Origin of the sequence: Pseudomonas sp. Irchel s3f10 (assembly GCF_900187515.1) — a bacterium.
In the GTDB taxonomy this organism is placed as follows: Bacteria; Pseudomonadota; Gammaproteobacteria; order Pseudomonadales; family Pseudomonadaceae; genus Aquipseudomonas; species Aquipseudomonas tensinigenes.
Genome location: NZ_FYDZ01000011.1, coordinates 1 through 56,765, shown reverse-complemented (window position 1 = coordinate 56,765; position 56,765 = coordinate 1). Strand labels below are relative to the sequence as shown.

51 protein-coding genes and 1 pseudogene (1 of these 52 running past the window's edge) are annotated in these 56,765 nt (G+C 59.0%); 21 read left to right on the top strand and 31 right to left on the bottom strand.

Annotated features, from left to right (window positions below):
* The 4 genes from CKW17_RS21370 to CKW17_RS21355 form a co-directional block, all read left to right on the top strand.
* A protein-coding gene (locus CKW17_RS21370; protein WP_008081029.1) for an MliC family protein crosses the window boundary here: on the top strand, window positions 1-18 show its 3' portion. The gene continues 315 nt to the left of window position 1, outside the view; 18 of the gene's 333 nt are visible here — the last part of the coding sequence; its start codon lies off the left edge, out of view; the stop codon is at window positions 16-18.
* A gap of 252 nt (window positions 19-270) precedes the next feature.
* Complete coding sequence (gene fba / locus CKW17_RS21365) at window positions 271-1,335, top strand: class II fructose-bisphosphate aldolase (RefSeq protein ID WP_007913760.1); 1,065 nt, start codon at window positions 271-273, stop codon at window positions 1,333-1,335.
* 145 nt (window positions 1,336-1,480) lie between these two features.
* Window positions 1,481-1,744 carry a helix-turn-helix transcriptional regulator gene (locus CKW17_RS21360; RefSeq protein ID WP_224794649.1) on the top strand — a complete coding sequence of 88 codons (264 nt, stop codon included), beginning with the start codon at window positions 1,481-1,483 and terminating at the stop codon, window positions 1,742-1,744.
* Entirely contained in the window at window positions 1,737-3,011 is a 1,275-nt protein-coding gene (locus CKW17_RS21355) for a type II toxin-antitoxin system HipA family toxin (RefSeq protein ID WP_095121451.1), read from the top strand. The genes CKW17_RS21360 and CKW17_RS21355 overlap by 8 nt, the downstream gene beginning before the upstream one ends.
* Before the next feature lie 25 nt (window positions 3,012-3,036).
* Here the strand turns inward: CKW17_RS21355 and CKW17_RS21350 are convergent.
* The 3 genes and pseudogenes from CKW17_RS21350 to CKW17_RS21340 all read right to left on the bottom strand — a co-directional run.
* A pseudogene (locus tag CKW17_RS21350) lies at window positions 3,037-3,234 on the bottom strand (HipA N-terminal domain-containing protein); the annotation flags it as partial.
* A complete protein-coding gene (locus CKW17_RS21345) occupies window positions 3,231-3,482 on the bottom strand; it encodes a helix-turn-helix domain-containing protein (RefSeq protein ID WP_095121449.1) in 252 nt (83 codons plus the stop codon). The pseudogene CKW17_RS21350 and the gene CKW17_RS21345, both read right to left, overlap by 4 nt.
* Window positions 3,483-3,583: 101 nt before the next feature.
* Window positions 3,584-3,946: a DUF6124 family protein gene (locus CKW17_RS21340; RefSeq protein WP_095121447.1), complete on the bottom strand. Its 363-nt coding sequence runs from the start codon at window positions 3,944-3,946 to the stop codon at window positions 3,584-3,586.
* An 815-nt stretch (window positions 3,947-4,761) separates the two neighbouring features.
* Between CKW17_RS21340 and CKW17_RS21335 the strand changes: the two genes are divergently transcribed.
* Window positions 4,762-5,172: a hypothetical protein gene (locus tag CKW17_RS21335; protein ID WP_095121445.1), complete on the top strand. Its 411-nt coding sequence runs from the start codon at window positions 4,762-4,764 to the stop codon at window positions 5,170-5,172.
* A 145-nt stretch (window positions 5,173-5,317) separates the two neighbouring features.
* Here CKW17_RS21335 and CKW17_RS21330 read toward each other — a convergent pair whose 3' ends face one another.
* Window positions 5,318-5,986, bottom strand: coding sequence for a polysaccharide lyase family 7 protein (locus CKW17_RS21330; protein WP_095121443.1), 669 nt, complete (start codon window positions 5,984-5,986; stop codon window positions 5,318-5,320).
* A gap of 319 nt (window positions 5,987-6,305) precedes the next feature.
* Between CKW17_RS21330 and CKW17_RS21325 the strand changes: the two genes are divergently transcribed.
* Genes CKW17_RS21325 through CKW17_RS21315 form a run of 3 tightly spaced genes read left to right on the top strand, consistent with a single transcriptional unit; the run spans window position 6,306 to window position 9,289 of the window.
* Window positions 6,306-8,429: a bifunctional diguanylate cyclase/phosphodiesterase gene (locus CKW17_RS21325; RefSeq protein ID WP_016987240.1), complete on the top strand. Its 2,124-nt coding sequence runs from the start codon at window positions 6,306-6,308 to the stop codon at window positions 8,427-8,429.
* A 44-nt stretch (window positions 8,430-8,473) separates the two neighbouring features.
* A complete protein-coding gene (locus tag CKW17_RS21320; protein ID WP_095121442.1) occupies window positions 8,474-8,968 on the top strand; it encodes a M48 family metallopeptidase in 495 nt (164 codons plus the stop codon).
* 24 nt (window positions 8,969-8,992) lie between these two features.
* On the top strand, window positions 8,993-9,289 hold the full coding sequence (locus CKW17_RS21315; protein ID WP_007913779.1) for a helix-turn-helix domain-containing protein: 297 nt from the start codon (window positions 8,993-8,995) through the stop codon (window positions 9,287-9,289).
* A gap of 187 nt (window positions 9,290-9,476) precedes the next feature.
* Here the strand turns inward: CKW17_RS21315 and CKW17_RS21310 are convergent, their stop codons facing one another.
* On the bottom strand, window positions 9,477-9,929 hold the full coding sequence (locus tag CKW17_RS21310) for a GNAT family N-acetyltransferase (protein WP_034153611.1): 453 nt from the start codon (window positions 9,927-9,929) through the stop codon (window positions 9,477-9,479).
* A 255-nt stretch (window positions 9,930-10,184) separates the two neighbouring features.
* Here CKW17_RS21310 and CKW17_RS21305 point away from each other — a divergent pair, with 255 nt between their 5' ends.
* Window positions 10,185-10,922 (top strand): ABC transporter substrate-binding protein, encoded by a 738-nt coding sequence (locus CKW17_RS21305; RefSeq protein WP_095121441.1) that lies wholly within the window; start codon window positions 10,185-10,187, stop codon window positions 10,920-10,922.
* A gap of 112 nt (window positions 10,923-11,034) precedes the next feature.
* Here CKW17_RS21305 and yccS read toward each other — a convergent pair whose 3' ends face one another.
* The 9 genes from yccS to betI all read right to left on the bottom strand — a co-directional run bounded on the left by yccS (window position 11,035) and on the right by betI (window position 24,846).
* On the bottom strand, window positions 11,035-13,227 hold the full coding sequence (gene yccS / locus CKW17_RS21300) for a YccS family putative transporter (RefSeq protein ID WP_095121439.1): 2,193 nt from the start codon (window positions 13,225-13,227) through the stop codon (window positions 11,035-11,037).
* A gap of 230 nt (window positions 13,228-13,457) precedes the next feature.
* Complete coding sequence (locus CKW17_RS21295; RefSeq protein ID WP_095121437.1) at window positions 13,458-14,636, bottom strand: NAD(P)/FAD-dependent oxidoreductase; 1,179 nt, start codon at window positions 14,634-14,636, stop codon at window positions 13,458-13,460.
* 137 nt (window positions 14,637-14,773) lie between these two features.
* Window positions 14,774-16,159: an ATP-dependent RNA helicase DbpA gene (gene dbpA / locus CKW17_RS21290; RefSeq protein WP_008085781.1), complete on the bottom strand. Its 1,386-nt coding sequence runs from the start codon at window positions 16,157-16,159 to the stop codon at window positions 14,774-14,776.
* Between the two features lie 80 nt (window positions 16,160-16,239).
* A complete protein-coding gene (mdtD, locus tag CKW17_RS21285; protein ID WP_095121436.1) occupies window positions 16,240-17,667 on the bottom strand; it encodes a multidrug transporter subunit MdtD in 1,428 nt (475 codons plus the stop codon).
* A gap of 139 nt (window positions 17,668-17,806) precedes the next feature.
* A complete protein-coding gene (locus tag CKW17_RS21280; protein WP_095121434.1) occupies window positions 17,807-19,144 on the bottom strand; it encodes a TldD/PmbA family protein in 1,338 nt (445 codons plus the stop codon).
* Window positions 19,144-20,586, bottom strand: coding sequence for a TldD/PmbA family protein (locus tag CKW17_RS21275; protein ID WP_095121432.1), 1,443 nt, complete (start codon window positions 20,584-20,586; stop codon window positions 19,144-19,146). Before CKW17_RS21275 ends, CKW17_RS21280 begins: the two co-directional genes overlap by 1 nt.
* 256 nt (window positions 20,587-20,842) lie before the next feature.
* Window positions 20,843-22,546: a choline dehydrogenase gene (betA, locus tag CKW17_RS21270; RefSeq protein WP_095121431.1), complete on the bottom strand. Its 1,704-nt coding sequence runs from the start codon at window positions 22,544-22,546 to the stop codon at window positions 20,843-20,845.
* A 145-nt stretch (window positions 22,547-22,691) separates the two neighbouring features.
* On the bottom strand, window positions 22,692-24,164 hold the full coding sequence (gene betB / locus CKW17_RS21265; RefSeq protein WP_034153603.1) for a betaine-aldehyde dehydrogenase: 1,473 nt from the start codon (window positions 24,162-24,164) through the stop codon (window positions 22,692-22,694).
* 88 nt (window positions 24,165-24,252) lie between these two features.
* Window positions 24,253-24,846, bottom strand: coding sequence for a transcriptional regulator BetI (betI, locus tag CKW17_RS21260; protein WP_095121429.1), 594 nt, complete (start codon window positions 24,844-24,846; stop codon window positions 24,253-24,255).
* Window positions 24,847-25,275: 429 nt separating this feature from the next.
* On the opposite strand from betI, the gene betT reads away from it, so the two are divergent.
* Complete coding sequence (gene betT, locus CKW17_RS21255) at window positions 25,276-27,273, top strand: choline BCCT transporter BetT (protein ID WP_095121428.1); 1,998 nt, start codon at window positions 25,276-25,278, stop codon at window positions 27,271-27,273.
* Window positions 27,274-27,499: 226 nt separating this feature from the next.
* Here betT and choV read toward each other — a convergent pair whose 3' ends face one another.
* The 3 genes from choV to CKW17_RS21240 form a co-directional block, all read right to left on the bottom strand.
* Window positions 27,500-28,678, bottom strand: a complete 1,179-nt coding sequence (gene choV / locus CKW17_RS21250; RefSeq protein ID WP_034153601.1) for a choline ABC transporter ATP-binding protein — start codon at window positions 28,676-28,678, stop codon at window positions 27,500-27,502.
* Window positions 28,675-29,520: a choline ABC transporter permease subunit gene (gene choW / locus CKW17_RS21245; protein ID WP_095121426.1), complete on the bottom strand. Its 846-nt coding sequence runs from the start codon at window positions 29,518-29,520 to the stop codon at window positions 28,675-28,677. The genes choV and choW overlap by 4 nt, the downstream gene beginning before the upstream one ends.
* Before the next feature lie 66 nt (window positions 29,521-29,586).
* Window positions 29,587-30,534 carry a choline ABC transporter substrate-binding protein gene (locus CKW17_RS21240; RefSeq protein ID WP_095121425.1) on the bottom strand — a complete coding sequence of 316 codons (948 nt, stop codon included), beginning with the start codon at window positions 30,532-30,534 and terminating at the stop codon, window positions 29,587-29,589.
* A 437-nt stretch (window positions 30,535-30,971) separates the two neighbouring features.
* Between CKW17_RS21240 and CKW17_RS21235 the strand changes: the two genes are divergently transcribed.
* On the top strand, window positions 30,972-32,348 hold the full coding sequence (locus CKW17_RS21235) for an L-serine ammonia-lyase (RefSeq protein WP_095121423.1): 1,377 nt from the start codon (window positions 30,972-30,974) through the stop codon (window positions 32,346-32,348).
* Window positions 32,349-32,800: 452 nt separating this feature from the next.
* Entirely contained in the window at window positions 32,801-33,904 is a 1,104-nt protein-coding gene (locus tag CKW17_RS21230) for a GlxA family transcriptional regulator (RefSeq protein ID WP_007949927.1), read from the top strand.
* Window positions 33,905-33,992: 88 nt separating this feature from the next.
* Here the strand turns inward: CKW17_RS21230 and CKW17_RS21225 are convergent, their stop codons facing one another.
* The 6 genes from CKW17_RS21225 to CKW17_RS21200 all read right to left on the bottom strand — a co-directional run bounded on the left by CKW17_RS21225 (window position 33,993) and on the right by CKW17_RS21200 (window position 39,553).
* Window positions 33,993-34,256, bottom strand: a complete 264-nt coding sequence (locus CKW17_RS21225; protein ID WP_016983943.1) for a hypothetical protein — start codon at window positions 34,254-34,256, stop codon at window positions 33,993-33,995.
* A 345-nt stretch (window positions 34,257-34,601) separates the two neighbouring features.
* Window positions 34,602-35,765, bottom strand: coding sequence for a gamma-butyrobetaine dioxygenase (locus CKW17_RS21220; protein ID WP_095121421.1), 1,164 nt, complete (start codon window positions 35,763-35,765; stop codon window positions 34,602-34,604).
* Window positions 35,766-35,789: 24 nt separating this feature from the next.
* Window positions 35,790-36,266, bottom strand: a complete 477-nt coding sequence (locus CKW17_RS21215) for a thioesterase family protein (RefSeq protein ID WP_095121420.1) — start codon at window positions 36,264-36,266, stop codon at window positions 35,790-35,792.
* Between the two features lie 227 nt (window positions 36,267-36,493).
* Window positions 36,494-37,459, bottom strand: coding sequence for an L-carnitine dehydrogenase (locus tag CKW17_RS21210; protein ID WP_095121418.1), 966 nt, complete (start codon window positions 37,457-37,459; stop codon window positions 36,494-36,496).
* A 152-nt stretch (window positions 37,460-37,611) separates the two neighbouring features.
* On the bottom strand, window positions 37,612-38,499 hold the full coding sequence (locus tag CKW17_RS21205; protein ID WP_016983621.1) for a 3-keto-5-aminohexanoate cleavage protein: 888 nt from the start codon (window positions 38,497-38,499) through the stop codon (window positions 37,612-37,614).
* A 109-nt stretch (window positions 38,500-38,608) separates the two neighbouring features.
* Window positions 38,609-39,553 (bottom strand): choline ABC transporter substrate-binding protein, encoded by a 945-nt coding sequence (locus tag CKW17_RS21200; RefSeq protein WP_095121417.1) that lies wholly within the window; start codon window positions 39,551-39,553, stop codon window positions 38,609-38,611.
* Window positions 39,554-39,745: 192 nt separating this feature from the next.
* Here CKW17_RS21200 and CKW17_RS21195 point away from each other — a divergent pair, with 192 nt between their 5' ends.
* On the top strand, window positions 39,746-40,690 hold the full coding sequence (locus tag CKW17_RS21195) for a GlxA family transcriptional regulator (protein ID WP_095121415.1): 945 nt from the start codon (window positions 39,746-39,748) through the stop codon (window positions 40,688-40,690).
* A gap of 94 nt (window positions 40,691-40,784) precedes the next feature.
* Here the strand turns inward: CKW17_RS21195 and CKW17_RS21190 are convergent, their stop codons facing one another.
* The 3 genes from CKW17_RS21190 to CKW17_RS21180 all read right to left on the bottom strand — a co-directional run bounded on the left by CKW17_RS21190 (window position 40,785) and on the right by CKW17_RS21180 (window position 42,058).
* Window positions 40,785-41,201 carry a DUF3010 family protein gene (locus CKW17_RS21190; protein ID WP_095121414.1) on the bottom strand — a complete coding sequence of 139 codons (417 nt, stop codon included), beginning with the start codon at window positions 41,199-41,201 and terminating at the stop codon, window positions 40,785-40,787.
* A gap of 29 nt (window positions 41,202-41,230) precedes the next feature.
* Complete coding sequence (locus tag CKW17_RS21185; RefSeq protein ID WP_095121412.1) at window positions 41,231-41,554, bottom strand: helix-turn-helix domain-containing protein; 324 nt, start codon at window positions 41,552-41,554, stop codon at window positions 41,231-41,233.
* Window positions 41,555-41,656: 102 nt separating this feature from the next.
* Window positions 41,657-42,058, bottom strand: coding sequence for a lysozyme inhibitor LprI family protein (locus CKW17_RS21180; protein ID WP_095121593.1), 402 nt, complete (start codon window positions 42,056-42,058; stop codon window positions 41,657-41,659).
* Between the two features lie 234 nt (window positions 42,059-42,292).
* Here CKW17_RS21180 and CKW17_RS21175 point away from each other — a divergent pair, with 234 nt between their 5' ends.
* The 7 genes from CKW17_RS21175 to CKW17_RS21145 all read left to right on the top strand — a co-directional run bounded on the left by CKW17_RS21175 (window position 42,293) and on the right by CKW17_RS21145 (window position 50,831).
* On the top strand, window positions 42,293-43,270 hold the full coding sequence (locus CKW17_RS21175; RefSeq protein ID WP_007911246.1) for a dipeptidase: 978 nt from the start codon (window positions 42,293-42,295) through the stop codon (window positions 43,268-43,270).
* A 106-nt stretch (window positions 43,271-43,376) separates the two neighbouring features.
* On the top strand, window positions 43,377-43,907 hold the full coding sequence (locus CKW17_RS21170; RefSeq protein WP_005792152.1) for a DUF5943 domain-containing protein: 531 nt from the start codon (window positions 43,377-43,379) through the stop codon (window positions 43,905-43,907).
* Window positions 43,908-43,922: 15 nt separating this feature from the next.
* Window positions 43,923-45,983, top strand: a complete 2,061-nt coding sequence (dgcA, locus tag CKW17_RS21165; protein ID WP_095121411.1) for a dimethylglycine demethylation protein DgcA — start codon at window positions 43,923-43,925, stop codon at window positions 45,981-45,983.
* 112 nt (window positions 45,984-46,095) lie between these two features.
* A complete protein-coding gene (dgcB, locus tag CKW17_RS21160) occupies window positions 46,096-48,045 on the top strand; it encodes a dimethylglycine demethylation protein DgcB (RefSeq protein WP_095121410.1) in 1,950 nt (649 codons plus the stop codon).
* Window positions 48,045-49,265, top strand: coding sequence for an electron transfer flavoprotein subunit alpha/FixB family protein (locus CKW17_RS21155; protein ID WP_095121408.1), 1,221 nt, complete (start codon window positions 48,045-48,047; stop codon window positions 49,263-49,265). Before dgcB ends, CKW17_RS21155 begins: the two co-directional genes overlap by 1 nt.
* A gap of 9 nt (window positions 49,266-49,274) precedes the next feature.
* Window positions 49,275-50,045 (top strand): electron transfer flavoprotein subunit beta, encoded by a 771-nt coding sequence (locus CKW17_RS21150; RefSeq protein ID WP_095121407.1) that lies wholly within the window; start codon window positions 49,275-49,277, stop codon window positions 50,043-50,045.
* Window positions 50,046-50,264: 219 nt separating this feature from the next.
* Window positions 50,265-50,831 (top strand): GNAT family N-acetyltransferase, encoded by a 567-nt coding sequence (locus CKW17_RS21145; RefSeq protein ID WP_095121406.1) that lies wholly within the window; start codon window positions 50,265-50,267, stop codon window positions 50,829-50,831.
* Between the two features lie 285 nt (window positions 50,832-51,116).
* Here CKW17_RS21145 and CKW17_RS30095 read toward each other — a convergent pair whose 3' ends face one another.
* A complete protein-coding gene (locus tag CKW17_RS30095) occupies window positions 51,117-51,323 on the bottom strand; it encodes a hypothetical protein (protein ID WP_141234586.1) in 207 nt (68 codons plus the stop codon).
* A 254-nt stretch (window positions 51,324-51,577) separates the two neighbouring features.
* Complete coding sequence (gene gbcA / locus CKW17_RS21140; protein WP_095121404.1) at window positions 51,578-52,873, bottom strand: glycine-betaine demethylase subunit GbcA; 1,296 nt, start codon at window positions 52,871-52,873, stop codon at window positions 51,578-51,580.
* Window positions 52,874-53,170: 297 nt separating this feature from the next.
* Between gbcA and gbcB the strand changes: the two genes are divergently transcribed.
* A complete protein-coding gene (gbcB, locus tag CKW17_RS21130) occupies window positions 53,171-54,271 on the top strand; it encodes a glycine-betaine demethylase subunit GbcB (RefSeq protein WP_007911227.1) in 1,101 nt (366 codons plus the stop codon).
* Between the two features lie 189 nt (window positions 54,272-54,460).
* On the opposite strand, the gene CKW17_RS21125 is transcribed toward gbcB, so the two are convergent.
* From CKW17_RS21125 to CKW17_RS21115, 3 genes are all read right to left on the bottom strand, one after another.
* Window positions 54,461-55,285 (bottom strand): NAD(P)-dependent oxidoreductase, encoded by an 825-nt coding sequence (locus tag CKW17_RS21125; protein WP_095121403.1) that lies wholly within the window; start codon window positions 55,283-55,285, stop codon window positions 54,461-54,463.
* Between the two features lie 130 nt (window positions 55,286-55,415).
* Window positions 55,416-55,949, bottom strand: coding sequence for a transposase (locus tag CKW17_RS21120; RefSeq protein ID WP_095121401.1), 534 nt, complete (start codon window positions 55,947-55,949; stop codon window positions 55,416-55,418).
* 207 nt (window positions 55,950-56,156) lie between these two features.
* Window positions 56,157-56,765 (bottom strand): IS4 family transposase (locus CKW17_RS21115; RefSeq protein ID WP_095121399.1); only part of this gene is annotated, 609 nt, incomplete at its 5' end.

Below are 56,765 nucleotides of genomic sequence, written 5' to 3'. Positions count from 1 at the left end.
GGCTGCAAAGCTGAATAATTGCAACACCGCAGGCCCAATGTAGGAGTGAGCCTGCTCGCGATAGCAATTCTGCAGTCAGTACTGCAGCGACTGTCAGGCCGCTATCGCGAGCAGGCTCACTCCTACAGGGGTTCTGTGTAGTTCTCAGGATTTTGCTTTATCGAATCACCAGGCCGGGCCTCAACCCCCGATCTGCAATCACTTGAATAGCCGCCGCCGCTCCGGCAGGCTGGCACGATTAACGACCCTCAACCGGGAGAGACACACACAATGGCACTTATCAGCATGCGCCAGATGTTGGACCACGCAGCCGAATTCGGCTACGGCGTTCCAGCTTTCAACGTCAACAACCTTGAGCAGATGCGCGCCATCATGGAAGCCGCTGACAAGACTGACTCCCCGGTGATCGTTCAGGCTTCGGCCGGCGCTCGCAAATACGCCGGCGCACCTTTCCTGCGTCACCTGATCCTCGCCGCGATCGAAGAATTCCCGCACATCCCGGTGTGCATGCACCAGGATCACGGCACCAGCCCTGACGTCTGCCAGCGTTCGATCCAACTGGGCTTCAGCTCGGTGATGATGGACGGCTCGCTGGGCGAAGACGGCAAGACCCCGACCGACTACGACTACAACGTCCGCGTTACCCAACAAACCGTGGCCATGGCGCACGCCTGCGGCGTCTCGGTAGAAGGCGAGCTGGGCTGCCTGGGTTCGCTGGAAACCGGCATGGCCGGTGAAGAAGACGGCATCGGCGCCGAAGGCGTTCTGGATCACAGCCAAATGCTGACCGACCCGGAAGAAGCCGCTGACTTCGTCAAACGCACCCAGGTCGATGCCCTGGCCATCGCCATCGGCACCAGCCACGGCGCCTACAAGTTCACCAAGCCACCAACCGGTGACGTGCTGGCGATCGACCGCATCAAGGAAATCCACAAGCGCATCCCGAACACCCACCTGGTGATGCACGGTTCCTCGTCGGTGCCACAAGAGTGGCTGGCGATCATCAACCAGTACGGCGGCGACATCAAAGAAACCTACGGCGTACCGGTTGAAGAAATCGTCGAAGGCATCAAGTACGGCGTGCGCAAGGTCAACATCGACACCGACCTGCGCCTGGCGTCCACCGGCGCAATGCGTCGCCTGATGGCCACCAACCCGAGCGAATTCGACCCGCGTAAATTCTTCGGCGCGACTGTGACTGCGATGCGTGACGTGTGTATCGCTCGTTATGAAGCGTTTGGTACTGCCGGTAATGCTTCGAAGATCAAACCGATCTCGCTGGAAGCGATGTACCAGCGTTATCTGAAGGGTGAGTTGAACGCTAAGGTTAACTGAGCCTGAGCGTTGAACTGGTTTAAAAGAAACCCGCCGTCAGGCGGGTTTTTTGTGGGTGAAATGTTTGGTGGTAATACTTGGGAATCCATACTTGAAATGTCACCTATAGTGAACTTTAATGATTTTTATCAGCTTAAAGTACGGTATGGGTGACATTTTGATCCTGAGCAATCCTGCGATATTCGCCGAACGCATTCGTCAGCTGCGAAAAGCCAAGGGCTACAGTCAGCTGATGCTGGCGCACAAGGCCAAATGCAGTCGCAAGACCATCATCGATCTTGAGGCGGGTGAAAACGTCGCTTTTTATACCGTGTTCCGGGTGATTGCCGCGTTGGGCATGGCGCTTGAAATCGTCGACAACCGAATCGATCTCAAGTCGCTCGCCGATCTGGTAGAGCATGATGAATAAGGTCAAACGACTCAACGTCATGACGCCGCAAGGCTGCGCGGGCGAGCTATCCAAAGGTTCGCAGTTCTCGTTTGCCTACCAGACGGTAGAAGCGTCTCGGGAAGTCTCGTTGGTCATGCCCTATGACCCGACGCCCGCAGTGAGCAATGTACTGCACCCAATATTTGATATGAATGTGCCCGAAGGTTTTCTGGCCGATCAGATCAAGCGCCGGATGGCCAAGCATATGCAGGTCGATGAAATGCGCCTGCTATCGGTCATTGGCGGTAATCAGATTGGGCGCCTTACTTATGAAAATCCGACTGAGCCATCTACCGCTGTGCGCGCACAGGTCGGTCTGCAAGACATTCTGTCTGCCGACGCCTCTCAGGGTGTTTTCAACTTTCTGGTTGAAACCTACTTCGAGTCGGGTATTTCCGGAGTGCAGCCCAAGGTACTAGTGCCTGACCTGGACAAACTCACCGGTAGTCGAAAAACCATGCTCAGCTCCGATCTTATCGTCAAATCAGGAGCCGAGGAGTATGAGCACTTGGCCCAGAACGAGTTTTTGTGTCTGGAGGCGGCGAGGCTGGCAGGATTGGAAACGCCACCGTTCTGGCTTTCCGAGAGCGGTGAGCTGTTTGTCATGGAGCGGTTTGACCTGACGTCGTCCGGCCGGCTCGGCTTCGAAGACATGGCGGTACTGTTGGGTCTTAACAAAGATCCTCACGACAATTACAAGTATTCGCAGAGCTATGAAATCCTCGCGGCTGTCATCCGCCAGGTATGTCGCCATGCCGAACCGATACGAGAGCTGGAGCGATACTTTTCCTCTGTCTGCCTTTCGGTGATGGTGCGCAATGGCGATGCACATTTGAAGAACTTCGGCGTGATATACACGCAGCCCGCGGCTCCAGAAACCGTGCAGTTGGCCCCGATTTACGATGTTACGACCACCACGGTCTATGAAAACTACAACCCGAAGTCCGGGCGGTCACTGGTTGACCGTACCCTGGCAATCAAAATGAATAAAACCAAAGACTACCCGGATCGCCAGCAACTGATCGAGTTCGGTCGCAAACACTGCGCGGTGGATAGGCCGGCATTGATCATTGACCGGATAGCTGAAGCAATGAGTCAGGCACTGACTGCTCATCGGTCGCGAGTGGATGCTGAATTGTTTGTGGGGATGCAACGCGAATGGGATGCCGGGCGTACAGTTGCCTTGAATGACTCGGTTGGGTCGGGATTGAAGCGTAAGCCTGTATTGGGAGATAGCAACGGTTAGCTACGCTTTAGCGCTTATTGCTATTCAGGAGCCCGCCGCGAGGCTGAAATACAGGGTGCAACTCACGCCGACGAAACTCGTCATGCCGTACAGGCATCAAGAGGCTGATCGCCATTGGTGGCGATGCATCTTCGTGATAACGGAAAGTGAAATCTTCGGCATCGCTGAACAGTCTGCCGCTATTACCCTCAGGGGTACTGACTTGAAGAGAGGACATTTTCATTCGAATAAATCTCCAAGCTCTTCAAGGGTTGGCATCGTTACTGGAACCACCGAGAGTTCGCAGTCCAGCGCAGCTAAAACCCGCGCATAAGCGATCATGCCGACAGAAAGGGTGCCTTTCTCCACCGCGATGACTTTGTATCGCGTCAGTCCCGCCAGATCGGCAAGCTGCGCCTGCGTCAGGCCACGATTTATACGTTTTTCACGTAATTGAATGCCGAGACGGGTGATCAATAGAGAGTAATCCATGTTGCGCTACCGTAACATTTTGATCTCAATGTATCGTATGCGGAACATTTAATCCATTTGACCTAAGAAACCCGCCATGAGGCGGGTTTTTTTGTGGGCGGTTATTCCTTTAGTTCGACATGATCCAGCGCCTGATTCACCGCCAGTTCACCGAGCATGACCACTTGCGCAATGCCCAGTGCAGTCTTGCGGTGTGAGGTGTCGAGCATGGCGGCGAAGTTGTTGAGCATTTCGCTGGCTGAACCCAGGGTTTCGCTGGCGTTGGCCAGCAGGGATTCGGTGTTGTACTTCGGGTTGGCGAGGTACATGGGCTCGGGTTTATGCGTGCTGGCCATGATGAAGGCGGACGGTTTGAGGTAATGGTCGAGGGCGCGTTCGGCGGCGTCGTTGAGTTTTTTGGAATTGAGGGATTCGTACGGGGAGGCCGGGTCAGTGACCGGCGGGTGTGGCGTTGATTTGATCATTTGCTCGAAACCTGATTTGAGTGCCCCCGCTCTGGCTACTAATCAAAGTGGAGGCAACTGTACGCAGGTTAGTAGACCGGGGTTTCGAGCAAGCCGGCGCACCCGAAGGTGCCCTGCGCACAGCTACCATCAAGCGCAGGAATCGAAATACCTGACTGACAGATGCTTGTGCACCAAGCTTGAAACCACGGGCTACTAAACCCGATCACTGGAAATCAGTGACGCGAATCAAGTTACCGATGGCCCGCCAGGCGCACAAGCCGGCGGATTCTGGCGTACCCGTAGGCAACGACGCAAGCTGTTGTAGGCATCCGGAAGTAACTGCTGACAGATCTAAACAGCGCTGTTTAAAGGCTGGATGTAAAAGCGGCTCAACCGAGCATCCAGCGCTTCAATTGAACGAATAACCCACCGTAAAGCGGTGCCTCTGCACTTGAATGAGCGCAGTGAATTGACTGGGGAAGAGGCTTTTCTTTCCAGTGATAACCGGTCAAGGCATGGCGCCTGCCCTCCATCGCGTGAGCGCGGATGGCACTGAGTGTCGGATGACCTCTCAAACAGTCTATTTCTCCTTGCCAGTTGCCTTTTGCGTCGACGTTGTCGGTCATCAATCAAGCGTCGGTGTAGGTACTCTCGGTGGTAATAAGAGCGAATATTCAGCGCTTATAGCTTTTTTGATTGTTTCTACCTGTTATTCGTTGTTGAAATGGTTTTTGATTTCCAAATGATCTAACAACCTGTCAGGAGTGACAGTTGGAAAGGGGGGAGTGTTTTCTTACTGTGGCGCTTCAATTGATTTTTGGAGTGAATAATGTATGGGCTCTATCAAAACGGAAGATTTGGACAAATATCCAAAGATGGATGATTTTGGAATGGTAGACGTTACACTGGACGTTGGAAACGGCCCGATTACCTATGACAGCCGACCATACAGACAAACTTATGATGACTGGTTTTATTTTAAAGCGCACGGGCAAGTATCTGGTCGACACTACTTCGTGATGTTGCGATTTGATCGGATGATGGCTGTGGGTGAGTACGACATCGTATTCAGTCAAGACAAAATTTTCGCTCGCACGGATTTCCCGGATCAGGGACAGGTCGATTATCGTGATGGAAAATTGATTTTGAAAAAAAACGGCGAATATCCAGAGGGGAGCTTTCTTTTCACGAAGCCGGGAGTAAAGGTTGAAGGGAGATTTAACTTCAAAGGAGAAAAGCAGTAACTGTTTTGGCATGCGTAATTGGATAGGTTGTTATTTTTATAGTTTTGTTATGGGTAAATAATAAATCAGGTGGCGAAGAGTTGTCTGTTTCGTCACCTGATTTATCTAATGATTTCAAAAACTAAACATATTTTTCGCGCGGTCGTTACTTGTCATGATCAATATCCAGCTTGCTGAAGGTCACTTGCCCGCCCTCACTCGTATACCCGGTGTTGTCCTGCACATAAACCCCAGCCTTGAAGTACAACGGCTTGTTGCGCCAGGTCGCGCTGATCTGTGAGTCCCACTGAAACCCCGCCGCACTCACACCCAACGCGCCGCCGGGGCTCAAGTGGATGAGGTAGTTGAATTCGCGATCCAGTTTGACCCCGGTGGCGAGGGTGATGACACGGCTTTCGTCGTCATCGGGGTGCATGCGCACCTTGATCACCAGGTTGCCGGTTTCGGTTTTGGTTTTGTACTGGTATTCGAGTTTGACCATCGGCTTCTGGCTTTCATAAGCGTGGATCTGGCCGATGACGATCTTGCCGGAGCTCGGCACTTTGTTAACCGTCACTGTCGCACGCAACGAATTGTCGGCCTCCGGGTAATACCAATTGCGCAGCGTGCCGTTGCTGTAGGTCTCCCGCAGTTCAGTGCGCGGATAAATGGCGTTTTCGGTTTTTGACCCGGTAACCGGTGACCAGAAGAACAAGGTGCCGGTGTCGGAATGGAAGTACTGATCTTTGAAGCCGTTCACCAGTTTGGAGGTTTCGACGGTGTATGGCGGGCTGCCAACGGGAACGCTGAGGTTCCAGGTTGCGAGATCGATCATGTCGGTTCTTCCACTCAAGTTTCACTGCACGTACGTGCCAGAAGCTCTAGCCCGCACGTTTTGGGGCGGCCTTTATAAGCGTAGAGGGATTTTTTGTTAATGCCCGTTTGGCAGATGATTGACGTCAACATCCTGTCGAAATGCCATCTCTGCCGGTTTCCGGGGGCTTCAGCGGTGACCGTTAGTCGGCAAACTCACGCTTTGGTTAAATGATGGCCTGATGACAGCTTCTGCTTTTTCGGATCCACGACTAGAGTGAAGGCTCGATGTATGTACGGTTTTACCGGAATCGCCCTGAAGTCCCGACAAGAGAAGCAGCATGGAATGCGCGCAACCCCCGCCAGGTGAAGGCAGCTCTGTCCTTTTGATCGTTGATGATTACCCTGAAAATCTGATCAGCATGCGCGCGTTGCTGCAGCGCCAGGATTGGCATGTCCTCACCGCAGCCTCCGGTTTCGAAGCGCTCAATATTCTGCTCTCCCACGATGTCGACCTGGTGCTGCTGGACGTGCAGATGCCGGGCATGGACGGCTTTGAAGTCGCGCGGCTGATGCGTGGCAGCCAGCGCACGCGCCTGACGCCGATTATCTTTCTGACTGCCAACGAGCAATCCCAGGACGCCGTGATCAAGGGCTACGCCAGTGGCGCGGTGGATTACCTGTTCAAACCGTTCGACCCACAGATTCTCAAGCCCAAAGTGCAGGCGTTGCTGGAACACCAGCGCAATCGCCGCGCGTTGCAGCGCCTGAGTCATGACCTGGAAGTGGCGCGCGCCTTCAATGCCTCGGTGCTGGATAACGCTGCCGAGGGGATATTGGTGGTGGGCGAGGACGGTTTGATCCGCTTTGCCAATCCGGCGATTTCGCGTTTGCTGAATGCGCCGGTGAAGGAGCTGGAAGGTAAGGAGTTTCTCGATTTTCTTCAGAAACCGCACATTCCGCTGTGGGCCGATTCCGAGTTTTATGCCAGCTACAAGCGTGGCGAAACATTAAGACTGCACGACGCCTTGCTGCGCACCGCGCCCGGCCAGCAAGTGCCGGTGGCGCTGTCCTGTGCGGCGTTGCCCGCCGAGCAACACGCGATGGTGGTGACTGTGCTGGACATGTCGGTGGTGCGGCACTTGCACCAGCAGCTCGAATTTCAAGCGGTCACCGATCCGTTGACCGGTTTGCTCAACCGTCGCGGGTTCTACCAGACCGTTGAAAATCTGCTGCTGCGTGGTGAGCGCAGTGATAGCAGTTGGGTGCTGCTGTATCTGGATCTCGACGGCTTCAAGCGGGTCAACGATTCGCTCGGTCACGATGCCGGCGATCGTGTGCTGCGCTGGGTCTCCGAGCAGTTGAAGGCCTGTTTGCGGCCGTTCGACATCCTCGCGCGGATGGGCGGGGACGAGTTCACAGCATTGCTGGATCTGGAATTCCCCGAGCAAGCGGCGAAGATTGCCGAAAAGCTCATTGAGCGGGTGTCGATCTGTCAGCAGATCGAAGGGTTGGACATCGCGCTGGGTGCCAGCATCGGCATCGCCACTTACCCGGACTGCGGCTCCAACCTTGACGGATTGCTGCGTGCCTCCGATATCGCCATGTACGAGGCCAAGCGCGCCGGACGTCAGCAATATCGCTTTTATGATCATGAAATGAATGGCCGGGCGCGCTCGCGGTTGATGCTCGAAGAGAGTGTGCGTGCAGCCATCGAAAACCGCGATTTCAACTTGGTGTATCAGCCGCAAGTGGCCATCGACACTGGCCAGATTCGTGGCTTCGAAGCGTTATTGCGCTGGCAGCACCCGAGCGTGGGCGATGTGCCGCCGGGGCTGTTTCTGCCGTTGCTGGAAGAGGCGCGTTTGATCAGTCGCCTCGGCAGCTGGATCTATCATCGCGGCGCCGGCCAGCGCAAAGCCTGGGAAACCCTGTTTGCCGAAGATCTGGTGCTCGGTGTGAGTTTGAGCAACACCCAGTTCAGCCTGCCGAATCTGGTCACCGAGTTGCGTCAGGTCATGGAGCGACACGCCTTGCAGCCACGGCAACTGGAGGTTGAGGTCACCGAAGAAGCACTGATGCAAAACCCCGACGAAACCCGCAAACAACTGCGTTTGCTGCGCAATCTCGGTGTGCGCGTGGCGCTGGATGACTTCGGTTCCGGGCCGTGTTCGTTGGCGCATTTGCGCGATCTGGAACTCGATACGCTAAAACTCGATCGCCATCTCATCGCGCGATTGCCGGACTCCAAACGGGACGCCTCACTGGTCAGCACGGTCATCAGTCTGTGCAAGCAATACGGTTTGCTGGTGATTGCCGAAGGGGTGGAAACCATCGAGCAATACCAATGGCTGCAAGCCCACGGCTGCGAGTACGTGCAAGGCTTCCTCGTGGCGCGGCCACTGATCGCCGAGGACGCTGCCAGCTTCGCCGAGCCGTTCGACTGGAGCGCACTGCCCGGTTGAATTCGCTACACTGGCGGACCTTTTTCGAACCGTGTCGCTCGTCCATGACTGTGTTGAAGTACCTCCAGGCCTATCCCGCGCAATTGCAGGATCAGGTGCGCCAACTGATCGCCGAAGGGCGTCTGGGCGAATACCTGAATCAACGCTATTCGGGGCGCCACGACGTGCAGAGCGACAAGGCCTTGTACAGCTACGCGCTGGACCTGAAGCAGGAATACCTGCGCAACGCGCCGGCCATCGACAAGGTGCTGTTCGACAACCGCCTCGACCTGACCCACCGGGCACTGGGTCTGCACACCACGGTTTCGCGGGTGCAGGGCGGCAAGCTCAAGGCCAAGAAAGAGATTCGTATCGCCTCGTTGTTCAAGGATGCCGCGCCGGACTTTCTGAAAATGATCGTGGTGCATGAACTGGCGCACTTCAAGGAATCGGATCACAACAAGGCGTTCTATAAATTGTGCGAGCACATGCTGCCGGGGTATCACCAGGTCGAGTTTGATCTGCGCGTGTACCTGACATGGCGGGATCTGCAGGCTTAACAGTACGCAACCAGGAAGGTGGGGATGGACGTCAGCAAGACCAAAAGCAGTTTCTACCGCCGCTTGTATGTGGCGTACCTGATCGACAGCGGTCTGGCGCCGAGTGTGCCGACGCTGACCGAAGTGACCGGCATGCCCCGGCGCACGGCGCAGGACACGATTGCCGCGTTGGCGGATCTGGATATCGTGTGTGAATTCGAGCAGGAAGAGGGCGCGCGCAACCATGCGGGGCGCTATCGGATTCGTGAGTGGGGGGCGATTGATCGCGGGTGGATCGAGCGTAATTTGCGGCAGATCAAGGCTGTTCTGGAGTATCCCTGAAAAGAGCCCCTCACCCTAACCCTCTCCCAGAGGGAGAGGGGACTGATTGGGGGATATTGGAGAAGTACGCCGACCTGGAAGTGTTGCTGTGAATCCATAATCGACGCGGTTTTGCAGGTCGATGTCTGACGCACGACAACTCGGTCAGTCCCCTCTCCCTCTGGGAGAGGGCTAGGGTGAGGGCTTTTCAGGCACGACGCATCCCAATGTGTGGAATGTCATCCTCCAGATACTCCTCACCCGCCACAACAAACCCGTACCGACCGTAATACCCCTGCAAATGCGCCTGCGCCGACAGATAGATCGGCACTTGCGGCCAATGCTTCTCGGCCTGTTTCAACGCCTGCTCCATCATTTCGTGCCCCAGCCCTTTGCCGCGCCCTTGCGGTGCGGTAATCACGCGGCCGATCACCACGTCGCCACCCTGGGATTCCGGATCCAGCAGGCGCAGGTACGCCATCAACTGGTCATCTTCCCAACCCATCAGGTGATAGGTATCGCCTTCCAGATCCTGACCGTCGAGGTCCGGATAGGCGCATTTCTGTTCGACCACGAACACGTCCGAGCGCAGTTTCAACAGCGCGTACAGCTGCTCCTTGCCCAGATCACTGTGATGTTTGCAGACCCACTCGATTGTCATGTGCCGATTCCTTGAACGTGTCGCCCGATACTAAGCGCCTGCGGCAAAGATGTCTGTATGGCGTAAGAGTCTGTGACAAAGGTCAAAATGCCATCATTCCTTTCTCGCAGCCGCGGTGACTTTGTGTAATCTGCTGGAGAGCCCTGTGCACTGGCTGCAATGAGCTAATGTTAGGGCCTGGGTTTTGCCGGTAAGGGGCCTTGGGGTTTTGACTGAAAACATGCTGGGCAACTCGCCCGCTAAGGATTTTCAAGCATGCCGCGTTTGCATCGAGCCTTTGCTTTGACCGGATTGCTCTTGCTGGCTCAGACCGCTGCAGCGGATAAGCTGCGGCTGGTGTTTGATATCTGGCCACCCTTTACCGACGACACGCTGATCAACGGCGGACTGGCCACCGACATCGTCACAACTGCGCTGGCCCGGGCCGGTTATGCCAGCGGCTACGAGCAGGTGCCGTGGGCGCGGGCGCTGCTTGGCGTTGGCGAGGGGCGTTACGATGTATTGGTCAACGCTTGGTACAACGACGAACGGACCAAGCTGGGCCAGTTTTCCGGGGAATACCTGCTCAATCGCATCCGCTTTCTCAAGCGCAAGGACACGCCACTCGAATACTCCAATCTGCAGCAACTGCACACTTATCCGATCGCGGTAGTGCGTGGTTACGCCTATTCGGCGCCGTTCGATGCCGACACGGCGTTGCAGAAAGTCCCTGTGCACAACTTCGCCATGGCCGTGCGCATGCTCGCGGCGGATCGGGTCAAGCTGACGCTGGAAGATGAGTATGTGGCCAAGTATTACCTGGCGCGGGAATCAGCCAAGGTGCGCAATTCGGTGGAGTTTTTGCCCAAGCCGTTGAGTGAGAACAGCCTGCATATATTGGTCAGCCTGAAGAATCCGCAGCATGAGCAGATTGTCGCGGGGTTTGATAAGGCGATTGCGGCGATGAAGGCGGATGGCAGTTATGACAAGTTGTTGAGGCAGCATGGGATGTGAGGGTCGATCCAGAATCCTCTGTGTGGCAGATGTCGCTATCGCGAGCAGGCGAAGGCCTACAATTTGAAATGCGTTCCCCTGTAGGAGCGAGCCTGCTCGCGAAGGCGTCCTGTCAGCCAGCGCTAACCTCACTGGTGTCCTTGATCAGATGCGCCGCCAACGTCCGCAACGGCCCCAACTGTCGGCAGATCAACGCCAATTGCGTTTGCACCAACCGCTGCCCTTCATCGATCTCATCAGCCATCTGCTCCAGCTCATTGGCCAGCGCTTCTTCTTCGTCACTCTGAATCGCCACCGGCTGCTTGTTCGCCAGCCCCTGGGCAATTTCGTCGATGCTCGTCGCCAGTTTCACTCCGGCGCCATCGATCAAATGCTCGCGCACATCAGCGGGTAACTGAGTTTCCCGATGCGCACCCAGCCCTGACAGATAACTCAACAACGTGTGCGACAACACCAGAAAGCGAAAACCGACATCCGCTTCCTTACGGAAATGCCCCGGTTCCATGAGCATGTTCGCCAGCGTCGTCGACAGCGCCGCATCGGCGTTGTGCGCATTGCGCCGGGCCAGGCGATAAGCGAGGTCGTCACTCTTGCCCGCGGCGTATTGCTGCATGATCTGGCGCAGGTAGATGCTGTTGCAGGTCAGGGTGTTGGCCAGCACTTTGTTCAGGCGTCGACCCTGCCAGTCCGGCAGGAACAGGAACACCGTCAGGCCGGCAATCAGGCTGCCGAGCAAGGTATCGAACAACCGTGGCAGGAACAGCCCGTAACCGTCGCCGACCTGGTTGAAGCAGAACAGCACCATGATGGTGATCGCCGCTGTCGCCAGGGTGTAGCGGGTGGTGCGGTTGGTAAAGAACACCACGCCGGCAGCGATGGCGAAACACGACTGCACCAGTGGGCTCGGGAACAGATCGAACAGCGCCCACGCCACGGTCAGGCCGATGGCGGTGCCGAAGATCCGCTGCCCGAGTTTGCGCCGCGTCGCGCCATAGTTCGGCTGGCAGACGAACAGCGTGGTGAGGATGATCCAGTAACCCTGCGACGGGTGAATCAAATGCACCATGCCGTAGCCGATACTCAGGGCCAAGGGCAGGCGCAGGGCATGACGGAACAACAGAGAAGTCGGCGTCAGTTGCGTACGCAGACGAATCCAGACGTCCTTGAGGTTGCGCGGCGAACGGTCGAGCAGGCTGCTGTCGGTGGCGTCGGCCAAGGCATCGGGGTTGCTCGCATCGCTTAGCAAACGGTCGAGGGTGCCGAGGTTGGCGGCCAGTGCGCGCAGCGAACGCAGCAATCCGCGCCACGCCGGGTTGCTTTGGATGCGCAGGTGTTCGAGGGAGGCGTCGAGGTCGCTCAGGGCTTCGGCGAAACTGGCGTCGTAAATGAATGGCTGGCGCATCTGGATCGATTCGGCCAGAGCGCGGCAGGCTTTGCCTTGCTGGCGCAGCAGGCGCTGGCAGCGGAACAGCACGTCGCTGTGGAAGAACGCTTCGGCCAGCGCGTTGTACGGATAGTGCGAAGAACTGGCGCGTTCGTGGATGTCCTGAGCAAGGAAGTACAGCTTCAGGTAACGGCTGACTTTCGAACCGGGGCGGCCGTTGCCGACGCGGTGCAGGATGATTTCCTTGGCACTGTTCAGCGCCGCCACCACGCGACCGTTTTGCTGGGCCAGTTCCAGACGCCGCGCCTCCACATCCATTTGCCGGATCGGCTCGAACAGCGAGGATTTCAGCTTCAGGTAAAAACCCAGTTCACGGAACAACCGCGCCAGACTCTGCTGCACCGGCTGATTGGAAAACAGCGCCTGCCACACCACCGAGAGCAAGCCGTACCACGCCGCACCGGCCACCAGCAGCATCGGCTCGTGCCAGAAGTCGGTGACCGCGCCACCGCGCTGATCAACGCCGATCATCGTGTACACCGACAGAATCAACGTCGCCGAGGCAATCGCGCCATAACGCTCGCCGAGTGCACCGAGCATGGTCAGGCCGAAGCTGGCCAGCGCCAATGCAATGGCGAAGACGATGGGGTAGGGGAAGAGCAATTCCACCGAGAGCGCGGCGATACTGAAACACACCAGCGTCACGGCGAGGGCATTGAGGCGGCCCTGCCAACTGTCGTCGGTCTCGGCCAGGGCGCTGGCGATAATCCCCAGGAACAACGGGATCAGCAGGCCCATTTCATCCTGATACCAACACAGCGCCATGCTGCCGGTCAGGGCGATGAACACCCGCACGCTGTAGCTGAATTTATCCAGCGCCCACAGGCGCCGCAAAGACTGACGAAACGAGGTCGAGGACATGAAGTGCGAAGGCCTTCCGAGGCGATGCCGCTAAATTGAGCCAGTAATGACGCCGACGCAATGGCGCCGATCACATCTGACAGCAAAAAGTGTTCCTTACTGCATCACACATAACAACTGTAGGAGTGAGCCTGCTCGCGATAGCGGTGTGTCAGCCAATGAATTCATCGACTGATTCACCGCTATCGCGAGCAGGCTCACTCCTACAGGGTTTTGTATTTGGCTTTGAGTTAAGCGTACTGCGCGGCAGCGTAGCCGGAGGCCCAGGCCCACTGAAAGTTGAAACCGCCCAGATGGCCGGTGACATCGAGCACTTCACCGATGAAGTACAGGCCAGGGCTTTTCAGCGATTCCATAGTCTTGGAGGATACTTCGCGGGTATCGACGCCACCGAGCGTTACCTCGGCTGTGCGATAACCCTCAGTCCCCGCTGGCACGACTTTCCAGCTGCCGAGCTTGTCGGCAATCTCCGCCAATTCGGCATGGGTGTACTGCTTCATCGGCTTGGACACGAACCAGTTGTCCGCCAGCAGATTGGCCATCTTCTTGGTGAAGATCTCACCCAGCAGGGTTTTCAATTCGCTGTTCGGGCGCTCGGCCACTTGCTGCTGCAACCAGCTCGCGGCGTCGTGATCCGGCAGCAGGTTGATCTCCACCGTGTCGCCAGATTCCCAGAACGAGGAGATCTGCAAAATCGCCGGACCGCTGAGGCCACGGTGAGTGAACAGGATGTTCTCGCGAAAGCTCTGATCGTTGCAGCTGACCAGACAATCCACCGACGTCCCGGACAACTCGGTGCAGAGCTCCTTGAGCTGATCGGTGATGGTGAACGGCACCAGCCCGGCGCGGGTCGGCAGCAACTCATGGCCGAACTGTTTGGCGACCTGATAACCGAACCCGGTGGCGCCCAGCGTCGGGATCGACAGACCGCCGGTGGCGATCACCAGCGACTGGCATTGAACCTGACCGAGGGTGGTGTCGAGCAGGTAACCGCTTTCGACCTTCTCGATCGTCTGGATCGACGTGTCCAGATGCAGTTCGACGCCGGCCTGATCGCACTCGGTCAGGAGCATTTCGAGGATGTCGCTGGATTTGTTATCGCAGAACAACTGGCCGAGTTTTTTCTCGTGGTACGGCACGGCGTGCTTGCCTACCATGCCGATGAAATCCCACTGGGTGTAGCGCGCCAGTGCCGATTTGCAGAAATGCGGGTTCTGCGAGAGGAAATTGCTCGGCTCGGTGTACATGTTGGTGAAATTGCAGCGGCCACCGCCCGACATCAGGATTTTCTTGCCGGCCTTGTTCGCGTGGTCGAGCAGCAACACCTGACGCCCACGCCCGGCGGCGGTCAGTGCACACATCAACCCAGCGGCGCCAGCGCCAATGATCACGACTTCGGTAGAGCGCAAAACGGTGTCCTCAGAAATGTCACCACAAAACGAACTGTAGGAGCTGCCGCAGGCTGCGATCTTTTGATCTTGCTCTTAAAAAACAAAGTCAAAAGATCGCAGCCTGCGGCAGCTCCTACAGGGGAGTTACGTTGTTCTTAAAGGATGCGTACGCGCAGCGAACGGCCCTTGATCTTGCCGTCGTTCAGACGCTGCAAGGCCTGCATGGCCACGGTGCGGTCCACGGCTACATAAGCCTGGAAGTCGAAAATCGCGATCTTGCCAACCTGCGCACCCGGAATGCCGGCGTCGCCAGTCAATGCACCGAGAATGTCGCCCGGACGCACTTTGTCTTTACGACCGGCACCGATGCACAGCGTGGTCATCGGCGGCTGCAGCGGGGCGAGGCCTTGGGACTTGAGGTTATCGACCTGATCCCAGTTCAGCGGCGATTTCTGCAGCTGTTCGATGGCTTGCGCGCGGTGCGCTTCACCCGGAGCAACCAGGCTGATCGCGATGCCTTTCTCGCCAGCGCGACCGGTACGGCCGACGCGGTGAATGTGGATTTCCGAATCGCGGGCCAGTTCGACGTTGATCACCATGTCCAGCGCATCGATGTCCAGACCACGGGCGGCGACGTCGGTGGCGACCAGTACCGAAGTACTGCGGTTGGCGAACATCGCCAGCACCTGATCGCGGTCACGCTGTTCCAGATCGCCGTGCAGGCCAACGGCGGAAATGCCTTTGGCGGTCAGGTGATCAACGGTTTCCTGCACTTGCTGCTTGGTGAAGCAGAACGCCACGCAGGACGCCGGACGGAAGTGGTGCAGGACTTTGGTCACTACGCTCATGCGATCTTCCGGGGAAATCTCGTAGAAACGCTGCTCGATCTGCGTGTCATCGTGGAACGCTTCGGCTTTCACCGTTTGCGGATCACGCATGAATTTCGACGCCAGTTGCTTGATGCCCACCGGGTAAGTGGCGGAGAACAGCAGGGTCTGACGACGCTCCGGGGTCTTGACGATGATGTCTTCGATGGCGTCGTAGAAACCCATGTCGAGCATGCGGTCGGCTTCGTCGAGGATCAGCGTGTTCAGGCCATCGAGGACCAGCGAACCTTTGCGCAGGTGTTGCTGGATGCGGCCCGGGGTGCCGACGATGATGTGCGCGCCGTGTTCCAGCGAGGCGATCTGCGGGCCGAAGGACACGCCGCCGCACAGGGTCAGGACCTTGATGTTGTCTTCGGCACGGGCCAGACGACGGATTTCCTTGGCGACCTGGTCGGCCAGCTCACGCGTCGGGCAGATCACCAGTGCCTGGCAACCAAAGTAGCGCGGGTTGATCGGGTTGAGCAGGCCGATGCCGAACGCGGCGGTTTTGCCGCTGCCGGTCTTGGCCTGAGCGATCAGGTCCATCCCCTTGAGGATCACCGGCAAGCTCTGCGCCTGGATCGGCGTCATCTGGGCATAACCGAGGGATTCGAGGTTAGCCAGCATGGCGGCGGACAGCGGCAGAGTATTAAAAGCGGTGGCGATGGTGGTCACGGGACTGGCCTGCAAAACAAAATGTCGCGCAGTGTAGCAGCCCCGTGCCACTTTCTTCGAAAGTTCTGGACGAACAGTGGTTAATGTTCGATGTGTTCTTCCGGGCGTTTGGCGCGGCGGCCGTCTTCCTTCGACAGTTGCGAGAAGATCGTCGCGGCAAGCATCGCCATGATGCCGACGGTGACGAAGGTCAGCTGGAACGCACCGAGCACGGTCTCGACGCCATCGTTACCGACCTCTGCTGTAAACCCGCCGAGCAACGCACCGGCGCACGCCACCCCGAGACTCAGCGACAACTGCGCCACCACCGAGAGCAAGCTGTTGCCGCTGCTGGCGCTGGCGTCGTCGAGGTCGATCAGAGTCACCGTGTTCATCGCGGTGAATTGCAGCGAGTTGATCGCGCCGAGAATCGCCAGCAGACACAGCAGCAGCCAGTACGGCGTCTGCTCGCTGACCAGGCCCATGCTCGCCAGCATGATCCCCAGCGCTAGGGTGTTGCCGGTGAGGACGATGCGATAGCCGAGCCGTTCGATCAGCGGTCGCGCCACCCACTTGGCGATCATCGCCGCCGCCGCCAGCGGCAGCATGCTCATCCCCGCCTGCGACGGTGAATAGCCCAGCGCCACTTGCAGCAGCAGCGGCACCAGAAATGGCAGAGCACCGCTGCCCAAGCGGGCAAAGAGGTTGCCGAGAATGCCGACGGCAAAGGTGCGGGTCTTGAACAACGACGGTGCGAACAGCGGGTTTTCGATGTGCCCGGCGCGCAACCAGTACGCCGCCAGACAGGCCATGCCGCCGAACAGCAGCAACATCACGCGCAGGTGCGGCAAGTGCAATTCGCCGAGACCTTCCATGGCGATGGTGATCAGGATCATCGCCGCGCCGAACAGCAGGAAACCCAGACTATCGAAGCGCGTGCGCTCGGTGCCGCGCAGGTCGGGAATGAATTTCCACACCGCGTAGCAACCGATGACGCCGACCGGCAGGTTGATCAGGAAGATCCAGTGCCACGTCAGGTATTCGACCATCCAGCCGCCCATGGTCGGGCCGATCAACGGGCCGAGCAGGCCGGGAATGGTGATGAAACCCATGATCCGCACCAGCTCGGATCGTGGATAAGCGCGCAGCACCACTAGCCTCCCGACGGGCAGCATCAGCGCACCGCCCAGGCCCTGAATGACCCGGGCGCCAATCAGCATGCTCAGGCTGCTCGACAAGGCGCAGAGCAGCGAGCCGAAACTGAACAGCAGAATCGCGCCGAAGAAGATTTTCTTGGTGCCGAAGCGGTCGGCGATCCAGCCCGAAGCCGGGATCAACAAGGCCACGGTGAGCATGTAGGCGATGATCACGCCTTGCATGCGCAACGGGTCTTCGGCCAGATCGCGAGCCATGGCCGGCAGGGCGGTGTTGAGAATGGTCCCGTCGAGGGACTGCATGAAGAAAGCGATGGCGACGACCCACGGCAACCAGCGGGCGGTGATGGCGTCGAGAGGCGGGCGGTTGGGCATGGAACCTCTTGTTGTCTGTTTGATGATCGTTCCCACGCTCTGCGTGGGAATGCCTCAACGGACGCTCCGCGTCCGCTTTTGGCTGGGACGCAGAGCGTCCCGGGCTGCATTCCCACGCAGAGCGTGGGAACGATCGCTGTCAGAGGGTGAGCGTGAGTCGGCTGACCAGCGCCCCCGGCAGTAACGCCGACGAGGTATTGCGCTGGCTGTACGTACTCGCCGACAGCAGCAACTCGCGCTCGGCGGTCAACGCTTCCAGCTGCGAACCGAGCAGGCTGTAGGCGCTGTCGTCAAAGCGCATGGTGCTGACCGGCGCCTGAATCTCGCCGTTCTCGACCCAGAAGGTCGCGAAACGGGTCATGCCGGTCATGCGTGCCGCCGGTTGATCCGAGTAGTTCAGGTACCACAGGTTGCTGATATACAGCCCGGTGCCCAACTGCTTGAGGATCTCTGCTTGCGACAGATCGCCCGCCGCCATGTTCAACGCACTTGGCATTTCACCGCCACCGGCGCCGTTGGCGGCCAGACCATATTCCGCTGCACTGCGCGAACCGACCAGTTGATCGCCCGCTTTGCCTTCGACGATCAGACGCAGATCGCTGCGCGGGTAGCCTTCGCCGGAAAACGCCGGGCTCAACGATTCACTGACTTTCTCATCCAGCGACACCAGCGGGCTGAACGCCTGATCGCCGACATACAGCTTCTGCAACGGGCTGCTTTTGCTGGCAATCGACTGCGCCGAGAAACCGCCCCAGCTCAGCATGCCCATGATTTCTTCCAGCGCCGCCGGTGCCAGATAGGCTCGGTACTGCCCCGGCGCCAAGGTGCGCAGTGGGCGGCCGAGAAACTCCAGTTGCTCGCGTGCCTGACCGAAGCGCTTGGAGAAACCTTCGCTGCTCCAGTCGTGCCCGGCGTAGCTGGCCTTCACTGCTTCGCCGTTGTCGTGGAACAGGCTGAAGTCGAAGTTGAAGCTGTTGGCCTGATGCCAGCCAAATGCGCCTGAAGAACTGGCGAAACCACGGCTGATCGGGCCGGCAGCATAAAAGCCGACCAGATCCAGACCTTCGGCAGCGGCACAGATTTCATCGACAACCTGTTCGGTATCCGGCAGCGGATGCTCCTGCACATTCTGACTCTGCCAGCCGTTGTGATTGAGCAGCAGGTACGGATCCTGCGGCAGCAACGGCAGGGTTTCGCGCAGTTGTTGCAGACCTTCGGCAAGCCGTTGCAGATCGCCTTCCTGATCACCGGACAGGGTGACTTGCAGGTCGGCGTGACGCCCATCGTTAATCAGCTTCAGGACGATATTGGCCTGCTGCACTTGCCCGGCCTGACGCACCTTGGCGTGGTTGAAACGCACAAACGCCGAGGATTCGGCGGCATAGCTAAGGGTGAACTGTTCCGGCTCGCGCACGCTGTCGCGCAGCCACTCGACCATGACCTTGAAGGCGTCGGACTGACTCTTCGAAATGCTCATCAGGCGTCTCCCCCAAACACATCAACGTTGCTGAATACGCAGGCCGGCGAAGCGTGGCCGACGCGGATCACCTGGTTCGGTTCGCCCTTGCCGCAGTTCGGCGTGCCCAGCACCTTGACGGTGTTGGCGTCGCCGACGGCGCGCAGGCTTTTCCAGAAATGTGCGGAAATCGCCCGGTAGTTCGGGTTTTTTACCACGCCTTTCAGTTCACCGTTTTCGATCAACTGGCCCCATTCACAGCCGAACTGGAATTTGTTGCGCGCATCGTCGATTGACCAAGAACGGTTGGTGCTCATCAGAATGCCGTTCTCGATGCCTTCGATCAGTTTGTTCAGTGGCTGATCGCCCGGCTCGATATTGAGGTTGGCCATGCGGTCGATCGGCGGCCGGTTCCAGCCGCAGGCGCGACTGTTGGCAACGCCGTCGAGACCGGCGCGGAACTGCGACAGCGCCCCGCCCAGCGGACGCAACAACAGGCCATCGCGAATCAGGAATTGTTTGCTGGCCTTGCTGCCGTCGTCGTCATGACCGTAGCTGGCGAGTTCTTCGGGAATGCCCGGATCGAAGGTCACGTTGAGTAGTTTCGAGCCGTATTGCAGGCTGCCGAAGTCGCTGGCTTTGACGAAACTGGTGCCGGCGTAATTGCGCTCATCACCGAGGATGCGGTCGAGTTCCAGCGGGTGGCCGATGGATTCGTGGATCTGCAGCATCATCTGGTCCGGCATCAACAGCAAGTCGCGCGGGCCTTGCGGGGTGTTCGGCGCGAGCAGCAGTTGCAATGCCTGGTCGGCGACTTGCGGGCCGGCACCGATCAAACCGCAACGGCTGATCACGTCCGCGCCGCCCTGTTGGCCGAAGTTCTCGCGGCCGAGGCTGCGGGTCTGGCTGTCGTTGCCGTCGTAGGCGGTGACGTCGAGGCCTGGATAGACGAAACGCTGAGCCTGACGCAACTCGGCCCCGGCGCTGCTCAGGTAGATCTGTTCGACGTGGGTAATGCCAATGCTCACCTGCCAATTCACCAGGCGCTCATCCTTTGGCACCGAGGCGGATTCCGCACCGAGCAACTCAAAGCATTCGCTCAGGGACGGGAAGGGTTGGTCGAGATTGGGCGAAAAGTAATCAGCGCGATCGCTGGACACTGGCTGATCGCGCAGGTCGAGCAAGGCGTGCGGCTTGAGCCGGCGCGCTTGCAGCTCGGCGCGTTCGAGGGCGGCTTGCAGACCTTGTTGCGAGAGGTCGTTGGTTGCCGCGTAGGCCTCAACGCCGTTGACGCGCACGGTAAGCATCGCCCCTTCGTCACGGCTCAGGCTCGGCGGTTCGGCGACGTTTTTACGCACCGACAGGTACTGCCCGGATTCGCGTACGTATCGCAGGGAAAAGAACTCAGCGCCCGTGCGCAAGGCAGCGAAGCGCTGCTTGAGCTGGGGGTGGAAATCGAACATTCGGGAACCTCCTTGTCAGGGGGAAGCGGTAGAGCAGCGGCGGGGAGGGGGTGAAACGGTTGCGCGAGGTCTAGAGTAGGCCTGCGTGGGGGTAGGATCAAGTGAAGAGGGGGTGTAGGGGGATTTACTGTGCGAGGCAGGAGATCGTTCCCACGCTCTGCGTGGGAACGCCGCCATGGACGCTCTGCGTCCGCTGTGTGACGCAGAGCGTCACGGGATGCATTCCCACGCAGAGCGTGGGAACGATCACTTCAGGCTACTGAGCAGCCGGGGTGATATCACGCATCGGCTTGCCCTTCACCGGCGCATCGCCCGCTACATAGTAAGCAGCGGTGCTACGCGGCAGCGGCTGGCGGCCACGGATCTTGTCGGCGATTTTCTCGGCGATCATGATCGTCGGCGCGTTGAGGTTGCCGGTGGTGATGATCGGCATGATCGAGGCATCGACCACACGCAGGCTCTGCATGCCGTGCACGCGACCTTCGCCATCCACTACGGCCATCTCGTCGGTGCCCATCTTGCACGAGCAGGACGGGTGGAACGCGGTTTCGGCGTGCTCGCGGATGAACTTGTCCAGCTGCTCATCGGTTTGCACTTCGATGCCCGGGCTGATTTCGCGGCCACGGAAAGCGTCCAGCGCAGGCTGTTGCATGATTTCACGGGTCAGGCGGATACCGTCGCGGAATTCCTGCCAGTCTTGCTCAGTGGCCATGTAGTTGAACAGGATGCTCGGGTGCTGGCGCGGGTCTTTCGACTTGGCCTGGATGCGACCACGGCTTGGCGAGCGCATGGAACCCATGTGCGCCTGGAAACCGTGCTCTTTCACACCGTTGCTGCCGTTGTAGTTAATCGCTACCGGCAGGAAGTGGTACTGAATGTTCGGCCATTCGAATTCCGGACGCGAACGGATGAAACCGCCGGCTTCGAACTGGTTGCTGGCGCCGATGCCGGTGCCGTTGAACAGCCACTCGGCACCGATGGCTGGCTGGTTGTACCAGAGCAGCGACGGGTACAGCGAAACCGGCTGAGTGCACGCGTATTGCAGGTACAGCTCAAGGTGATCCTGCAGGTTTTCACCGACGCCCGGCAGGTCGTGAACGACCGGGATGTCGAGCGACTTCAGCAGTTCGGCAGGGCCGACACCGGAGCGCTGCAGAATCTGCGGCGAAGCGATGGCGCCGGAGCACAGCAGGACTTCTTTGCGCGCTTTGACTTCAACGCGCTCTTCGGCGTCGCCGACCAGGTAACGCACGCCAACCGCACGCTTGCCTTCGAACAGAATCTTGTCGGTCAGGGCGTGAGTGACGATGGTCAGGGTCGAACGCTTTTTCGCGGTGTCGAGGTAGCCACGGGCGGTGGAAGCACGACGGCCGTTCGGCGTCACGGTGCGGTCCATCGGGCCGAAGCCTTCCTGCTGGTAACCGTTCAAGTCTTCGGTGCGCGGATAACCGGCCTGTACGCCAGCTTCAACCATGGCGTGGAACAGCGGGTTGTTGCCCGCCTTCGGCGTGGTCACGCTGACCGGGCCTTCGCCACCGTGGTAATCGTTCGGGCCGATGTCGCGGGTTTCGGCTTTGCGGAAGTACGGCAGGCAGTCGAGGTACGACCAGTTTTCCAGACCTGGCAGTTTCGCCCAGCCGTCGTAGTCCATGGCGTTACCGCGGATGTAGCACATGCCGTTGATCAGCGAAGAACCGCCAAGGCCTTTGCCGCGACCGCATTCCATCCGGCGACCGTCCATGTGTGGCTCTGGATCGGTTTCGTACGCCCAGTTGTAGCGACGACCTTGCAGCGGGAACGCCAGAGCAGCCGGCATTTGCGTGCGGAAGTCGAGACGATAGTCCGGGCCGCCTGCTTCGAGCAGCAGAACGGTGACGCCAGCGTCTTCAGTCAGACGGGTCGCAAGTGTGTTACCTGCAGAGCCGGCCCCTATGATGATGTAGTCGTATTCTTGAGTCATAAGTTCTCCTGAGGGAGCTACAAGTCACAAGCTTCAAGCTGCAAGAAAAAGCAGCGAGCGGTGGCTTCGAAATCGGGGAGTGCGGCAACCCCCAAACTGCTTTTACTTGCAGCTTGAAACTTGCCGCTCGTAGCTGATCAGCTAATCAAAATACCGAAACGTACTCACCCAGTTCGACTTGCACGGACTTGATGCGCGTGAAGTTATTCAGAGAGCTGATCCCGTTTTCACGACCCACACCCGACTGCTTGTAACCGCCAACCGGCATTTTTGCGTCGGACTCGCCCCAGGCGTTGATCCAGCAGATACCGGCTTCGAGTTGATGAATCACGCGGTGGGCGCGGTTCAGGTCTTTGGTGACGATACCGGCGGCCAGGCCGAAGTCGGTGTCGTTGGCGCGGCGGATCACTTCTTCTTCGGTTTCATAGGAGAGGATCGCCATCACTGGGCCAAAGATTTCTTCACGAACGATGGTCATGTCGTCGGTGCAATCGGTGAACACGGTCGGCGCCACGAATGCGCCTTTGGCGAATTCGCCGTCGGTCAGACGATCGCCGCCGCACAGCACGCGAGCGCCTTGCTCTTTGCCCTTGGCGATGTAGCCCAGCACGCTTTCCATGTGCGCGAAGCTGACCAGCGGACCGAAGTTGGTGTTTTCGTCTTCCGGGTTGCCAACGCGGATGCGTGCAACGCGCTCAACGATCTTGGCTTCGAAAGCGGCTTTCAGGTGCGCCGGAACGAACACGCGAGTGCCGTTGGTGCAGACCTGACCGGAGCTGTAGAAGTTGGCCATCATCGCGGTGTCGGCAGCGCGATCGAGATCGGCGTCGTCGCAGATGATCAGCGGGGACTTGCCGCCCAGTTCCATGGTCACGTCTTTCAGCGACGAAGCCGAAGCGCTGGCCATGACTTTCTTGCCGGTGTCGGTGCCGCCGGTGAAGGAGATTTTTTCGATGCGCGGGTGCTCGGTCAGCCAGGTGCCGACTTCACGGCCGCTGCCGGTGAGCACGTTGAACACACCGTTTGGAACGCCGGCTTCGGTGTAGATCTCGGCCAGTTTCAGGGTGGTCAGCGAGGTGACTTCGCTTGGCTTGAAGATCATCGCGTTACCGGCCGCCAGGGCTGGTGCGGATTTCCACAGCGCGATCTGGATCGGGTAGTTCCACGCGCCGATGCCGGCAACCACGCCCAGCGGCTCGCGACGGGTGTAGACGAAAGAAGTGTCACGCAGCGGGATCTGCTCGCCTTCGATGGCGGGCACCAGGCCTGCATAGTATTCCAGCACGTCAGCGCCAGTAACGATGTCGACGTACTTGGTTTCGGAGAAGGATTTACCGGTATCCAGGGTTTCCAGCGCGGCCAGTTCATCGTTGCGCTCGCGCAGGATGTCGACGGCGCGACGCAGGATGCGCGAACGCTCCATGGCGGTCATCGCGGCCCAGATTTTCTGGCCCTTTTCGGCGCTGACCACGGCGCGCTCGACGTCTTCCTTGGTCGCACGTTGCACCAGTGCGAGGACTTCACCGTTAGCCGGGTTGATGGCTTCGAAGGTGGCATCGCTGCCGGCGTCGGAGTACGCGCCATCGATGTAAAGTTTTTGCAGTTCGAAACGGGCCATAGTGTCCTCGCAAGTGCATTGGTGGTTGGCGTTGACCACCGCGGTGAGGCTGCGGTGGCATTCAGGGGCCGAGCGTTTTCTGTGTGCTCTAGCTCACCTGCTTGGCCAATTGGAAATCCATGTATTCGTAAGCGATCTGTTGCGCCTGCGCCGTGTCGAAAGCGTCTCCCGACAAAGCGCCGCGCAACCACAAGCCGTCAATCAACGCTGCCAGTCCTCGTGCGGCGCTGCGCGCATCTTCGAGCGACAGCACACGGCGGAACTGGCAGCACAGGTTGGAATACAGACGGTGATCGTTGATCCGCTGCAACCTGTGCAAAGACGGCTGGTGCATGCTGGTGGCCCAAAAGGCCAGCCAGGTTTTCATTGCCGGGCCATTGACCTGGCTGGCGTCGAAGTTGCCTTCGATGATCACCTGCAGATGCGCCCGTGGGCTGTCATCTGCCAGCGCCTGACGGCGCGCGGTGACGCTCTCGCTGAGGGCGGTCATCAGATACCGCATCGTGGCGGCAATCAGGCCGTTCTTGTCCTGAAAGTAATGACTGATGATGCCATTCGAGACACCGGCCAAACGGGCGATCAGCGCAATGCTGGCGTCCCCCATTCCGACCTGATCGACCGCCTGCAAAGTGGCTTCGATCAGTTGTTGGCGGCGGATGGGTTGCATACCGACCTTGGGCATCTTGCACATCTCCTTAGGCCTTCCGAGCGGCGAATCACGCCTATCGGATTGACGGCCAGTCTATTTTGTTTTGATTGAACGTTCAATCAACAAAGAATAAGATCTGCGACAAATCGTCGCTGCCTACAGATTTTTCCTACGTGTAAGTGGCGATAAAACCGACATCCGAAACAGCTCGAAACCTGCGTGGGGCATGGCGCGGTTCGCGATTCGATGGACGTGTTGAAAGGGCAAGACGCTCACGGCCAGGTTTCGGATGAACGTCCGTCCACCTTCGGCCACGAAAGCGATTCGCAGCGCCATTTCGGCAGGTTCGGGCTTTTTTCGGGGTGTCTTTATATCACCCGCCGGTCGGCTGCCAACTAACCGATTGGTCGGGTTCCGTGTTGCCTTGTGTTCTTCTCTCGCACTGCCTGGAGCATTTGTGCCATGAGTTCTGCCTCGCTTATAAAGACCCCGCCCGAGAAGGTGACGGTCAACGGTTGGGTGTTTTACACCTCTACCGCGCTGATTCTGTTGTTGACCGCCATTCTGATTATCGCCCCGCAAGAGGCCGGCAGACTGTTGGGTATCGCTCAGGCCTGGTTGTCGCGCAGCTTCGGCTGGTACTACATGGTGGTGATCGCCGCCTACCTGGTGTTTGTTGTGGGCCTGGCGTTTTCCTCGTACGGCAAACTCAAACTGGGCAGCAAGGATGACACCCCGGATTTCAGTTACGGCGCCTGGGCGGGGATGCTGTTCTCGTCGGGTATCGGTATTTCGCTGCTGTACTTCGGCGCGTCCGAGCCACTGGATCACTACTTCAATCCGCCGGAAGGCGTATCGGCCAGCAACATGGCCGCGCGTCAGGCAGTACAGCTGACGTTCCTGCACTGGGGCCTGCACGGCTGGGCGATCTACGCACTGGTCGGTCTGGCGGTGGCGTACTTTGCTTATCGTCATAACCAGCCGCTGGCGCTGCGTTCGGCGCTGTATCCGCTGGTGGGCGAGCGTTGGGTCAAAGGCGCGGCCGGTCACGCGGTGGACGGCTTCGGCATGTTCGTGACGCTGCTGGGTCTGGTGACGAACCTGGGGATTGGTTCGCTGCAAGTGTCCTCGGGCCTGGAAAACCTGTTCGGCATGGAGCACAGCAACACCAACCTGTTGATCGTGATCATCGTGATGAGCACCGTGGCGACCATCGCTGCCGTGTCCGGCGTGGAAAACGGCATCCGTCGTTTGTCCAACCTGAACATCGTACTGTTCAGTGGTCTGTTGATTTTCGTGCTGTTGTTTGGCCCGACGTTGCACCTGCTCAACGGCTTTGTGCAGAACATCGGTGACTACCTCAATGGCATCGTGCTGAAAACCTTCGACCTTTATGTGTACGAAGGCGACAACGCCAAGTCCGAGCGCTGGATGGGCCTGTGGACTCTGTTCTATTGGGCGTGGTGGATTTCCTGGGCGCCATTCGTAGGTATGTTCATCGCACGTATTTCCCGTGGTCGTACCGTGCGTGAACTGGTCGCTGGCGTGCTGCTGATTCCACTGGGCTTCACCTTGGCCTGGCTGTCGATCTTCGGTAACTCGGCACTGGACCTGGTGATGAACCATGGCGCGGTGGAACTCGGCAAGACGGCGCTGGAACAGCCGTCGATGGCGATCTATCAATTGCTTGAACACTACCCGGCATCGAAAGTCGTCATTGGTGTGTCGATCTTTGTCGGTTTCGTGCTGTTTCTGACCCCGGCCGACTCCGGCGCGGTAATGATGGCGAATCTGTCCTGCAAGGGCGGTAACGTCGATGAAGATGCGCCGCACTGGCTGCGGATCTTCTGGTCGGTGGTGATCACCCTGGTGACCATCGGTCTGCTGTTTGCCGGTAACTTCGAAGCCATGCAAACCATGGTCGTGCTGGCCGGTCTGCCGTTCTCGGTGGTGCTGGTGTTCTTCATGTTCGGCCTGCACAAGGCGATGCGCCAGGACGTGCAGATCGAACAGGAGCAGGCGCAACTGGCGGAGCGCGGTCGTCGTGGTTTCAGCGAGCGTCTGACGCAACTGGATCTGCAGCCGAGCCAATCGGTGGTGCAGCGCTTTATGGACAAGCAGGTCAGCCCGGCGCTGGAAGATGCCACCGCGCAGATGCGTGCGCAGGGTCTGGAAGTGCAGACGCTGTTGGGTAAATCCAAGCGCTGCATGGGCGTGCGCGTCGAGATGGAAGAGGGCAACCCTTTCGTTTACGAAGTGAGCCTGGATGGCTATCTGGCGACTCCGACTGAATCGGCGCAGTCCGATGAAGCGCGTCAGCGTTACTACCGCGCTGAGGTATATCTGCACAACGGCAGCCAGGATTACGACCTGATGGGCTTCACGCAGGATCAGATCACACGGGATGTGCTTGATCAGTTTGAAAGCCATCGGCAGCTCCTTGGCCGGGTGTACAGCTAAAGTCAAAAGCCCCCTCACCCCAGCCCTCTCCCCAAGGGAGAGGGGGAAAGGGAGCAGATCGGGGGCTTTTCAAAGCCTGAGTTCGACTCAATTTCTCAGGTCGATGTAGCTTGACCGTCCAACACGGTCAGTCCCCTCTCCCTCTGGGAGAGGGCTAGGGTGAGGGGCTTTTCCCTGACCCAATAAAAAAGGGATCGCTCACCGCGATCCCTTTTTTTATCCCGCCTTAACCGAGGTTCTTGCCTAACAGCGCGTGATACAACTCGCTGTCGCCCAAGATCCCCACCACATGATTGTCATCGTGCAGCACCAGCTTGTTGCCGGTCTGATAACGAATCTGCAGCGCATCGCGCATGCCTATGTTCGAGTCCACCAGCGTCGGCTTGCGCTCCAGGCCCTCGACCGCTTGCCCCGGCGCCCAGTTCTGCAGGTTCAGCACCGAGCCGTTCTGCCGCGCGCCTTTGATGGTGTTGCCTTCGGCCAGGTCCAGCCAGGAATCGCCGCCCGGATCGAGGCACACCGAGCCGTTGATGCGTTTGCACTTGTCCAGTGTGCGCATCAGGCTGCGGCCGCAGAGCACATTGAGCGGGTTGGTGTGCGCGACGAAGGTACGCACATAATCGTCCGCCGGGTTCAGCACGATCTCTTCCGGCACGCTGTACTGGATGATCCGGCCGTCTTTCATGATCGCGATGCGGCTACCCAATTTGAGCGCCTCGTCGAGGTCGTGACTCACGAACACGATGGTCTTGCTCAGCTTGCGTTGCAGTTCCAGCAGTTCATCCTGCAGACCCTGACGGATCAGCGGGTCGAGCGCCGAGAACGGTTCGTCCATCAGCAGAATATCGGCGTCCATCGCCAGCGCCCGCGCCAGACCAACGCGCTGCTGCATGCCGCCGGAGAGTTCGTCAGGCTTCTTGTTGCGCCATTGGGTCAGGCCAACCAGTTCGAGTTTTTCATCGACGAGTTTCTTGCGTTCCTTCTCCGGGCGACCCTGCATTTCCAGACCGAAACTGATGTTCTCGCGCACCGTCAGCCACGGCATCAGGGCGAACTTCTGGAACACCATGGCGATGCGTTTGGTGCGCATCATTTTCAGCTCGGCCGGGGTGCAGGAGGCGATGTCGATCTGGCGGTTTTCATGCTCGACGAACAGCTTGCCGCGGCTCACGGTATTGAGGCCGTTAATGCAGCGCAGCAGGCTCGACTTGCCGGAACCGGACAGGCCCATCAGCACGCAGATCTCGCCTTTGTTGATGTCCAGCGTGGCTTTTTCCACGCCGACGATCTGTCCGGTCTTCTTCAGGATCTCGTTGCGGGTCATGCCCTGATCCAGCAGCTTGAGTGCCTCGCGTGGATCCTTGGAGAAGATTACGTCGACGTCTTCGAAGCGAATTATGCTCATGCGTCACCCCCTACTTTGGCGTCGGGTTGTTTGCAGATACGGTCGAGCATGATCGCCAGCAGTACGATCGCCAGGCCCGCTTCGAAGCCCAGAGCGATATCAGCAGTGTTCAGTGCGTTGACCACCGGTTTGCCGAGTCCGTCAGCGCCTACCAGTGCCGCGATCACCACCATCGACAACGACAGCATGATGCACTGGGTGATGCCGGCCGCGATGCTCGGCATGGCGTGAGGCAGTTCAATCCGTGAGAGCAATTGGCGACGCGAGCAGCCGAAGGCCTTGCCGGCGTCCATCAGTTCTTGCGGGACATCGCGGATGCCCAGGTAGGTCAGGCGGATCGGCGCAGCGATGGCGAACACCACCGTGGAGATCAGGCCCGGGACCACGCCCAGCCCGAAGAGGGTCAGGGTAGGAATGAGGTAAACGAAGGTCGGTACGGTCTGCATCAGATCGAGTACCGGACGCATGACAGTGTAGAACATCGGTTTGTGCGCGGCGACGATGCCCAGCGGCACGCCGATGACCACGCAGACCAGGGTCGCGAACATGACCTGGGCGAGGGTTTCCATGGTTTCCTGCCAGTACCCCAGATTGAGGATCAGCAGGAAGGAGGCGACCACAAACGCGGTCAGGCCCCACTTGCGTTGAATCAGATGGGCGATGATTGCAATCAGGCCAATCAAGACCAGTGGGTTGAACCAGGTCAGCGCAAACGTCACGCCGTGGATCATCGTTTCCAGGGTCACGGCGATTGCGTCGAAGGTGTTGGCGCCGTGTTGCGTCAACCATTCAACGAAGCCCGCGATGTACTGGCCTAAAGGTATTTTCTGATCAATCAGCATGGTAGTGAACGTCCGCATGCAAGGAAATAAACAGCCCGGACGGCCGCAGCCGTCCGGCATAAGCGATTACTGAGCAATCTTGGCTTTCACGGCCTCCAGGCCAGGTTTACCGTCAATGGTGGTCACGCCAGCGAGCCAGGTATCGAGCACTTGTGGATTCTTTTTCAGCCAGGCCTTGGCGGCCGCGTCAGGCTTCATCTTGTCGTCGAGGATGTTGCCCATCAGTTCGCTTTCCATGTCGACGGTGAACTCCAGGTTCTTCAGCAACTGACCCACGTTGCTGCATTCCGTGGCGTAACCCTTGCGGGTGTTGGTCGCCACGGTCGCCGCACCGAAATCGGGGCCGAAGAAATCATCGCCACCGGTCAGGTATTGAATCTTGAAGCGCTTGTTCATCGGGTGTGGCGCCCAGCCGAGGAAGACCACCGCTGTGTCGCGTTTTTGCGCGCGATCCACCTGCGAGAGCATGCCCGCTTCGGAGGATTCGACGACTTTGAAACCGGCGGTCTTCAGGCCGAAGGCGTCCTTGTCGATCATGCTCTGGATCAGGCGGTTGCCGTCGTTGCCAGGCTCGATGCCGTAGATCTTGCCGTCGAGCTCTTTCTTGAATTTGGCGATGTCGGCGAAGTCATGCAGACCTTTGTCATACAGGGCTTGCGGCACGGCGAGGGTGTACTTGGCGCCCTTGAGATTGGTGCGCACGGTTTCCACGGTGCCGGCGTCGCGGTAGGCCTTGATGTCGTTTTCCATGGTCGGCATCCAGTTGCCGAGGAACACGTCCATGTTCTTGCCGTCTGCCAGCGACTTGTAGGTCACGGGCACGGAGATCATGGTGGTCTTGGTCTTGTAGCCGAGGGCGTTGAGCACGACGGAGGTGGTAGCGGTGGTGGCGGTGATGTCGGTCCAGCCGACATCGGAGAAGTTAACGGTACTGCACTGTGCCGGTTCTGCAGCTTGCGCCAGTAACGGCAGACTCAGCATGGCGGCCAACAACAACGACGGGGAACCTTTCATGGATGGACTCCTTGGTGTTTTTTTTGGCAGTGTTCCGACTGTGGACCACCGCACTTATAGGTTGCGGTTGGATGGCGTTCTGGAGACAGCTCTGTCACGGCGCCTTGCAATCGAGTCATAACGATCATGTACCAGTGAAAATCTGACGCCTACAGGGGGGGTCGTATCCAGTACAGGGATGGTCGCATCCAGTGTCAGTGACGTCGTTTACAGCTTTTTTCAGCCCCGAATGGCCATCTGAACCGCACAAAAACGGCGAAAAACCGGGGCGAAAACGGCGCGGCGCTGGTGGACATGAGTGCGTCGGTGTCAGACGCCGTGCGTCCCGACAAAAGCCTGATGATGCGGGCATTCCGGCGGATCGCAGCTTGAGCGTAGCAGCTCCGCCAGCGGGCGCTTTTGCGTCCCGGACCGGTATCCTCAGGAGCTCTGCAGCAATGGCTATCAGCGTTTTCGACCTGTTCAAAATCGGCATCGGCCCTTCCAGTTCCCACACCGTCGGGCCGATGCGCGCGGCGGCGTTGTTCGTCGAGTCGCTACGGGACAAGCATCAGCTGGAGCAGGTACGGCGAATAGAGGTGCAACTGTTCGGTTCGCTGTCGGCCACGGGTATTGGTCACGGCAGCGACAACGCGGTGATCATGGGTTTGATGGGCGAGTGGCCGGACGCAATCGACCCGTCGCAGATCGGCCCGCGCATTCAGGCCCTGCGTGAAACTCACACACTGTTATTGGATGGTCGTTTGGCGGTGCCGTTTGTCTGGGCGAGGGACATGCGTCTGATCGACGAGAACCTGCCGTTCCACCCCAATGCCATGACGATTGTTGCCGAAGGCGATCACGGCGAACTGCACCGCGACACCTATTATTCGGTGGGTGGCGGTTTTGTTGTTGATGAAGCACAGGCCTCCAGCGGTGTCGTCGATCTGGATCGCACTGAATTGCCGTATGACTTTTCCAGCGCGGTTGAACTGCTGGATCTGTGCAAGAAGAACAACTTGCGCGTCGCTGAATTGATGATGGCTAACGAGAAGGTCTGGCGCAGCGAGGAAGAAATCCGCGCTGGGCTAATGAAACTGTGGCGGGCGATGCAGGATTGCGTCGAGCAGGGGCTCAAGCACGAAGGCATCCTGCCCGGCGGTTTGAATGTGCGGCGGCGTGCGGCGAAGTTGCACCGCAGCCTTCAGGAATTGGGCAAGCCCAATGTGATCGGCTCGACGTTGAGCGCCATGGAATGGGTCAACCTGTTTGCGCTGGCGGTGAATGAAGAGAACGCGGCCGGCGGGCGCATGGTCACGGCGCCGACCAATGGCGCGGCGGGGATCATTCCGGCGGTGTTGCACTACTTTATGAAGTTCAGCGAAGCGGTGACGGACGCCAACGTGGTCGATTACTTCCTCGGTGCGGCGGCGGTGGGGATTCTGTGCAAGAAGAATGCTTCGATTTCGGGCGCTGAGGTTGGCTGTCAGGGCGAGGTCGGTTCAGCGTGCGCGATGGCGGCGGCGGGGCTGGCGGAGATTCTTGGCGCTACGCCGGAGCAATTGTGCAACGCGGCGGAGATTGGCCTGGAACATAACCTTGGGCTGACCTGCGATCCGGTCGGCGGCCTGGTGCAAGTGCCGTGCATCGAGCGTAATGCGATTGCCGCGGTGAAGGCGATCAACGCGGCGCAGATGGCGTTGCGTGGCGATGGTCAGCACTTTATTTCGCTGGACCGGGTGATCCGCACCATGCGTGATACCGGCGCTGACATGCATGACAAATATAAGGAGACATCGCGGGGTGGGTTGGCGGTTAGTGCGGTTGAGTGCTGAGACCGAGTCGTCTCCATCGCGAGCAGACCAGTCAAAACTGCTCACCAAGTGAACACAGACAATAAATCACGCCACCTTTTAGCGCGTCGCAAACAGATAAGAGTCTTTCCCACCTGTTACATACGATCCGCGCCCCTACCGTCCGTCACCCGTGCTTGCGGTGACACTGTCCGACAATCGCGCGCAGGCCAGTTCCCACAAGTGCTACCGATTTGCTCAAACACCTCGGGGCAGGGCTTTCCCAGCCGCTAATGGCACTTCGAAATACCTCTCGTCGGACGGCTCGTATAGACACGTCGCGACGTCGTTTTCAGGAGTTATTGAACGGCCATCCAATTTTAGGCATGGCAATTGCTCTGTCATAACAAAGCCCGTCTCCCACGCGAGAACGCTGGCAATAACAAGAGCCTCCGCCTGAGGCCATCACCCGCTTTGTGTGAGGAGATACCGCGATGACGTCGTTCAACTCCGGGGCCCAACCCCAGAACCGTGCGCCTCAATCCATCGGCTTTCTGCTGCTGGACAATTTCACGCTGATTTCTCTGGCCTCCGCAGTAGAACCTCTACGCATGGCCAACCAATTGTCCGGTCGCGAGCTGTATCGCTGGAGCACCCTCACCGTCGATGGCGGCCAGGTGTGGGCCAGTGACGGTCTGCAAATCACTCCCGACGCGTCCATGCACAAAGCGCCACCGCTGGACACCGTGATTGTCTGCGGCGGTATCGGTATTCAACGCACCGTGACCCGTGAACACGTTTCCTGGCTGCAAAGCCAGGCGCGTCAGTCCAAGCGCCTCGGCGCCGTGTGCACCGGCAGCTGGGCACTGGCTTGCGCCGGCCTGCTCGACGGTTTCGATTGCAGCGTGCACTGGGAATGTCTGGCGGCGATGCAGGAAGCTTTCCCGCGCGTGGCCATGAGCACGCGCTTGTTCACCCTCGACCGTAACCGTTTCACCAGCTCCGGCGGCACCGCGCCGCTGGACATGATGCTGCACCTGATCAGCCGCGATCACGGCCGTGAACTGTCCGCCGCGATCTCGGAAATGTTCGTCTACGAACGTATCCGCAACGAACAGGATCACCAGCGCGTGCCGCTCAAGCACATGCTTGGCACCAACCAGCCGAAACTGCAGGAAATCGTCGCGCTGATGGAAGCCAATCTGGAAGAGCCGATCGACCTGGATGAATTGGCAGTGTACGTCGCGGTATCGCGTCGACAGCTGGAGCGGCTGTTCCAGAAATACCTGCACTGCTCGCCATCGCGTTATTACTTGAAGCTGCGCCTGATCCGCGCCCGGCAGTTGCTCAAGCAAACGCCGATGTCGATCATCGAAGTGGCGTCGGTGTGTGGTTTCGTCTCGACGCCGCACTTCTCCAAGTGCTACCGCGAGTACTTCGGCATTCCGCCGCGTGACGAGCGCGTAGGTTCCAACACCACCCAGCAAGTGGCGATGTTGCCACTGCCACAGGCAATCGTGATGTCGCCGCTGTCGGGGCCGATGTCGGCGTTGAGTCAGGCGCGCAATGAATCGACGTTTGCCAGCGTAAGGCTGTAAGGCAAAAGATCGCAGCCTGCGGCAGCTCCTACAGGGATATGCGTTCCAATGTAGGAGCTGCCGAAGGCTGCGATCTTTTGATCTGCTGTCAGGCGCTATGGCTTTGCTGGTAGTCCGCCAATGCCGGCAACAACTGCTTGTCGATCGCCTGGCGTACTGCCGGTTGGATACTGGCGCCGCTGGTGTACATGTCCTTGACCATCTTGCGCAGTTCAAACGCGCGCACATTATCCAGACCGCGCACCGCGCACTCGCAGGCCTGATCGGCGGTCGTGCCACTGGGCACTTGAATACCCAACGCCTTGAGCTGGCCCAACAAATCTTCCTGATCGATCAAATCGGCATACATCATGACGCGCATCCTTCTTCAATAACGGAGGTCGTGGCTCGATTCTGGTAGCCACGCCGAGGCACGGCAAGGGCGATTTGTCGCCGTGGCCGCGACGGCTATGAACAGGTCGTTTTCGGCTAACTCGCCGCTCAACGGAGTGGGCACACTGAACTCAGCTTGCAACACGAAGGTTTGGTCACCCTCGCTTGGCAGCTCCTCAACAGTAGCTTGAGCCCCGATCCAGTCACGGCTGGTATCGGGGCTTTTTTTGCCTGCTTATAAAAGCAAAGATCGCAGCCTTCGGCAGCTCCTACAGGGAACGCATTCCAATGTAGGAGCTGCCGAAGGCTGCGATCTTTTTAAGGTCTAGCGTTGCAACACGAGAATCCGCGACAACAACTCATCCCGGTCGACATAGCAGCCCTGAAAATGCCGCCCTCCCGTAGCCGGGTCAAACGCATTGCGCGCATGCAATGTGCGGCGGTTATCAAAGCACCACAACTCACCGGGGTTGAGCCGTTGCATCAGCCGAAACCGTGGCTCGCGGGTCATCGCGATAAAGCGTCGATAAGCCCGATACAACCGTGGCATTTGCTCCACTGACGTATCGAACGCGCCGCGCAGAAAGTTTGCCATGCGAATTTCCGCCACGCGTCCCAGAGCATCCAGAGCGATGATCGGCGCCAGACAGCGATAGTCGCTATGACGATCCTTGTTGCGAAACTCCACGGGGATTTCGCACAACGCCTGAAACGCCGCCGGGTCTTCACTGCGCAACGCATCGGCAATCGCAAACCCGTCGACAAAAATACTCTCACCACCTTTTGCGTCATTCACCAGACAATGCAGAAATTGCAGCCCCGGTTGCAGCTCGCGAGTCGGAAGATCCGTGTGCAATGGCAAGTTGAAAGCGGTGTAGGCATTGCTGTCGGCATCGGCCTTGGATTGCACATTGAACAGCACGCCGAAGTTGCTTTCGCGGATGAACGAAATACGTTGCGCGATGAGTTTCAGCGAACCGGGTTCGGTGGGCACGCCGCGCACTTGCGTCAGGCCGATGTCGCGTACCGCAATCAGCCATTGCAGCAGCGCGGCGTTGTCGTTCATCAGTGCCGCGTATTCGAACACCGGCAACTGCATATCGCTGCGCCACAGATAAGGCTTGGGTTTGGCGGCCAAGCGTTCGGCGCGGGATTGCTCATCGTAGGCATGGGCGCGCAACCAGCCTGGATCGAAGCGGCTGAGGTGGCCGTCCTGCCAGTCAATGCGCAGGCAGCCGTCGGTGTCGATATGCACGGCGGCAGGCTTGAGGTCTTCAGCGGCATCGACGCTCTCGAAAACCTGCTCGCGGGTGACGTTGTAGACGCACTGCGGACAGGGGCAGTTGTCCCGCAACCAGACATGGTGAAACGGGCTGATGCGCCCGTCAGCCCACTCAATGGCAACACGATCCGCCAGGCTCTGCACGCCACCGAGCGCGCTGATCAACGGATAAGTACGGAAATCGGCAACAGCGGCAGCGGTGTTCATGGCGGCTCCTTGCGATCGATGGATTTACCTTGCAGGCGGCAGCGCGATAACGCGGCCGATGTAAGCGGGAGCGGGCAGGTCTTGCTGCTCGGCGACGATGCTTTGCAGGCGGCTCAACGTGTCCGCGCTGAACGGTGCCGAACGCGGGCCGGCGAGATCGACGTGCAACAGCATCTGTTCGTTGCCGGCCAGCTCCTGCGCATCACCGACCTTGTGCAGGCTGTGATAGAGGTGCAGGCGTTTGCTGTCGTGGGCGATGATTTGCGTGCGTACTTCCACCTCGGTATCGAGTTTCACTTCGTGCAGATAATTGAGGTGCAGTTCGAGGGTGAACAGCGAGTTGCCACTGGCTTCGCGGTTGTTGCTGTCCATGCCGAGACGGTCCATCAGGGCGTCGGTGGCGTAGCTGAAAATCAGCAGGTAGAAGGCGTCGCGCAGGTGGCCGTTGTAGTCGACCCAGTCGGGGATGATTGTGGTTTGGTAGGTGGTGAGGTTGGGCATGATTGGGTTCCGGCAATTGGCGGGTCGTCAGGATCAAGAGCTACCCCCTCACCCCAGCCCTCTCCCCCAAGGGGGGCGAGGGGGAAAGGGAGCAGATCTTCAAGTCTTTCAAGTCTTGAGTTCGACTCAGTAGTGCAAGTCGGCGTAGCTTGCAAAAACACCACGGTCAGTTCCCTCTCCCCCCGGGAGAGGGCTAGGGTGAGGGCAGCGATGTCATGCCAACCCCATCACTCGCTGAACGCCATCCCATGTTTTTCCTTGGTGGTCTTCACCGCCTCCAGAACCGCCAGCAAACAATCATCACGATAGCGCTCCAGCGCCGAAATGCTGTGGCGGCCAAGCTGATCACTGGTGCCATCGACCACATCATCAATCAACTTCTCCGTCAGCTCCGGTGCCGGCAGATAGGTCCACGGCAACTGCAACGTCGGGCCGAATTGCGACATGAAGTGGCGCATGCCGGCATCACCCCCGGCCAGGGTGTAAGTCAGGAACGTACCCATGAACGACCAGCGTAAACCAGCGCCAAAACGGATTGCATCGTCTATCTCGCCAGTGGTCGCGACACCGTCATTGACCAAGTGCAGCGCCTCACGCCACAGCGCTTCAAGCAAGCGGTCAGCGATGAATCCGGGCACTTCCTTGCGCACATGCAGCGGACGCATGCCGAGGGATTCGTAAACTTTCATCGCCGCTTGTACGGCTTCCGGCGCGGTGTTTTTGCCGCCCACGACTTCGACCAACGGCAGCAGATAAACCGGGTTGAACGGGTGGCCTACCACGCAGCGCTCCGGGTGCGTCGAGCTCTCGTAGAACTCGCTCGGCAACAGGCCCGAAGTGCTCGAGCCGATCAACGCATTCGGCTTGGCCGCGGCGCTGATTTTACTGTGCAGATCGAGTTTCAGTTCGAGACGTTCCGGGGCGCTTTCCTGAATGAAATCGGCATCCCGAACACACTCTTCGATGGTCGTGACAAAGCGCAGACGATCCTGCGACGCGCCCGGCGCCAGACCGTTTTTTTCAAGCGCACCCCAGGCATTGGCAACGCGTTTGCGCAGCGCCGCTTCGGCGCCGGGCGCCGGGTCCCAAGCCACCACATCGAGGCCATGGGCGAGGGCGCGCGCGACCCAGCCGCTGCCGATGACACCGCTGCCCAGCGCGGCGAAGGTTTTGATTTCGGTGATAAAGCTCATTGGATTTTTCCCGAGTAAGGTGATCCCTGTAGGAGCTGCCGAAGGCTGCGATCTTTTGATCTTGCTTCTAAAAATCAAAGTCAAAAGATCGCAGCCTTCGGCAGCTCCTACAGGTTAAAAGTGGGGCCAGTCAGGCTCGTTTGGGGGATAGGTCAGCCGCGCTGGGTCAGGCCCATTTTCTTGCGGCCTTCCGCCGGGGTCAGCACGCGGGCGCCGAGGCGGCTGAGGATTTCGGTGGCGCGCTCGACCAGTTGACCATTGGTCGCCAGCACACCTTTGTCCAGCCACAGGTTGTCTTCCAACCCGACCCGCACATTGCCGCCGAGCAGCACCGCTTGCGCCGCCATCGGCATCTGCATCCGGCCGATGCCGAACCCGGCCCACACCGCATCCGCCGGCAGGTTATCGACCATGGCTTTCATCGTCGTGGTATCTGCCGGTGCGCCCCATGGAATCCCCAGACACAGCTGGAACAACGGGTTATCGAGCAAACCTTCCTTGATCATCTGCTTGGCAAACCACAGATGACCGGTGTCGAAAATCTCCAGCTCGGCCTTCACGCCCAGCTCGGTGATGCGCTTGGCGCCCGCTCGCAATTGCGCTGGAGTGGAGACATAAATGGTGTCGCCATCGCCGAAGTTCAGCGTGCCGCAATCGAGAGTGCAGATTTCCGGCAGCAACTCTTCAACGTGGGCGAGACGGGTCAGCGGGCCGACCAGATCGGTGTTCGGGCCAAACTCCATCGGGTTCTCGCCGGCGCCGATTTCCAGGTCGCCACCCATGCCGGCAGTGAGGTTGACGATGATGTCGACGTCGGCCTCGCGGATGCGCTCCATGACTTCGCGGTACAGCGCGACGTCACGGCTGAACTTGCCGGTCTGCGGATCGCGCACATGGCAGTGCACAACCGTGGCGCCAGCCTTGGCCGCTTCAACGGCCGCCGCAGCGATTTGTTTCGGGGTGACCGGCACGTGTGGGCTCTTGGCGGTCGTGTCGCCAGCACCGGTAAGTGCGCAGGTGATGATGACGTCGTGGTTCATGGTGCGGTTTCCTTCAGGCGTGATGGGTCTGTCCGCAGCTTTTTTCGGGGCTGCGAAGCGTCGGTCAGTTCCCTCTCCCAACGGGAGAGGGCTAGGGTGAGGGTGGCGGTTATTTGCTGGTCAGCTGGAGATTTTCCGCAGCCGGTTTGCCATCGAACGTGGTCACACCTTCGAGCCAGCGCTGCTTGTCTTCAGGGTGATCCTTGAGCCATTGCCTGGCCGATTCGAAAGCGTCTTTGTGATCGAGCAGCGGCTGCATCATCCGGCTCTCGTCTTCGGCGGTGAACGTCAGGTTGGTCAGCAGACGGCCAACGTTCGGGCACTGCTCGGCGTATTTCGGCGCGGTGACCGTCCACACCGTGGCCATGCCTTCGTTCGGGCCGAGGGCGTCCTCACTGCCGGTCAGATAAGTCATCTTCACATTGACGTTCATCGGGTGCGGCGCCCAGCCGAAGAACACCACGGCCTCTTTGCGGCGCACGGCGCGGTCGACGGCGGCGAGCATGCCGGCCTCGCTGGACTCGACCAACTGGAATTTGCCGAGACCGAACTGGTTCTTGGCGATCATTGCCTTGATCTGCGTGTTGGCGCCCGAGCCTGGCTCGATGCCGTAAATCTTGCCGCCCAGTTCTTTCTGGAACTTGGCGATGTCGGCAAAGGTTTTCAGGCCCTTGTCCGCCAGATAAGTCGGTACCGCGAGGGTGGCGCGGGCATCTTTCAGGCTCGGTGCGTCGAGGACTTTGACCTGATTGGCATCGACGAACGGGGTGATGGTCTGGGTCATCAACGGGTTCCAGTAACCGAGGAACAGGTCCAGGCGCTGATCGCGGATCCCGGCGAAGATAATCTGCTGGGACGCGCTGGTTTGTTTGGTGTTGTAGCCGAGGCCGTCGAGCAGGACCTGGGTCATGGCACTGGTGGCGATCACGTCGGTCCAGTTGACCACGCCCATGCGCACGTTCTGGCATGAGGCGGGTTCGGCCGCCATGACGCTGGCGCTGAAGAAAGCGGTACCGCTGAGTGCAAGAACACAGCTGCTGATCAGTCGTTTCATGTCGGGTTCCTCGGCAGGTCGTTTATTGTGGTTCCCGGCGTCTGACGCGCCGGTGGTGCCAAGTTACGCAGCTATACGCCCATGAAAGCGCACTGCGGCGACTGGCATTTGCACTGTAGCGACCTGTGCGCTTGAACGCTGACGACAATCGGCGTATCAACGAGCCACGCTACCCGTCGACCGAGGGCGCACATGTCCCAGGATTTCTACTTTTTGCTGATGCCCGGGTTCTCCGCCATTGGCTTTATCTCCGCGATCGAACCGTTGCGCGTGGCCAACCGCTTTCGTGGCGAGTTGTATCGCTGGCACGTGTTGAGCGCTGATGGCGGGGCGGTGCTGGCGAGCAACGGCATGTCGGTCAACGCCGATGCGGCGCTGGAACCGCTGAAGAAAGGCGCGACGCTGTTGGTGGTGGCCGGGTTCGAACCGCTGAAGTTCGCCACGCCCACCCTTGAACACTGGTTGCGGCGGCTGGATAACGAAGGCGTGACCCTCGGTGCCATCGACACCGGCAGCTTTGTCCTCGCTGAAGCGGGCCTGCTCGATGGCCATCGCCTGACCCTGCACTGGGAAGCCATCGACGCATTCAAGGAATCTTATCCACAGCTCAGCGTGACCCAGGAGCTGTTCGAGATCGACCGCCGGCGCATCACTTCAGCGGGCGGCACCGCGTCCATCGATTTAATGCTCGATCTGATCGCCCAGGCCCATGGGCCGCAACTGGCGATTCAGGTCAGCGAGCAGTTTGTGCTGGGGCGGATTCGTCCGCGCAAAGACCACCAGCGTATGGAAGTCGCCACGCGCTATGGGATCAGCAACAAGAAACTGGTTCAGGTGATTGGCGAGATGGAACAGCACAGCGAACCGCCGCTGACCACGCTGCAACTGGCGGAATCGATCAAGGTGACGCGGCGGCAACTGGAGCGCTTGTTTCGCCTGCATCTGAACGATACACCGAGCAATTTCTATCTGCGCTTGCGACTGGAAAAGGCCCGGCAGCTACTGCGCCAGACCGACATGAGCGTGCTCGAAGTCAGCATCGCCTGCGGGTTTGAATCACCGTCGTACTTCACCCGCAGCTACCGTGCACGCTTTGCGCGCTGCCCGCGCGAAGACCGGCGTACCGCCCAGGCATAAAATCAAAAGATCGCAGCCTTCGGCAGCTCCTACAGGGAAATGCATTCCAATGTAGGAGCTGCCGAAGGCTGCGATCTTTTGATCTTGCTGTTGGTTACTTCTTCAGCAACGCCGAACACGCCGCCTTATAGGCCTCATGCTGATACTTGTTCAACGTCCCCGGCAGCTCAAAATTATGCTTCTTCGCCTGCGCATTGATCGTCTGCGGCGACAACAACGTCACCTCACAACCATCCAGCAACTGCAAAATCCCTTCAATCTTGAACGTCGTCGGCCCGCCGGCAAACTCACCCTTCTTGCTGCGCTTCTTGATCGCAATCCGGTCAACCGAATTCTCCCGCACAAACGACGCCAACTGCGCCGCAAACACTTTCACGTTGGCCGCGTCGTCATCGTCTTCGAGGGCGATTTTCTTGGTGGCAAGGGGAATGTGGCTCAGGGTCGAACCGTCGAGAGCGGCCACGGCGATAATCGCTTCGCTGCCTTTGATTTCGATGCCACAGATGTTCATGGGGAATTCCTTGAAGTGAAGAGGGCAGCTTACAGCTCAAGCTGATTGGCGGTGATGCCGAACGCCGACGCAATTTTCTCGCGAGTGGCCTTGCGTGGCTTGGCGACTGTTTCCTGCTGGGCAAACGCCGGTTGCGAAATACCCATGCGTTTAGCGACTTCTTCCTGAGTCAGGTTGAGGTGTTCGCGCCAGGCACGGATCGGTGTTGCCCCATCGACCATCCGGCTGACGACCTCATGGGGAATCAGGTCGGGCTGCATTTTTTGCGCAACGTACTGCGCGTAGGGAATGACCACGAAGGCGGGGTTGCCCTCGGCGTCGTTGATGATTTGGATATCTGTGGATAACTTCATTTTCGGAGAAATATAAGTCTTTTATAAGATTTCAGAATCTTTGCTTATATTTCTCCCAACGCCAATCAACAAGAATTGACGGCATGTTACGAGTGGTCAGGATCACTCCTGCCCAATCGACTCCAAGAACTCCGACCGTTCATCACTCATCCGCGCCACGCAATCATTCTGCGCAATCGTGAACGCCTTACTGCCAGCAGTGGCCGGGAATGCTTCCACCGCGCAATCCGCGTCCCGCGTCTTCAACCACTGCTGCTGAGCCGTCTTGATCTTGGCGGTAATGTCCGCCAATTGCGTCGGGTTCTTGCCATACGCGGTCTGCATGCGTTCGTTGAGGCTGGCGTAGTTGTCCTTGAGCAGGTCTTCGGCGGTGCTGCGGCTGTACGTTGAGCATTCCAGGGTCTGGACGTCGTTTTCGACGGCGTCGCAGGGGTTGTTGTCGGATTCTTCGGCGGCGTGTACGCCGGTCGCAAGCAGTGCCAAAGCGAGGAAGATCGATTTCATTGTTGTCGCCGCTCTAATCCAGTGGTGTTTCCAAGATGCCGGAGATTCTGGCTCAAGCTTGCGGGCTTGAACAGGTAGCTGATCGGAGCGTCTGGCGACCCTTTGTCGCGGATTGACGCTTTCGGCAATTCCCCTGTCGTTTTTGCACCCGGTCGCCCCTGCACCGAGGCATATGCTGGCCCCAAAGCGCCGGCAGACGATTCGGCGCATGAATCGCCAATAAGGGGACGCCTGATGAGCCCAGCCGAATTACACGCCGACAGCATCGTTATCGACGGTCTGATCATTGCCAAATGGAACCGCGAGCTGTTTGAAGACATGCGCAAGGGCGGTCTGACGGCAGCCAACTGCACTGTGTCGGTGTGGGAAGGCTTTCAGGCGACCGTGAACAATATTGCTGCCAGCCAGAAGCTGATCCGCGAAAACAGCGACCTGGTGATGCCGGTACGTACCACCGCCGACATCCGTCGCGCCAAAGAACAAGGCAAGACTGGCATCCTCTTCGGCTTCCAGAATGCCCACGCGTTTGAAGACCAGATCGGCTACGTCGAGGTGTTCAAGCAGCTCGGCGTCGGCATCGTGCAGATGTGCTACAACACCCAGAATCTGGTCGGCACCGGTTGCTACGAGCGTGACGGCGGCTTGTCGGGCTTCGGTCGCGAGATTGTCGCCGAGATGAACCGCGTCGGCGTCATGTGCGACCTGTCCCACGTCGGTTCCAAGACCTCGGAAGAGGTCATCCTCGAATCGAAAAAACCGGTCTGCTATTCCCACTGCCTGCCGTCGGGTCTCAAAGAGCACCCGCGCAACAAGTCCGATGAAGAACTGAAGTTCATCGCCGACCACGGCGGTTTTGTCGGCGTGACCATGTTCGCGCCGTTCCTCGCCAAAGGCATCGATTCGACCATCGACGATTACGCCGAAGCGATCGAATACGTGATGAACATCGTCGGCGAAGACGCCATCGGCATTGGCACCGACTTCACCCAGGGCCACGGTCAGGACTTCTTCGAATACCTGACGCACGACAAGGGTTACGCCCGCCGTCTGACCAGCTTCGGCAAGATCATCAATCCGCTGGGCATCCGCACCGTCGGCGAGTTCCCGAACCTGACCGAAACCCTGCTCAAGCGCGGCCATTCCGAGCGCGTCGTGCGCAAGATCATGGGCGAGAACTGGGTCAACGTCCTGAAAGACGTCTGGGGCGAGTAACGCTGACTCAAGACCGCCGCCGAACTCCCCCCTCTCCTGTGGGAGAGGGCTGGGGTGAGGGCAGCGGTCACCACTGAATCTAAAATTTTTCTGGAGTTAAGTTTCCATGGCCAAGATCGCCCCGCAATTGCCCATCGAAGTCGACAGCGAGACCGGTGTCTGGACCTCCGACGCCCTGCCAATGCTCTACGTGCCACGTCACTTCTTTGTGAATAACCACATGGGCATCGAAGAAGTTTTGGGCGCCGATGCCTACGCCGAGATCCTCTACAAGGCCGGCTACAAATCCGCCTGGCACTGGTGCGAGAAAGAAGCTGAATGCCACGGCCTGGAAGGCGTTGCGGTGTTCGAACACTACATGAAACGCCTGTCGCAACGCGGCTGGGGCCTGTTCAAGATCCAGGACATCGACCTCGACAAAGGCACCGCCAGCGTCAAGCTCGAACACTCGGCATTCGTCTATGTGTACGGCAAGGTCGGGCGCAAGGTCGACTACATGTTCACCGGTTGGTTTGCCGGGGCCATGGATCAGATTCTTGAAGCACGCGGCAGCAAGATTCGCACCGTCGCCGAGCAAGTCTACGGTGGCTCCGAAGAAGGCCACGACGACGGCCTGTTCACCGTCAAGCCGTTGTAAGTCGAGGAACCCGCCATGGCTTTCGAAGCAATGTTCCAGCCGATCCAGATCGGCAAACTGACCATCCGCAACCGCGTGCTCAGCACCGCGCACGCTGAGGTCTACGCGACGGACGGTGGCATGACCACCGACCGCTACGTCAAGTATTACGAAGAGAAAGCCAAGGGCGGCATCGGCCTGGCGATCTGTGGTGGCTCCTCAGTAGTCGCCATCGACAGCCCACAGGAATGGTGGAGCTCGGTCAACCTGTCCACCGACCGGATCATTCCGCACTTCCAGAATCTGGCCGACGCCATGCACAAGCATGGCGCCAAGATCATGATCCAGATTACCCACATGGGCCGCCGCTCGCGCTGGGACGGCTTCAACTGGCCGACCCTGATGTCGCCGTCGGGCATCCGTGAGCCGGTGCATCGCGCCACCTGCAAAACCATCGAGCCGGAAGAAATCTGGCGGGTGATCGGCAACTACGCCCAGGCTGCGCGCCGGGCCAAGGCCGGTGGCCTCGACGGCGTTGAGCTGTCGGCAGTGCACCAGCACATGATCGACCAGTTCTGGAGCCCGCGCGTCAACAAGCGTACCGACGAATGGGGCGGCACCTTCGAAGGCCGGATGAAGTTCGGTCTGGAAGTGCTGAAGGCCGTGCGCGCCGAGGTCGGTGATGATTTCTGCGTGGGCATACGTCTGTGCGGTGACGAGTTCCACCCGGACGGCTTGTCCCACGAGGACATGAAGCAGATCGCCAAGTATTACGACGACACTGGCATGCTCGATTTCATCGGCGTCGTCGGCTCGGGCTGTGACACCCACAACACCCTGGCCAACGTGATTCCGAACATGAGTTATCCACCGGAGCCGTTCCTGCATCTGGCCGCCGGGATCAAGGAAGTGGTCAAGGTGCCGGTGCTGCACGCACAGAACATCAAGGACCCGAACCAGGCCACGCGGATTCTTGAAGGCGGTTACGTCGACATGGTCGGCATGACCCGCGCGCACATCGCTGACCCGCACCTGATCGCCAAGATCAAGATGGGCCAGATCGACCAGATCAAACAGTGCGTCGGCGCCAACTATTGCATCGACCGCCAGTATCAAGGCCTCGACGTGTTGTGCATCCAGAATGCCGCGACGTCACGTGAATACATGGGCGTGCCGCACATCATCGAGAAATCCACCGGGCCGAAACGCAAAGTGGTGATCGTCGGTGCCGGCCCTGCCGGGATGGAAGCGGCACGGGTTGCTGCCGAGCGTGGCCACGACGTGACGCTGTTCGAGAAGAAGGAGTTCATCGGCGGGCAGATCACGACCGCATCGAAAGCGCCGCAGCGTGACCAGATCGCCGGTATTACCCGTTGGTTCCAACTGGAGCTGGCGCGGCTGAAAGTCGATTTGCGCCTGGGCACGGCAGCTGATGCCGACACCATCATGGACTTGCGTCCGGACGTGGTGGTGCTGGCGGTCGGCGGGCATCCGTACCTGGAACAGAACGAACACTGGGGCGCCGCCGAAGGGCTGGTAGTCAGCAGTTGGGACGTGCTCGACGGCAAGGTTGCACCGGGCAAGAACGTGCTGGTCTACGACACCATTTGCGAGTTCACCGGGATGTCGGTTGCCGACTTCCTCGCCGACAAGGGCAGCCAGGTCGAGATCGTCACCGACGACATCAAACCGGGTGTGGCCATCGGCGGTACGTCGTTCCCGACCTACTACCGCAGCATGTACCCGAAAGAAGTGATCATGACCGGCGACATGATGCTGGAGAAGGTCTACCGCGAAGGCGACAAACTGGTCGCGGTGCTGGAGAACGAATACACCGGCGCCAAGGAGGAGCGGGTGGTCGATCAGGTGGTGGTGGAAAACGGCGTGCGTCCGGATGAGGAAATCTACTACGCGCTCAAAGAGGGTTCGCGCAACAAGGGTCAGATCGACGTCGAAGCGTTGTTCGCGATCCAGCCACAACCTTCGCTGAGCGAGGCGGGCGACGGCTACTTGCTGTTCCGCATCGGCGACTGCGTGGCGCAGCGCAACACACACGCCGCCATTTATGACGCACTCCGGCTCTGTAAGGATTTTTGACGGCTCAGCTGCGAGCCATAAGCTTCAAGCCGCAAGTAAAAGCCCGGCAGATTTTGCTGCTCTTTCTTGCAGCTTGTAGCTTGTAGCTTGCACCTCGCCAGAGGTGACTCTGATGTTGAACACCCTTCTTCCAATCCTGTTGTTCGCAGCTATCGGCCTTGGTGTCCTCGGTGCGTTGCGGCGGGTAGCGATGTGGCGCCGGGGCCGGGCCTCGAAGGTCGATCTGATCGGCGGCCTGTTGGCCATGCCCAAGCGCTACATGGTCGATTTGCACCATGTGGTGGCGCGGGACAAATACATAGCCAACACCCACGTGGCCACGGCCGGCGGTGCGGTGGCGTCGATTGTGCTGGCGCTGTTGGTGCACGGTTTCGGCCTGCATAACCGCATTCTCGGCTACGCCTTGCTGCTGATGACGGCGGTGATGTTCGTCGGCGCGATCTTCGTTTACCTGCGTCGGCGCAATCCGCCCGCGCGGCTGTCGAAAGGCCCGTGGATGCGCCTGCCGAAGAGCCTGCTGGCGTTCTCGGCGTCGTTCTTTCTGCTGACGTTGCCGGTGGCCGGGATTCTCCCGGAGAACTTCGGTGGCTGGGTGCTCGCCGTTATCTTGGGGATTGGCGTGCTGTGGGGCGTGTCGGAACTGTTTTTTGGCATGACCTGGGGCGGGCCGATGAAACACGCCTTTGCCGGTGCTTTGCACCTGGCTTGGCACCGTCGCGCCGAACGTTTTGGCGGTGGTCGTTCCACCGGCCTGAAACCGCTGGATCTCAATGATCCGTCAGCGCCGTTGGGGGTTGAGAAACCCAAGGATTTCACCTGGAACCAGTTGCTCGGTTTTGACGCCTGCGTGCAGTGCGGCAAATGCGAAGCGGCGTGCCCGGCCTTTGCCGCCGGCCAGCCGCTGAACCCGAAAAAGCTGATTCAGGACATGGTCGTCGGCCTCGCTGGCGGTACCGATGCCAAGTTCGCCGGCAGCCCGTATCCGGGCAAACCTGTAGGCGAACATAGCGGTAATCCACATCAACCGATCGTCAACGGCTTGGTCGACGCCGAAACCCTGTGGTCGTGCACCACTTGCCGCGCCTGCGTCGAGGAATGCCCGATGATGATCGAGCACGTCGACGCCATCGTCGACATGCGCCGCCACCTGACCCTGGAAAAAGGCGCGACGCCGAACAAGGGCGCCGAAGTACTCGAAAACCTCATCGCCACCGACAACCCTGGCGGTTTCGCCCCGGGCGGGCGGATGAACTGGGCGGCGGATCTGAACCTCAACCTGCTCAGCGAAAAGAAATCCACCGACGTGCTGTTCTGGGTTGGCGACGGTGCTTTTGACATGCGTAACCAGCGCACCCTGCGCGCGTTCGTCAAAGTGCTGAAAGCGGCGAAAATCGACTTCGCTGTGCTCGGTCTCGAAGAGCGTGACAGTGGCGACGTGGCCCGCCGTCTCGGCGATGAAGCAACCTTCCAGTTGCTCGCCAAACGCAACATCCAGACCCTGGCCAAATACAGCTTCAACCGCATCGTCACCTGCGATCCGCACAGCTTCCATGTACTGAAAAACGAATACGGCGCGTTCGACGGCAACTACCTGGTGCAGCACCACAGCACCTATATGGCGGAAATCATCCAGGCCGGCGCGCTCAATCTCGGACAGCACAAAGGCAACAGCGTGACCTACCACGATCCGTGCTACCTCGGTCGCTACAACGGCGAGTACGAAGCGCCGCGCGAAGTGCTGCGTGCGCTCGGCATTGAAGTGAAAGAGATGCAACGTTCCGGCTTCCGTTCGCGCTGCTGCGGCGGCGGTGGCGGGGCGCCGATCACTGACATTCCGGGCAAGCAGCGGATTCCCGATATGCGCATGGACGACATCCGCGAGACCGGCGCCGAACTGGTGGCGGTGGGTTGTCCACAGTGCACGGCGATGCTCGAAGGCGTGGTCGAACCGCGTCCGCTGATCAAGGACATCGCCGAACTGGTGGCCGACGCGCTGCTCGAAGACGCCGCGCCAAGCAAACCAGCGACCCCGGCCAAACGTGAACCTGCGGAGGCCCACTGATGAGCGACGTTATCCGCCGCGACCCGCGCGCCGAATGGATTGCGCGTAACCGCCTGCACCCGCTGCACGCGACCATGCAACCGGCGCAACACAGCTGGATGGGGCCCAACGGCGTCATTCGCAAGAATCTGCATGGCATCGGTTTTATCGGCCCCAACGGCATCAAGCGTATCGACCGCAGCGGCGCGCAACAGGGCGGGGCGGTCAAACGCTCGGCGGCTGTGGAAGTGCAATTGCCGCTGCATCAGGTGCCCGCGCCGGCGTTCTACATCAGCGTGGTACCGGACATGGTCGGTGGCCGCTTGAGCAGTCACGACCGTGATTTGTTTGGCCTCGCCCATCAACTCGCCGGCCAGGATGGCGCGGTGTTGGCGGTGGTCTTTGGCGAGCATAAGGAAAACGCTTTCGCGACCGCTGGCGTCGATCGCTTGCTGGTACTCGAAGGCGATGAATTCAGCGGTTATGCACCGGAGCAACGGGTGCAAGGTTTGCGCGCTGTGGATAACCAGTTCAACCCGCGTCATTGGTTGCTGCCGGACAGCCGCAGCGGTGGCGGTGAACTCGGTCGACGCTTTGCGGCGGCACTGGGCGAGCGCCCGGCCACACGGGTCTGGCAGGTCAAGGATCAGGAGTGCATCGGCCGCGCGGGCGCTGGGCTGCAAGACCTTGCCCGTCCCGTCGCACGGTTGATTCTGGCTGCGGCCGAATGCGCCGAGCCGGTCAGCGAAACCCGTCATGAAGCGTTGCCGGTGGAGTTATCCACAAGTGTCGCGCGCAGCCTGTCGCGGATCGAAGATCTCGGTGCGGTCGCGGTGGACCCGGCAGCGATTCCGATGGCCGAAGCCGAGTTCATTTTCTCCGGCGGCAACGGCGTCAAGGACTGGCAGCTGTTCCACGAAACGGCGGCGGCACTCGGCGCTACTGAAGGTGCGTCGCGGGTGGCGGTGGACGATGGCTTCATGGCCCGTGATCGGCAGGTTGGTGCGTCCGGTACCTGGGTCACCGCACGGGTCTATGTGGCTGTGGGTATCTCAGGCGCGATCCAGCACCTGCAAGGCATTGGTGCCTGCGACAAGGTGGTGGCGATCAATCTCGATCCAGGTTGCGACATGATCAAGCGTGCCGATTTGTCGGTGATCGGCGAGAGCGCAGAGATTCTGCGGGCGTTGATCGAAGCGGTCGCGGCTTACCGCAACGAAGCCAAGCGCGATGCGGCTTAAGGAAACGCTATGAACACGAAAGTTATCAGTCTGGTTTCCATCGGCGCCCACCCGACTTCGGGCCGGCCACGCCGCGCCGACCAGGATGCCCGCGCGGTGGAACTGGGTTTGCAACTGGCTGGGGATAACCTGCAAGTACTGCATGCTGGCGATGTCGCGGAACCGGCGTTGCGCGCCTATTTGGGCATGGGCCTGGAGCAGATGCACGTGCTGGAACAACCTGCTGGTGCCGATGCGCTGCCAGCGCTGACCGCGTATCTGCGCAATGCCGGTGCGCAAGTGGTGCTGACTGGCAGCCAGGCAGAAACCGGCGAAGGTTCGGGGATGCTGCCGTTTCTGCTCGCCGAAGGTCTGGGCTGGCCGTTGGTGGTCGGGCTGGCGCAGGTCGAGTCGATCAATGACGGTTCGGCGTTGGTACTGCAGGCTTTGCCGCGTGGGCAGCGTCGGCGCTTGAAGGTGAAACTGCCGTTTCTCGCGACTGTGGATAACGCTGCGCCGAAGCCTCGGCAGAGTGCCTATGGCCCGGCGCGACGCGGGGTGTTGGAGGCGGATGACGTAGAGGTTGTCGACGATGAACTCCTCGCTGTCGCCACCCTGCACCCGGCCAAACCAAGGCCCAAACGCCTGAAAGTGATCAAGGCCAAAAGCGGTGCCGACCGGATGAAAGCGGCTACCGCCAAAGCCAGTGGTGGCGGTGGACAAGTGCTCAAAGGCGTTACCCCGCAGGCTGGCGCCGAAGCCATCCTCAAGTTGCTGATTGAAGAAGGCGTGGTCCGCTGACACCCCAGCAATCCCCCTGCGGGAGCGGGTTTGCTCGCGAATGCATCGGATCAGTCAGCAATGATGTTGGCGGATACAGCGCTTTCGCGAGCAAGCACGCTCCCACATGTATTTGGTCGACAACTGTCATTTGTTGACATGAAAAACATTGCGCTTCTGTTTGCAGCTGTTTTCAAGCACAGGTTAGAAAAGCCACTCACCACACAGGGAGTCAAGTGAATGACCGTTAAATTTCGACCTGCCCGGCGCACGGATGCGCGCGATATTGCGCGTTTGTTTCAGATCTCCTCAGAGGGCGCCTCGGATTACATCTGGAGCCAGTTGGCGGAGCCGGGCGAGACATTGCTTGATGTCGGTGAGCGGCGATATGCCCGCGACGATGTGGACTTTTCCTGGCAGAACTGCCTGATCGCTGAGGCCGAAGGCTGCGTGGTCGGCATGATGCACAGCTACGTCATGCGCGAAGATCCAGACCCGGCACCGCCCACCGATCCTGTGCTGGCGCCTTACGCCGATATGGAGGTGGCGGATACGCTGTACATCTCCAGCCTGGCGCTGCACGAAGGCTGGCGCAATCAAGGATTGGGCGTGCAGTTCCTCAAACATGCCCAGGCGCGCGCCGATCAACTCACGCTCAAAGGGCTGAGCCTGATCGACTACGCCGCCAATACCGGTGCACGGCGATTTTATGAGCGACATGGCTTTGGCATCGTCAAAACCTGTCAGGTGGTACCGCATCCGATGATTCGGGTGACGGGTGAGGCCTATCTCATGCACCGAGCATGAAGCCGGTTATCCACTGACGAGGGGTTACACACAATCCCTGTTGGTCAATCTGTGGATAACGTGTTTGCCCTTCACTGCAAGTCACGTCAGCCGTGGCTTGCAGGCCGAAGATCAAAAAACAACCAGCCTAAGTTGCGGTTTTTACGGGATTTTCCCGCGGGATAACTTCCTGAGTTACCCCCGATCTCTGTTGGCGCTTCTGTGGATAAGATGTTCGCTGTCCGCTGACAGCCATGCAAAACGTGGCTTTCAAAGGTTTGATCAATAACTGATCAATTTGCACTTTTAACCGGATAAATCTTCCGAAACCCCCGATTTTTCGCAGTCTTCAGCACTTTTCCACAGCAGATGCAAAGTTACCCCCGATCTCTGTTGGCGCTTCTGTGGATAAGGTGTTTGCCATCCGCTGAAGGCCACGATCTGTGTGCCTTTTAGCCTGTTGATCAAAAAATGATCATTGCCTTTCGAAAACCGTGCTTCTGGATAAGTCACGGTTTTTCTTTACAAAACAGTGGGATATTTTTCGAGTCATCCACAGTTGTCCCCATTTGCTGTGGGTGGGTGTGTGGATAACTTGTTTGCGGAAGGCTGGGGGGCTTGGTGGGTATGGGGTGTGGGGTGGTTGGTCAGAATTTGTGCAATCAAGGTTCAGGGATGTGGTGAATGTGAAATAGCTATCGCGAGCAGGCTCACTCCTACAGGGGAACGCATTCCAAATGTAGGAGTGAGCCTGCTCGCGATGCTTTTTATCCTTGGACAGGCACACCTTTAAGGTAAGGCGCAGGCTCGGCACCGAGGTTGTTCAGCAGACGCTCGCTGTACCAATCAACGAAGTTGACCACGCCAAACTCATAAGTCTTCGAGTAAGGCCCAGGCTGATACGCCGTCGAGTTGATCCCGCGCTGGTTCTCTTCCGCCAGTCGGCGATCCTGATCGTTGGTCGCATCCCACACCTGACGCATGCGCTCGACGTCGTAATCGACGCCCTCAACCGCATCCTTGTGCACGATCCATTTGGTGGTAACCATGGTTTCCTGCGCACTGATCGGCCACACGGTGAAAACGATGATGTGGTCGCCCATGCAGTGGTTCCACGAGTGCGGCAGGTGCAGGATGCGCATCGAGCCGAGGTCCGGGTTTTTGATGCGGCCCATCAGTTTCGCGCAGCCCTGTTTGCCGTCGAGGGTCATCGACACGGTGCCCTTGAGCAGCGGCATGCGCACGATGCGGTTGCGCAGGCCGAAACTGGCGTGGGCGTAGGGGATCTTTTCGGCTTCCCAGGCAGCGGCGGAGGCGGCGACGTGATCCTTGAACGCCTGATCGGCGCGCGGGTCGGTGACGTCGTCCCATTCCAGCAGGGTTTTCAGCAGTTCCGGGTGCGACGCGTTGCAGTGGTAGCACTCGCGGTTGTTTTCCAGCACCAGTTTCCAGTTGGCCTTTTCCATCAAGGTGGTGGTGATCGCCACCTTGGTGTTCTCCATGTCGTACGGTTCCATGTAGTGGTTCAGCGTCGCCAGGAAGTCATCAATGGCCGGTGGATTCTCGGCCAGGCTGATGAAGATGTAGCCGCCAGCAGTCTTCACGTTCACCGGCTTCAGGCCGTACTGCTTCATGTCGAAGTCCGCGCCCATTTCGGTGCCGGCGAACAGCAGGCGTCCGTCCAGCTCGTACGTCCACTGGTGGTAGTGGCAGACCAGTTTGGCGACCTTGCCTTTTTCACTGGTGCACAGGCGCGAGCCACGGTGGCGGCAGACGTTGTGGAAGGCATGCACCACGCCCTCGGCGCCACGGATGACGATGATCGGGTTCTTGCCGATCTGCAGCGTCAGGTAATTGCCCTTGGCCGGGATCTCACAGGTCATGCCGGCGATCAACCACTCTTTCTGGAAGATCTCCTGCATGTCGATATCGAACAGCCGCTCATCGCTATAGAACGGTTGCGGCAGCGAAAAGGTGCGCTCGCGCTCTTGCAGCATTTGTGCGGTGGCCTTGCGTGCGGGTTCCAGCGGATCGCCCAGGCTGATTTTTGCGGTGACGTCCATCGATGTGATCCTCATGGCCATCTGCGTGGCCGGCGAAAAGTGGCTGATCAGGTGTGCTGCTAACGGTTGCTACGCAAGGTGTAAAGAAGCTGTCTTGGTGTTGGGGCGAGTGTGGGGCCGGCGCAGGGCGGAACCTTATCCATGGGCGACATGGTGCAATCTGTTCCCGACGCGCAACCCCCGGTGGTTGGGGGCTGGTCGCGATAAGTATGCCGATGTCGCGGATAGGTAAACGGGCGGTTCGCGCTATACGCAGAATCGCCAACATGAGGCCGACAGTCGGCCGTGGAGAACAGCATGTCCAACAGCTTCCTGAATCCGGTCACCACCCAGACCTGGGCCAATGGCCGACACATCGTCCGTTGCGTCAAAGTCATCCAGGAAACCTGGGACGTGCGCACCTTCTGCTTTATGGCTGACCAGCCGATCCTGTTCTTCTTCAAGCCCGGGCAGTTCGTCACCCTGGAGCTGGAAATCGAAGGCCAGCCGATCATGCGCTCGTACACGATTTCCAGTTCGCCGTCGGTGCCGTACAGCTTTTCGGTGACGATCAAACGTGTGCCGGGGGGCAAGGTCTCCAACTGGCTGCACGACACCCTTCATGAGGGGCAAGAGTTGGCGGTGCACGGGCCGGTCGGGCTGTTCAACGCCATCGACTTCCCGAGCCCGAAAGTGCTGTATCTGAGCGGCGGCGTCGGTATCACGCCGTGCATGTCGATGGCGCGCTGGTTCTACGACACCAACGCCAACGTCGACATGACCTTTATCCACAGCGCGCGCTCGCCGAAAGACATCATTTACCACCGCGAGCTGGAGCACATGGCGTCGCGGATCGACAACTTCAGCCTGCATCTGATTTGTGAGAAGCATGGCTTGGGCGAACCGTGGGCCGGGTATCGCGGCTATCTCAACCACAAGATGCTTGAGCTGATGGTGCCGGACTTCCTTGAGCGCGAAGTGTTCTGCTGCGGCCCGACGCCGTACATGAACGCGGTCAAGCGCCTGCTGGAAGTGGCCGGTTACGACATGTCGCGTTATCACGAGGAATCCTTTGGCGCCACGCCACCGGAAGCCCGTGCCGATGCGGTGGAGCAGGCCGAGCAGGCTGCGGATGCGCCGGAAATCGATGCGGCGGATCTGCATCAGGTCGAATTCACTTCGTCCGGCAAAAGCATTCGTGTGGCACCGGGCGAGACCGTGCACGCGGCGGCCGCCAAGCTGGGCTTGATGATTCCGAAGGCGTGCGGGATGGGGATTTGCGGGACGTGCAAGGTGCTCAAGCTGGGCGGCGAGGTGGAAATGGAACACAACGGCGGGATTACCGAGGACGATGAGGCGGAAGGGTTTATCTTGTCGTGCTGCAGTGTGCCTAAAGGGGATGTGCGTATCGATTTCTGATCGGTAAACCCTCACCCCAGCCCTCTCCCGGAGGGAGAGGGGGCCGACCGAGGTGTCTTGAGGGATCCATCGACCTGAAAGATCGAGTCGACTATGGATTCGGCAAAGCAGATTCAGGTCGGCGTATTCCTCAAGCATCCTCCAATCAGTCCCCTCTCCCTCCGGGAGAGGGCTAGGGTGAGGGGCTTTTCAGTCGATAAACAAATCCGTCATCAACGCCGCATTACTCCCCGGTTCAAACCGGTAATGCTCAAACTCGCCAACGCCGCTCTCCCGCAAAATCTCCTCATCAATCAACAACCGCCCAGTGATCTGCCGGCCACTGCTATCCAGAATCACATGCGCAGCATCCGCCATGATCGCCGGTGTCCGCGCCTGCTTGAATGACTCCCGGTTACCCAACTGAAACTCAATCGCCGCCGTAGCAATCATCGTCTGCGGCCACAACGAATTCACACTGATCCCATAGCTGGCGAACTCCTCACTCATCCCCAGCGTCAGCATGCTCATGCCGTATTTGGTCACGGTGTACGGGCTGAACTGTGCAAACCATTTGCTCGCCAGATTCAGCGGCGGCGACAGGTTGAGAATGTGCCCGGAGGACTTTTTCAGATAGGGCAGGGCGGCCTGGCTGCACAGCAACACCGCACGGGTGTTGATCTGGTGCATCAGGTCGAAACGCTTGAGCTCAATGTGTTGCACGCCGGTCAACTTGATCGCTCCGGCGTTGTTCACCAGCGCATCGATGCCGCCGAAATGCTCGTTGGCCTGCGCGAGCGCTTTGCGCACCGCCTCTTCATCACGCACATCCACTTGCAGGGCCAGAGCCTTACCGCCCGCCGCTTCGACTTCGGCGGCGACGCTGTGGATGGTGCCGGGCAGTTTGGCGTGGGGTTCGGCGCTCTTCGCCGCAATAACGATGTTGGCCCCGTCCCTGGCGGCACGCAGCGCAATCTCACGGCCAATGCCACGGCTGGCGCCGGTGATGAACAGGGTTTTGCCTTGTAACGACATGCCGATGCTCCTGCTTATTGTTATGTGAGCGGAGGGCTCGACAGACAATGTAGACCAAGCAGAAGCACAACCTGTTGATCGTTCCCACGCTCTGCGTGGGAATGCAGCCCGGGACGCTCCGCGTCCCATTTCAATACCAGCACTGAACCTCAATCAGCCCCGGCATTCCCGTGTAGTTTCTGGCACTCGAATAACGCCATTGTTCTGGGAAATCCACATATCCGCGTTTCACCGGGTTGTTGTGAATGTATTCAAGCTTCTGGCGCATGACCGATTCGCTGTAAACCATCTCTGCGTGGGAGCCTTCTTGCCACAGTTGGTATACCCGATCCTGCTTGTGCGCCCGTTTGCTAAAGCGCAGCCGTTGCAGGGCTTTGTCAGCACCTTTGCTTTGCAAGTCATCAATAATCTGTCGAGCAGTGAATGATTTGAACTGGCTGAGGCATTTACTCAGGTCGGGTGCCTGAGCGACGAAGTGAAGATGGTTTTCCAGAATCACGTAGCCGTACAGCTTCAAGTCATGGTGGGTCTGTTGATAACGCCAGCAGTTGAGCAGGTGGTCGACGATGTAGGGACGGATGAACAGCGGTAACCATTCCATGATCGTGCAAGTCAGGAAATGCGGTTTGTCGGTTTCGGTAAAGGTGTAGCGGCTGCGGCCCATGGGATTCTTCCTTGAATCTTGCGGTGCATTGGAGATGGAACGCGGAGCGTCCCGGGATGCGTTACCACGCGGAGCGTGGGAACGATCAAGATGAGGCGGGTGGCATGTTCTCGCTAGAAGAGAAGTCTGGTGTCGCGGTGGGAAAAATCATTCCCGATCGAAGATCGTTCCCACGCGGAGCGTCACTAGTGTCCGGTAAAACCTGTGTCATAGCAGAAGGCAGCCTTGAGCTGCCTTCTGCTCCGTTCGCTTCTGCCTTCGGTGCTCAAGATGTTCGATGCTTGATGGACGTTCGAACAACGTGTGGGCTAGCCGAATAACAAAGCTGGAAATAGACCCGGAGCCACCTGACCGGCGCTGATAAAGGTGCAGCAAGAGATACGTGATGAGGGCGCTGTAGATCTGAAGACGAACGGCATTTTCTGAGAAACCGAAATAGCGTTTGAGCTTGAGGTTTTGCTTGATCCACTTGAAAAACAACTCAATCTGCCAGCGCTGTTTGTACAGCCCGGCAATTTCTTCAGCAGAGCGAGAAAAGTCGTTAGTGACCAGCACCAGCGGCGTTTCGTGATCATCTCGGCGAACCTGTATTCGGCGTACCGCCTGGTCCCGATAGAGATTCGGGCGCCGGGTGCTCAGATATTTCTTGGCGAACAATACCGATTCATCCGCCTCGATAAATTCTGCTACATCCTCTTTTTTCAAATTTTCGACCCGCTTCAGATTGGCGTTTTTTTTCAGGCGTGTGACGAAAAAAGAGCCTGTCTGATCAATCTGGTGCCACCAGTTGTAATCGCAGTAACCCTTGTCGAAAAC

Excerpts from the sequence above, each read along its gene's own strand:
- fba (WP_007913760.1), top strand. The coding sequence starts at position 271 with ATGGCACTTATCAGCATGCGCCAGATGTTGGACCACGCAGCCGAATTC.
- CKW17_RS21360 (WP_224794649.1), top strand. The coding sequence starts at position 1,481 with ATGGGTGACATTTTGATCCTGAGCAATCCTGCGATATTCGCCGAACGC.
- CKW17_RS21355 (WP_095121451.1), top strand. The coding sequence starts at position 1,737 with ATGAATAAGGTCAAACGACTCAACGTCATGACGCCGCAAGGCTGCGCG.
- CKW17_RS21345 (WP_095121449.1), bottom strand. The coding sequence starts at position 3,482 with ATGGATTACTCTCTATTGATCACCCGTCTCGGCATTCAATTACGTGAA.
- CKW17_RS21340 (WP_095121447.1), bottom strand. The coding sequence starts at position 3,946 with ATGATCAAATCAACGCCACACCCGCCGGTCACTGACCCGGCCTCCCCG.
- CKW17_RS21335 (WP_095121445.1), top strand. The coding sequence starts at position 4,762 with ATGGGCTCTATCAAAACGGAAGATTTGGACAAATATCCAAAGATGGAT.
- CKW17_RS21330 (WP_095121443.1), bottom strand. The coding sequence starts at position 5,986 with ATGATCGATCTCGCAACCTGGAACCTCAGCGTTCCCGTTGGCAGCCCG.
- CKW17_RS21325 (WP_016987240.1), top strand. The coding sequence starts at position 6,306 with ATGGAATGCGCGCAACCCCCGCCAGGTGAAGGCAGCTCTGTCCTTTTG.
- CKW17_RS21320 (WP_095121442.1), top strand. The coding sequence starts at position 8,474 with ATGACTGTGTTGAAGTACCTCCAGGCCTATCCCGCGCAATTGCAGGAT.
- CKW17_RS21315 (WP_007913779.1), top strand. The coding sequence starts at position 8,993 with ATGGACGTCAGCAAGACCAAAAGCAGTTTCTACCGCCGCTTGTATGTG.
- CKW17_RS21310 (WP_034153611.1), bottom strand. The coding sequence starts at position 9,929 with ATGACAATCGAGTGGGTCTGCAAACATCACAGTGATCTGGGCAAGGAG.
- CKW17_RS21305 (WP_095121441.1), top strand. The coding sequence starts at position 10,185 with ATGCCGCGTTTGCATCGAGCCTTTGCTTTGACCGGATTGCTCTTGCTG.
- yccS (WP_095121439.1), bottom strand. The coding sequence starts at position 13,227 with ATGTCCTCGACCTCGTTTCGTCAGTCTTTGCGGCGCCTGTGGGCGCTG.
- mdtD (WP_095121436.1), bottom strand. The coding sequence starts at position 17,667 with ATGCCCAACCGCCCGCCTCTCGACGCCATCACCGCCCGCTGGTTGCCG.
- CKW17_RS21280 (WP_095121434.1), bottom strand. The coding sequence starts at position 19,144 with ATGAGCATTTCGAAGAGTCAGTCCGACGCCTTCAAGGTCATGGTCGAG.
- CKW17_RS21275 (WP_095121432.1), bottom strand. The coding sequence starts at position 20,586 with ATGTTCGATTTCCACCCCCAGCTCAAGCAGCGCTTCGCTGCCTTGCGC.
- betA (WP_095121431.1), bottom strand. The coding sequence starts at position 22,546 with ATGACTCAAGAATACGACTACATCATCATAGGGGCCGGCTCTGCAGGT.
- betB (WP_034153603.1), bottom strand. The coding sequence starts at position 24,164 with ATGGCCCGTTTCGAACTGCAAAAACTTTACATCGATGGCGCGTACTCC.
- betI (WP_095121429.1), bottom strand. The coding sequence starts at position 24,846 with ATGCCCAAGGTCGGTATGCAACCCATCCGCCGCCAACAACTGATCGAA.
- betT (WP_095121428.1), top strand. The coding sequence starts at position 25,276 with ATGAGTTCTGCCTCGCTTATAAAGACCCCGCCCGAGAAGGTGACGGTC.
- choV (WP_034153601.1), bottom strand. The coding sequence starts at position 28,678 with ATGAGCATAATTCGCTTCGAAGACGTCGACGTAATCTTCTCCAAGGAT.
- choW (WP_095121426.1), bottom strand. The coding sequence starts at position 29,520 with ATGCTGATTGATCAGAAAATACCTTTAGGCCAGTACATCGCGGGCTTC.
- CKW17_RS21240 (WP_095121425.1), bottom strand. The coding sequence starts at position 30,534 with ATGAAAGGTTCCCCGTCGTTGTTGTTGGCCGCCATGCTGAGTCTGCCG.
- CKW17_RS21235 (WP_095121423.1), top strand. The coding sequence starts at position 30,972 with ATGGCTATCAGCGTTTTCGACCTGTTCAAAATCGGCATCGGCCCTTCC.
- CKW17_RS21230 (WP_007949927.1), top strand. The coding sequence starts at position 32,801 with ATGACGTCGTTCAACTCCGGGGCCCAACCCCAGAACCGTGCGCCTCAA.
- CKW17_RS21225 (WP_016983943.1), bottom strand. The coding sequence starts at position 34,256 with ATGATGTATGCCGATTTGATCGATCAGGAAGATTTGTTGGGCCAGCTC.
- CKW17_RS21220 (WP_095121421.1), bottom strand. The coding sequence starts at position 35,765 with ATGAACACCGCTGCCGCTGTTGCCGATTTCCGTACTTATCCGTTGATC.
- CKW17_RS21215 (WP_095121420.1), bottom strand. The coding sequence starts at position 36,266 with ATGCCCAACCTCACCACCTACCAAACCACAATCATCCCCGACTGGGTC.
- CKW17_RS21210 (WP_095121418.1), bottom strand. The coding sequence starts at position 37,459 with ATGAGCTTTATCACCGAAATCAAAACCTTCGCCGCGCTGGGCAGCGGT.
- CKW17_RS21205 (WP_016983621.1), bottom strand. The coding sequence starts at position 38,499 with ATGAACCACGACGTCATCATCACCTGCGCACTTACCGGTGCTGGCGAC.
- CKW17_RS21200 (WP_095121417.1), bottom strand. The coding sequence starts at position 39,553 with ATGAAACGACTGATCAGCAGCTGTGTTCTTGCACTCAGCGGTACCGCT.
- CKW17_RS21195 (WP_095121415.1), top strand. The coding sequence starts at position 39,746 with ATGTCCCAGGATTTCTACTTTTTGCTGATGCCCGGGTTCTCCGCCATT.
- CKW17_RS21190 (WP_095121414.1), bottom strand. The coding sequence starts at position 41,201 with ATGAACATCTGTGGCATCGAAATCAAAGGCAGCGAAGCGATTATCGCC.
- CKW17_RS21185 (WP_095121412.1), bottom strand. The coding sequence starts at position 41,554 with ATGAAGTTATCCACAGATATCCAAATCATCAACGACGCCGAGGGCAAC.
- CKW17_RS21180 (WP_095121593.1), bottom strand. The coding sequence starts at position 42,058 with ATGAAATCGATCTTCCTCGCTTTGGCACTGCTTGCGACCGGCGTACAC.
- CKW17_RS21175 (WP_007911246.1), top strand. The coding sequence starts at position 42,293 with ATGAGCCCAGCCGAATTACACGCCGACAGCATCGTTATCGACGGTCTG.
- CKW17_RS21170 (WP_005792152.1), top strand. The coding sequence starts at position 43,377 with ATGGCCAAGATCGCCCCGCAATTGCCCATCGAAGTCGACAGCGAGACC.
- dgcA (WP_095121411.1), top strand. The coding sequence starts at position 43,923 with ATGGCTTTCGAAGCAATGTTCCAGCCGATCCAGATCGGCAAACTGACC.
- dgcB (WP_095121410.1), top strand. The coding sequence starts at position 46,096 with ATGTTGAACACCCTTCTTCCAATCCTGTTGTTCGCAGCTATCGGCCTT.
- CKW17_RS21155 (WP_095121408.1), top strand. The coding sequence starts at position 48,045 with ATGAGCGACGTTATCCGCCGCGACCCGCGCGCCGAATGGATTGCGCGT.
- CKW17_RS21150 (WP_095121407.1), top strand. The coding sequence starts at position 49,275 with ATGAACACGAAAGTTATCAGTCTGGTTTCCATCGGCGCCCACCCGACT.
- CKW17_RS21145 (WP_095121406.1), top strand. The coding sequence starts at position 50,265 with ATGACCGTTAAATTTCGACCTGCCCGGCGCACGGATGCGCGCGATATT.
- gbcA (WP_095121404.1), bottom strand. The coding sequence starts at position 52,873 with ATGGACGTCACCGCAAAAATCAGCCTGGGCGATCCGCTGGAACCCGCA.
- gbcB (WP_007911227.1), top strand. The coding sequence starts at position 53,171 with ATGTCCAACAGCTTCCTGAATCCGGTCACCACCCAGACCTGGGCCAAT.
- CKW17_RS21125 (WP_095121403.1), bottom strand. The coding sequence starts at position 55,285 with ATGTCGTTACAAGGCAAAACCCTGTTCATCACCGGCGCCAGCCGTGGC.
- CKW17_RS21120 (WP_095121401.1), bottom strand. The coding sequence starts at position 55,949 with ATGGGCCGCAGCCGCTACACCTTTACCGAAACCGACAAACCGCATTTC.